We start from the raw sequence: 57671 nt of genomic DNA on the forward strand, positions 1-57671 counted from the left end.
CTTAGATTAGCATTTGAAGTGCAACACCATGTTGTTGCCATAATACCTGACTCGGACTTTTAAAGCCGAGTCTTTTTCTTGGCCGATGATTCAAGCGTTGAGTGATTTCTGAAATATATTCATCCGTATAGTCATTTAAATCACTGCCTTTTCTAATATATTGCCTGATTAAACCATTGGTATTTTCATTTGTACCACGTTGCCAAGCACTGTAAGGATCAGCGAAATACCACTCTATCCCTAATTCTCTAGCAGTATGCTCATGCAAGCTGAACTCCTTGCCATTATCTGCTGTCATTGTTTTTAGCTGATCTTTAACTGGATTCAATAAGCTGATTGTGGCTTGGCAAACTTCCTCTGCCTTGCGTGAACTACACTTTTTCAGCCAAAGATAACCCGTCTTCCTGTCTACAATCGAGACCAATGATTGCTGATGGTTCTTGCCTACAATCGTATCTATTTCCAGATCACCAAAGCGAGTCCGAAGCTCTATCTCTATAGGTCGATAATGAATGCTTTTACGATTGATCAGCTGACCACGGGTTTCAGGAGAGCCATATTTTCTCTTTCTTTGATTTCTGAAACGCAGGTTGTGAAAGAGTGTCCCACCCTTGCTTTTATCCTGTTGTATGAAGCGGTAGATGGAATGCAGACTAACTGAAACATGAGAAGCGATTTGCTCGGGACTCCATTGAATATCAAGATAAGAGATGACACGCATCCAAAGCTCATTAGGAATTGTTTTAGGGTTTGAACAATGCCGTCGTCGAGCCAATTTATGGGCATGTTGAGCGAAATAGCCATTTCTCGCTTTATTACGCAGAATTTCCCTAGAAATAGTTGAGGGAGAGCGATTTAAACGCAAAGCGATATAACGTTTGGAAAAACCTTCACGTAACAAGGTATAAATCTGATATCTTTCTTCTTGAGTAAGATGAGTATAGTTCATGATGCAACTTTGACTTTGGTCGGTCGGAAGCATAATGCTAACTCATCTTGCTTTCTTCCAATACATTAATCTCTGTTGCACTTCATTTGAGAATCTAAGGGTTTAAAAATATAAAAAAAGCCGAGTAAAATCGGCTTTTTTTATGAAATTGTCACAAATTTGAAGCATACTAAATATAGCCAGTGAATTAAGCATTTTAGTAGGGCAGATATGAATACGGCAGCGGATACAGCACTTGTAAAACCTGAATATACTTATAACGATCGCTACATTAACCGTGAGCTATCCATTTTAGATTTTCATTTGCGTGTATTGGAGCAAGCTGTTGATCCATTGCATCCTTTATTGGAGCGCATGAACTTTCTATTGATCTTCTCACGTAATCTCGATGAATTTTTTGAAATTCGTGTCGCGGGTATGATGGAGCAAATTGCTTTAGGTTTAGAGAGCCATACACCTGATGGTCTCACACCAAAGCAAGTTCTAGATCAAATTTCAAAAACAGCGCATGCAGCCATTGAGCGTCAATATCGTATTTTAAACGAAGAAATTTTGCCTAAACTACGTGAAGAAGACATTTGCTTCTTGCGTCGTGGAGAATTAACACCTGCACAATCTGCGTGGGTAAAAAAATATTTCCAAGAGCAAGTTGCACCTGTACTTACACCCATTAGCCTTGACCCAGCGCATCCATTTCCACGCTTAGTCAACAAAAGCTTAAACTTTATTGTGACCTTGGAAGGCAAAGATGCTTTTGGTCGTCAAATTGATTTGGCAGTTGTACCTGCGCCACGTTCATTGCCACGCGTAGTCCGTTTACCTGATGAGCTTACTGGTGGGAAAGAACATCATGTGATGCTTTCAGCAATTATTCATGAGCATGTTTCGGATTTATTCCCAGGCATGACGGCAACAGGTTGTTATCAATTCCGTGTAACACGTAATGCCGACTTAGCATTAAATGAAGATGTAGAAGATTTGGCGAAAGCTTTAAAAGGTGAACTTTCTTCGCGTCGCTTTGGTCGTGCTGTGCGTTTGGAAGTAACTGAAAACTGCCCAGAACACATTTACCAATATTTACTAGAAGAATTCGATTTAGAAGATGAACAACTTTACAAGGTCGATGGTCCAGTCAACCTCGCACGCTTACTTTCAAATTTTAAGCGCCCACATTTGCGTTATGAGTCACATACACCAGTAATTCCAAAGGTGCTGAAAAAGTCTGAAAATATTTTCAGTGCGATGCAAAAGCAAGATATTTTGCTTCATCATCCGTTTGAATCTTTTGCACCTGTAATTAACCTACTACGTGAGGCAGCACGCGATCCACAAGTGCTTGCAATCAAACAAACTTTATACCGTAGCGGTGCAGATTCTGAAATTGTACAAGTACTGGCAGAAGCAGCACGTAATGGTAAAGAAGTCACCGCAGTGATTGAGTTACGAGCACGCTTTGATGAAGAGTCAAATATTGCTGTGGCAAATGTTTTGCAAGAAGCAGGCGCGGTAGTCGTATATGGCATAGTGGGCTATAAAACCCATGCCAAAATGATTTTAGTGGTACGCCGTGAAAATAATAAATTAGTGCGCTATGTCCATTTGGGTACGGGCAACTACCATGCGGGGAATGCGCGTATTTATACCGACTATGGCTTACTCACCACCGACAAAGAATTGTGTGAAGATGTGCATCGTATCTTCCAAGAATTGACGGGCATGGGCAAGATGGCGAAGCTGAAAAAGCTTTTACATGCACCATTTACATTGCACGCACAATTGGTCAATTTTATTGATGATGAAATTGCCAATGCAAAAGCTGGTAAAGCTGCACAAATTATTGTGAAAGTGAATGCGCTGACCGAAGTACAGTTAATTAATAAATTATATGAGGCATCTCAAGCTGGAGTGCAAATTGATTTAATTATTCGTTCGATCTGTTGCTTACGCCCAGGCTTACCAGGCTTGTCTGAAAACATTCGTGTACGTTCAATTGTGGGGCGTTTCTTAGAACATACGCGTGTGTATTATTTTAGCAATAATGGCGATGCACGCATTTATGCATCGAGCGCAGATTGGATGGACCGTAACTTATTTAATCGTGTAGAAGCTTGTTTCCCAATTGAAGATGCAGCCTTAAAAAAACGTATCTATCAGCAAGGTTTGGTGAACTATTTAAAGGACAATCAACAAGCATGGTTATTGCAAGGTAATGGTGAGTGGGTACGTGTACAAGCCAATGAAACGGAAACGTTGCATAATGCACAGCGCGAGCTTTTAAATGCGATTAAATAAACGTGATTAAATCATTGTTGAGTGGTTTGAATAGATTAGCCTGATGCTTTGCATCAGGCTTTTTTATGCCATCGTTTTTCGTCTTATATAAAAAGGCAACAGGACAGACGATGTCTACGGTATGGCTATTGCCTTTTAGTGATAATACAAACTAACCTTCCGCAGGATTTGTTTAATCAGACTACTGACTTGAGCAGGAGAAAGTTGAAGTAGTGATGCGGTTTGTTCCAGCGTTTGTGTGTGTGCAAACTGCTGCAAAATTTGAATTTCAATTGGCGAATACGCGATAGCTGAAGTAGCAAGCGCAGTTGCATGTGTCTGCGCGATTTGAGTAGGTGGGGTTAAGTGTGTATTAAGCAGATAACTTGCCAACTCAGGATGTAAAATAGCACCCCCACGTAAAATAATACGAATATGCTCAGCAAGTTGTTCAGATTCACTGGTATTGAGTAAATAAGCATTTGCCCCAAATTTGAGTGCCTGTAAGATTTCTTCACCCTGAATGGATGAATGTAAGCTGATCAAATGAGCTTCGGGATGGATTTTGCGTGTAGTTTGTAAAAAGACTAAATCTTCAAAATTTTCAACAGAGCATAAAATTAAATTTGGAAGATGCTGTTCAATCAGTTGCGTTGCAATGCTTAAATCTGTGCTATGCAAAATAAGATCTTCGGGATAGCCCAAGTTCACAAGTATTGTATGTATGTGTGTGTGCGGCATATTTGGATGTTGATGAATAATCAACACGGGTACCGGTAAACTTAGAATTGAAATCATTATATAGCTCTAAATCTTTAAATAAAAATAACCGTAAATTAAAATCAGTATTTCAATGTTTTTATATTGAGTTACTGTGCCTTAAAAAAATGCAGTCGCATATACCTAGAAATGGTGATTTTAAGGGGGAGTTATAATTAAGTATTTGTAGATTAATTGATATTTTTATTTTTTAACGCTATGTTGATTTTGGGTGTAAATGTTTTTGTTTATGTTGCAAATATCTATTGCGGTTATTTTTATGTTATTTTTCATTGTAAAATAATAAAATTTACTACATTGGGTTAAAATAAAAAGAATATATACATTAAATGTGTGAGCGGTATATAAATGAGTTTTTTCTAAGTTTTTTTGAGCAGCGTGGGGCTGATCGGGTGGACTTAATGGTTCACTAAAATTTATCATTTGGCAAATTTTTAAAAACTCAGAAAGTATGATTAATGTCACGTAAATTAATCAACTTTATGATATTAGACGATTATTTGTTATAAAAAATAATATTTCTTTGCAAAAATACCCAAAAATAGGGATAGGCAATTACAAACGCTAATCTTAATATAAACACATCTTCAAACTGATCTGGCTAGTGAGAAGATTTCTAAAGGAAGTAGATGATATTTCATTTATGTATTACCTTATTTAGGGCAACCATTTTGGATTGCCCTTTTCTTTTTTTTAATATTAAAAAATAAAATAGCGTTGCTTTAGGGGGAGTTTTAACCATTCTCAGCTAAGTGTTTTGCAGAAGAAAATGAAGTCTTTATCTTGCGATTATCAATGAAATATTTGCTTTAACATAACTGAATTGAAGTATATGTCCGTATATAACTAATTTGGTTTCATACTTCTCACGATGTTAATTCCCTGCGATGCTATTGAGCGAGTCGCGACTGAATACCAAGACAAAACTAAAAAAAACTGTATCTAGCTTATTCTTGCAATAGTTAGCAAAGGAGCTCAGTAGCGCCTAAGGTGGTGATCGTCTGCTTTGCATGGGTGGGGACAGGGCAATAAAAAACCTGAGCTTATTACACTTTCCCATATAGGACGGATAATAAAACTCAGGCGATGCGCGAATACTTAGCTAAGTTTCAACTTAGTGTAAGTTCTGCGTAATTTTTTGCAAAATTTGAAGTAAAACGTCAAATTCACTTTGTAGCGGTGTACTTTTACGTGTAACCAATGCCAACGTACGGCTAGGACCAGCTTCAATTGGTTTTACAACCAAATCTGGGTTCGCTTTAATCATATTGGTATGCAGTGCAATTTCTGGCAACAAGGTGAAACCAAGATTAGCAGAGACCATTTCAACCAAAGTTGGTAATGAACTTGCTTTTAAGCGATGGTCATTTTTACGTTCACCAATTGGGCATGCGCTGAGTGCATGATCACGTAAGCAATGGCCTTCTTCTAAAAGCATTAAGCGAGAAAGGTCTAAATTATCTAAAGAGCTTGCATGCGCAGCATTTTGGTCGGCTTTGTGGTAAACCAAATATAGATTTTCTTTCGCAATTTCTGCAACTTTTAAGCTACGTGTATCGAAAGGCAGGGCAAGAACAACCATATCGAGGTTGCCATGCTCTAAACGTTCAACAATTTTTTCACTTTGCGCTTCATGCAAATGCAATTGAATTTTAGGCAATTGTTTATGCACTTCATCTAGCAATTGAGCAAGAATGAAAGGTGCAATGGTTGGAATAACCCCAAGGTGCAGATCACCAGTGAGCGGTTCGCTCATTTCACGGCTTAATCGCATTAAGTCTTGTGCATCGGCCAATAAAACACGAGCTCGACCAACAACTTGTTCACCAAGTGGTGTTAAACGTACATTTTGGCGGTCACGTTCTACCAGAACACCACCAAGAAGGCGCTCTAGTTCCATGATACCCCCAGAAAGGGTAGACTGAGTGACGAACGAACGGCGCGCAGCTTCTGTAAAATGCAGCGTTTCTGACAGCGTTACAAGATATGACAGCTGTCTTAGAGATGGTAATGCAGCCATAGTGTCCTAATGTTTATGATTTAAAGTGATCAGCAAATAACCCGCTAAGATATGGAATAAAATGCGGTGGGATATCATGCCCCATTCCATCAATTAATTCAAATTTTGCGCCAGAAATTGCTTTAGCAACTGCCTTACCATGGCTAGGGGGTAACAAGCGATCTTTAGAGCCATGAACCACCAGCGTCTTGTGATCGATTTGTTGATCTAGTTTAAGCAAGGAGCCTGTACATAATATTGCTAAAAACTGTTGAAGTACACCCGCTGGATAATAACTTCGTTGATATAACTTACGAGCGGTCTGAATTGCTTCTAAATGATTGACATATCCAGGGGAGCCAATAATTTTAAAAACTTTCAGACTATGATTCACAATGCCTTCTTCATCTGAAGATTCAGGCTTACCAATTAAGCTAAAAAGTTGCTTTGGAAAGGGTGGGGGTAATAAAGGCTGGTTGTTACTGGTAAACATCAAGCCCAGTTTTTGTACTTTATCAGGGTGCTGTGCTGCTAATATTTGTGCAATCATGCCCCCCATAGATGCACCAATCACATGAACTTTGTCTAAGCCTAAACGTTCAATGAGTAGAGCTGCATCATTGGCCATATCATATAAATTATAGGGTGAGCCTTGATTGTCTAAACCCAGTGCGAATCGCCCCATCAGTTTGAGTGTATTTAAGCGTGGGCCTTTGTTTCGAATTTTTGAGGATAAGCCGATATCGCGATTATCGTAACGGATAATGCGATAACCTTGATCAATCAAAGATTTGCAGAAAAAATCGGGCCAATACAACATTTGTGCGCCCAAACCCATAATCAATAATAGAGTGGGGTGTTCAGGATTGCCTCCAACTTCGACATGTAATTCAATGCCATTACCTAAATCCACTTTTGTTTCATGCATAAATGGTGTGTAAGGCGAAGGTTGGTATTGCAGGGCACTATTCATTTTTATTTTCCTGAAAAACTGAACGCTTCAATGCGTGAAGCGTTCATGTATTTAAACCTTAAACTGAAGCAGGAATCAAGTCAGGAACTAACTTGGTCAGACTAAGTCGTTGCTTGGCAGCCGTTGCGCCCAGCAATACAAAACCACGCAGTGTGCCTTCATTATCCAGTGCTTTAGATAGCATGCCATCTTCAAATTCTTCGGTTTCCCACTGAACTTCTACATTTAAAGGTGCAGGTAAAACAGTTAATGGCGCAGCTGGCGTTTTTACAGCAACTGGCATAGCAGGATAGTGCACAGCTGTTGTTTCACCATTTAAGGTTTTTGCTAATGCACGAGCTTGTTGCATGATTGGCATGACATAAGGCAACAGCAAGCCATTAACTTCTGCGCAGTCGCCTAAAGCATAAATGTTGGCTTGATTGGTTTCTAAGTGGCCATTGGTCACAATGCCACGGCTGGTCTGAATGTTCGCTTCTGCAGTCAATGCAAGATTCGGTTGTAAGCCAATTGCAGACAAGACCGCATCCGCTGTAAAGCTTTGACCATTTGCCAAAGCGACGCTATATGATCCATCGGCATTTTTGGCAACTTTTTCAACTGTAGTGCCTAAGACAAATTGAATCCCTGTAGATGACAGCTTGTCTTTAAAAGATTCCGCAACGTGTGTCGGCAACAAACGACCTAAAGGCAGTGGTGCTAAGTCTACAACCGTAACGTCATGGCCTGTATTTTGTAAATCGTTGGCAAATTCACAGCCAATTAAACCTGCGCCTAGAATCACTACACGTTTGTCTTGACGTTGATCTAAGCAGGCACGGAATGATTTGTACTCGCTTAAGCTGTTTACGGTATGAATGTCATCGCTACCATCACCAGCAATGGCTAAGCGAATGGCATGTGCCCCCACGGCAAGCACGAGCTGAGAATAGGCTTGAGTTGAAGCTTCACCTTGAGTATTTTCAAGTTGAATTTCCTGAACTGCCGTATCAATGTTTTTAACCCAAGTATGATTCACAATGCGCATATTGAGCTGTGTTGCCATTTTTTCAGCATCGCCAAGTGCAATTTGTTCGGGTGCTTTTTTGAGTGCAAATGCATTGGATAGGGTCGGTTTTGCATAATTGGCTGCATCGTCAGCACAAATCATAACCAGTTCTTGTTCTGTATTTAGCTTGCGAAATTCACGTGCAGTAGCATAACCAGCCATACCTGAACCAATAATGACAATTGGGTGCATACTCGACTCCAAAGAGATTTTATTTTATTAAAGACGTAAAAAAAGACCATAAGCTTATGGTCTTTTTAAAGATGTATCAGATCTCAACCATTTCAAAATCGGCTTTTGACACGCCACAGTCAGGGCAAGTCCAATCGTCTGGAATATCTTCCCATTTTGTACCTGCGACGATACCGTCTTGAGGCCAACCTTCTGCTTCGTCATAAATCCATCCACAAACGATGCATTGATACTTTTTCATTTGATTCTCCAAAAACCGACCGTATGTATAAACAGTCAGAAATACTCAATCTACTGCAAGACTCTAATAATTTGACTTTAAACAGCATAAACTTCGGTTAAATTTTTACGCAGTTCCGAGCATAAAGTAAAGTGCATAAGAGTTTAAACAGTGAAATTAAAAGCAGAATGTCAGCCGAGGACAGAAATTGTCATTAAACCCATCAGTCATCGTTTCAAGTTTTGTGTTTTTCTAACTTAGCAAGTCGTATAAATCATGCGATTGATCGCACTTTTATCGATCACCATCTTATATAGGATGTACTGGATTAAAACTTTGGCTTTTTAGACTAAAGCCGTGTATGAAAAAAGCTGATTGTTCGTTAAATTATAATTAGAAGAATATATACTGAATATTTTTTAAATAAATGTTTTATTATAAAACAATAAGTTAGTTTGTTTTTGGGTGTTTTTGACTTGAGTTGAAATTGTATATTGACTATTCATTTTGTTGAATAAGCGTTAAAATTCACGCATTCCTTATTTATTTTTTAAATTTCTCCTATGAGCAACTCGTCTACTGCATTGTGGTCACACATTCGTTCGGTCCAAGATTTTCCAAAACCTGGTATTTGCTTCTTCGATTTAACACCGTTGTTCTTAACACAAGTGGGTCCGTTGACGGATGCGCTCATCGCGAGTATTCCTGCAGAACAATTGGCAGCAGTAGATAGCTTTATTGCAGTAGAAGCACGTGGTTTTGTTTTAGCAAGCTTGTTGGCACAGCGTACTGGCAAGGGCCTTATCTTAGTACGTAAAGCTGGCAAGTTACCACCGCCAGTTGTTGGTGTGGGTTATAGCTTAGAATATGGTATGGACCGTTTAGAAATGTCTGCTGAAATTCAAGCGCAAAAAGTGATTATTGTGGATGATGTTTTGGCTACTGGTGGCACTTTAAAAGCGGTTAAACAGTTGGCTGAAAAATGTAATCACGAAATTTTAGGTGCGAGCATTTTCTTAGATCTTCCTGATTTACACCAAGATTTGGGTATGAAGATCTGGACAGTATTAGATGATAAATCTAAGCCTGAAGCAGATGCTGCTTAATGAAGGATTGATTTGAATCAGTCAATCAAAGCCTTGCTGATGCAAGGCTTTTTTTTGCCCAGCACAGAGTTTTGATGTATATGCCCAATTGTGTTGCGCTATGCTTTTTTTGCATAGTATGAAAAGGCATTTTTATATCGCCTGAGCCAACAAGATTATTTTTGGCGCTGTGTCGTTTCAATTTGTTGAATGAGTGCATTAATACATTCAGGATGTGCTAGGCGATGGTGCCCACCTGTATATGTTTCAACTTGCATAAAATCTTCTAATTGGTGTTTGACTTCGTACATATCTAGAATTTCATCGCCCAGCTCCAAATAAGCGAGTTGTGGAATATCATGGTCTAAATCGTAATCGCTAATCGCATGGTAGTCATCACGGAAATTTGGCTTGAGACTTGGATTGGCGATAACACAGGGAATGTGATGAGCATGTGACATTTTTAAAGCCCAATAGCCCCCTAAACTATGTCCCACAATAATCTCAGGTTGAATTTTTTGAATAATATCGTGATAAAAGTCAGCCACTGTCCGAAAATTTAGGTTTCGGTAGTCGATATTGATGCAGTACTTTTGTTCGGCATCAATTGCATGGAATTTTGTAGATTCTTTTGAGGAATCAAGTCCATGCAAAAACAGAATTTTAGATACACAAGAAGTCATTTTTTTTGTTCGCACTGAATTTTTTTAAAATGTCTGGCAATTGAAAATAATGTAATTTTCAATCAATACGATTGACTTATTGTAGGGCTTAATCACAAAAAGATAATTTAGCTATTGGTCTAATCTACTAAGGGATAAGTCATAAGTAGATCATCTTTATCAATATTTTAGGTTGGCTTAACACTGAGTGAAATAGTGATGTACGCCAACAACTTGCTGAGCTAGTGAGATGTATGATGAAGAATTGATAAAAGGTTTATGGTTGCATTAGAGCGTTGTTTTAATGCGTAGGTGAAGAGGGTAAGTCAGCCTTTGGACTGTGCAATTACCGATAGTTGTAAAAGTTGGCTCAGGACTAAAAAAATGGCCATAGTAGCTTAAAAGTGCGGAGCAGAGTGAAAGCACATTGAAATTCACAGAGATTCTTCGAATTTTTCTCTATTTCTGCTATGCTATGCAACTTCTTATTTATTTGATCATATTCGAGGCAGAGATGACGCAAAATAACGCTCAATCGACTTCTGAACAACACATTTCCGAAAACGATTTAATTGCACAGCGTCATGCCAAGTTAAAGCAAATTGAAGAACAGGCAAAGGAAAAGGGTACAAGCCCTTGGCCAAATACGTTTAAACGTGAGCACTACGCACAAGACTTACAAGACCAATTTGCAGACGTATCGAAAGAAGATATCGAAGCGGGTGAAAAGGTGTATGTATCTGTAGCGGGTCGTGTAATGTTGAACCGTGGTTCATTCATTGTGATTCAAGATATGACAGGTCGTATCCAGTTATATGTTGCACGTAAAGAGCTTGCACCTGAAGTATTGGAAACAATCAAAGGTTTAGATCTTGGCGATATCATCGCAATTAAAGGTTATGTGGGTCGCTCTGGTAAAGGTGATCTTTATGTACATATCGAACATTTCGAATTATTAACAAAATCATTACGCCCACTTCCTGATAAGTTCCATGGTCTAACTGACACGGAAGTAAAGTATCGTAAGCGCTACTTAGACTTAATCGTAAACGAAGAAACACGTAAAACTTTTGAAATTCGTGCAAAAGTAGTGTCAGGTATTCGTGCATATTTAACCAATGAACGCTTCATGGAAGTTGAAACTCCAATGATGCATGTGATTCCAGGTGGTGCATCTGCACGTCCATTTGAAACACATCATAATGCATTGGATATGCCGCTATTCTTACGTATTGCACCTGAGCTTTATTTAAAGCGTTTGGTTGTTGGTGGTTTTGAACGTGTATTCGAAATTAACCGTAACTTCCGTAACGAAGGTGTTTCTACACGTCATAACCCTGAATTCACTATGATTGAATTCTATCAAGCTTATGCAGATTATAAAGACTTGATGGAACTCACTGAAAAAATGCTTGAGAAACTGGCAATCGACATTTTAGGTTCTACAGATGTTCCTTATGGCGAAGAAGTGTATAGCTTCAAAGGTCCATACAAAAAAATCTCGATGTTTGATGCGATTCTTGAACACAACCCAAGCTTTACTGCTGAAAATGTCGCTGACCGTCAATTCCTTGCAAACTTTGTTCGTGAAGAACTTAAAGAACAAGTAAAACCTGGTTTTGGTTTAGGCAAACTTCAAACGATTGTATTTGAAGAAACTGTTGAAACTCAATTACGTCAACCGACTTTCATTACTGAATATCCTGCGGAAACTTCTCCATTGGCTCGTCGTAACGATGACAACCCGCATATCACAGACCGTTTTGAATTCTTCATTGGTGGTCGTGAACTTGCAAATGGTTTCTCAGAGTTAAATGACCCAATTGACCAAGCAGAACGCTTCCAAGCACAAGTTGCTGAAAAAGATGCAGGTGATGATGAAGCGATGCATTACGATGCAGATTTCGTTGAAGCATTAGAATATGGTTTGCCTCCTACAGCTGGCCAAGGTATTGGTATTGACCGTTTAGTCATGCTGTTTGCGAATGCACCAAGTATTCGTGATGTGATTTTGTTCCCACACATGCGTCATAAAAATGCTTAAGTGATAAAAACTGAGTGTTAAAAAAACCCGCTTTATAGCGGGTTTTTTATGCAAGCAGTTTTAAAAAAAATTGTGTTGTTTTTTATTGGTGATTAAACAAAATTGAAAAAATCATAAAAAGAATAGTTTAATCATGTTTTTAAATATATCTGTTGGTTATTTTATTGTAAATATTCTTTAAGAAATGATTATTTTTCACGAGAATAATTTAAGAATTAAGGTTGAATTAAGTATTAGAATTTAAGAGAGAAGGTTTGAAAATTGTAAATAAGCGCTGTTTGTCATTTTGGCTGTTGAGTATGTGTGTAGCACCTGTTTGGGCGCAAGGCTTGGTTTTAAATGATGAATCAGTACATCGACTTGGCCCTTAAGTGGAGATGAGGTGCAGCGTGCTTTAGCGTCTGCCAAAGTGAGTACTGTTGCACAGCAAAAAGTGATTCAATCGATCAAAAGTCAATTGACTGCAAACAATACATTATTAAAAGCGGAAGTGTTTGCTGAGTCAGATCAAAAAAATATCCCACAAAACTTTGATGATCATCAAAAAGCTCAGTTTCAAGCGGCTGTAGAATTGAACGCAGGTAGTCAAAATTGGGATGCACGTTTACGTGTAAATGCTGAAACAAACCGTCAATGTTGAAGGTTCATATCTTGCAGGCAAACTTTGGAATCAATGGTTGATTGCAGGTCAGATCCTAACTTACTGGGGGCCAGGGCATGACGGTAGTTTGATCCGTGGTGATGCAAGTCGGCCTGTTTATGGTTTTACTGCGCAGCGTGCCACACAAAGTGCTTTTGACAGCAAGTGGTTGTCATGGGTTGGGCCTTGGCAATATCAAGTTTTTGCTGGACGTTTAGATGATTATCGCGCTATTCCAGATACTAATTTAATTGGTATGCGTTTAACAGCACAACCATTGCCTTATCTAGAGTTTGGTGCATCTAGAACGCTTCAGATTGGGGGTAAAGGTCAGCCTAAGTCATTTAATGCGTACTGGAATGCAATTATTGGTAAAGATAATGACTGTACTGATGGTAATTGTGTAAATGATAAAAATGCATCTAATCAGATTGCTGGTTTTGATGGTCGTTTAAATTTACAGAAGCTGATGAATGTGCCGATGAGTCTGTATAGTCAATATGTTGGTGAAGATGAGTCTGGCTTACTGCCAGCGAAAAAAATGTATCTTGCAGGTGCTGATTATTCTTCATCAATGAAGGATATGCCTTATCAGCTTTATGCAGAGTGGGCTGATACGCGTACTAATGGTGATGCTCGAGGTATTTCATATAATCATCATAATTATAAGGATGGCTACTACCAACATGGTTTCCCATTGGGTCATGCCATGGGTGGTGATGGTCAAATGGTATCTACTGGTGGTAGTGTGACGATTAATTCAGCCAATCGTGTGAATGGACGTGTGTTATTTGCCAAACTTACTGGCAGTGAACGAGGTGCAAAAAATAATTTAGCTTTCCCAGAAAAGGATGAAGTTAATGCACTTGATTTAACTTGGACGCATCAGCTACGTACTGATATTCCTGTCAAATTGAATGGTTGGCTCAGTGATTCTGATCGTCGTGGTACAGATGCTGGGGTGTCTTTGGGGATAGAGTTTCCATTAAATTAATATCTGATTCAGTTATGAATTGAAGAAAGCCCACTTAATTGTGGGTTTTTTAATATGGCTTAATGTGAAATATTTGGTTGAATACATGATTTTTGGACAAAAAAATACGCAATGATTGGGGTTGTCATTGCGTATAACAACGAAACTACTCGCGTAGTCTCGGTAAAGGAGAAATGTATGACTTAGGGTTTCCTAAAACATGGGTAGATCATAAAACGAAAGTGTGGATCATTCATGAGTATTCGAGTTACGCGATGTTACGAAGCGTTAAGAATGCGCACTTTGTGTGACTGATGTCAAAGAATTTGTATAAAAAAAGCCCTTCATCAAAGAAAGGCTTTTAATTTGCGATGAAAATTCTTAGAAATGGAATACACCAAGACCTGCTTTAACTTCATCTAGCGTTTGCTGTGTGATATCGCGACATTTGTCTGTACCATGCTTCAAAATATCCATGATGTAATCTGGATCTTTTGCAAGTTCGATACGACGCTCACGGATAGGCGTGATTAATTCTTTAAGTACACCTTCAAGACGTTTCTTCACTGTACCATCGCCTAAACCGCCTCGACGGTAATGTTCTTTTAGTTCTTCAACTTCTTCTTTGTTTGGATCAAAGGCATCTAAATAAGTAAAGACAACGTTACCTTCCACTTGGCCTGGATCTTCAATACGAAGGTGATTTGGATCTGTATACATCGCATTAACAGCTTTTTTAATGTCTTTGTCAGATGCATCAAGCACAATAGTGTTGCCCAAAGATTTAGACATTTTAGCCTTACCATCGAAGCCAGGTAAACGACCAACATTTGATAAGAGTGCTTTACATTCTGGCAGTAAGTCATGACCAATTTGACGGTTCAAACGACGAACAATTTCATTGGTTTGTTCAATCATTGGAATTTGGTCTTCACCTACAGGCACAATGCTGGCTTTAAACGCAGTAATGTCGGCAGCTTGAGCAACTGGATAGCATAAGAAGCCTGCTGGAATATCACGCTCAAATCCACGCATTTGAATTTCAGATTTAATGGTCGGGTTACGCTCTAAACGTGAAACCGTTACAAAGTTTAAGTAAAGCATGGTGAGTTCATTTAATGCTGGTAAGCATGATTGAACACAAATTGTTGTTTTAGTAGGGTCAATGCCGACTGCCAAATAATCGGTTGCAACTTCAATAATATTGCGACGTACTTTTTCGAAATTATCGGCATTATCAGTCAGCGCTTGAGCATCAGCCAATAACAGGTGTTGGTGATGTGAATCTTGTAAGCCTACACGTGAACGTAAAGAACCTACAAAGTGACCGAGGTGAAGTTGTCCTGTTGGGCGGTCGCCAGTCAAAATCACTGGACGATTATCTTGATTACTCATTATCTATTCCATCTTTGCAGCCAGTGCTGCGATACATTTTTAACGAATGGCAACATTGTACGGGATAATTTTTCAATATGTCAGTCACATTAGAAAACTGCAAAAAAATATCTAAAAAATCATCATGCAGATACATTATTTTGCGTTGAAAGCGATTAAACTCATGCAAAAAATGAGGAAGAATAAAAATGGCCAGTAGTTTGTTGTTATTGCTAGATGATATTGCCACGGTTTTAGATGATGTTGCGGTCATGAGTAAAATGGCAGCCAAAAAAACGGCTGGCGTATTAGGGGATGACCTCGCCTTAAATGCCCAGCAAGTCAGTGGTGTGCGTTCAGAGCGTGAATTACCTGTGGTCTGGGGTGTTGCAAAAGGTTCATTTGTTAATAAATTAATCTTGGTGCCCTTGGCGCTTTTAATCAGTGTGATTGCACCGTGGCTGATCAATCCTTTGCTGATGATCGGTGGTTTATTTTTATGCTATGAAGGTGTAGAGAAGGTTATTCATAGTTTATTTCATAAAAAAGCAAAAACTGCAGAAGATGCACAGCAGGAACTGGAAAATACTGAAATTGATTTGGCTACATTTGAAAAAGACAAAATAAAAGGAGCGATTCGTACCGACTTTATTCTGTCAGCTGAAATTGTGGTGATTTCCTTGGGTACTGTTGCGACCGCAACATTTTTGACCAAGCTAAGTGTGCTCAGTGTGATTGCAGTCATTATGACTGTGGGTGTTTATGGTTTTGTGGCAATGATTGTAAAAATTGATGATTTAGGGCTTTATCTGACTCAGAAACCTTCAGCATTTAAAAATACAATTGGTCGAGGCTTACTGGCATTTGCGCCAAAGTTAATGAAGACGCTTACGATTGTGGGAACCATCGCGATGTTTTTAGTGGGTGGTGGTATTATTAATCATGCTGTGCCTTGGATGCATCATTTTACAGAGGATGCAGTACAATTTGCGCAGGAGCTCCCAACTATGTCGAGTATTATTGGTGCAATAACACCCACGGCAATTAACTTGGTGACAGGTATTGTGGCTGGCCTCTTGGTCTTGTTGGTTGTTCATCTGATTGGGAAAGTTCGACATAAAAGCACCTCGACCCAAATGAAAGAATAGGCTTAACATAACCAAAATAGCTGAATAGGGAGATTGAGATGCGTTGGAAAGGTCGCCGAGTCAGTGCAAATGTAGAAGACCGTCGTGGTGGCGGTGGTGCGAAAGCGGGTGGGATTAGTATCCTCGGTTTAGTCGTGGCTTTTGTTGCGTGGAAGTTTTTTGGTGTTGATCCTCAGCAGGCTTATCAAGCGACTAAACAAGTCACACAGCAGGCGTCGTCTGCGGAAACTAAAGGTTTGGATAATCCTACACCTGATCAGCAAGAGTCCATGCAATTTGTAGGTACTGTGCTTGCAGATACTGAAGATACATGGAATGAAATATTTAAACAGCAGTTGAATGCACAATATACGCCACCTAAATTGGTGATGTTTAATGGTGTAGTGAACTCAGGCTGTGGTACTGCACAAGCTGCAATGGGGCCATTTTATTGTCCAGCAGATCAAAAAGTTTATATAGATACAGCATTCTTTAAAGATATGCGCACGCAAATGGGTATTTCGGGTGAGCAAAATAACACTGAACTGAGTCGTGATGATCAGGCTGGAGATTTTGCACAAGCATACGTGGTTGCTCATGAAGTTGGTCATCATATACAAACACTTTTAGGTGTTTCTCAGCAGGTGCAGCAAGCACGTGCCAAAGCAACGAAAGTACAAGGTAATCAGTTGTCCGTTCGTCAAGAATTACAAGCAGATTGTTTCGCAGGAATTTGGGCAAATCACAACAATGCGCGTACGCAATTTTTAGAATCAGGTGATGTCGAAGAAGCGATGGATGCTGCACATAAAATTGGTGATGATTATTTGCAAAAAAGCGCAACGGGCCAAGTGGTACCAGACAGTTTTACCCATGGTACTAGTCAACAGCGGATGAAATGGTTTGACATTGGTTTAAAGTCAGGTCGAATTGATAGTTGCGATACGTTTAATCAAGCAATTTAAACAAGTTTTATTGCATCAAAAAAAGACTTTCCTCTTTTCTTTTTTTGATGCTGATCTAGATTTTGATTTTAAAGACATGTTTATTTATTTAAGAATTTCTTGAAATTAACTAAAATTCGGAAGCTAACAAATAGGGCTGCGCACGAAAATAATCCAATCCCAAACACTGTAAATTTTAAATTATTTATGTCTTGTTGATATGCTTGTTGTATTTGGGCTTGATCGTATTTGAATTCCTGAGAGTGTTGTGTGCGACTATCCGTATATTTAACTTGATGAATATAGAAGTTGTAGCCTACTTTTAGTAAATCGACTTGATGAATCTGTCGGGTTTGTTGCTGGTTGTATTGATCTGTACAAATATTTGCATAGTGCTCGCAACTAATTTTGGCAATATAACCATTTTGCGCAATCGCAATATATATAGCTGGGTCTGGTTTTTGATTGTTAGAAATTAACACCAATTGCTCTTTCTTTGTGGAAACCAAATGAATCGTTTGAGCATTTTGAAATGTTTGATCAGCTAAACGTATTTCATTTAATTTTGAGATACACGTCCAGACCAAAGAGATGGTGATGAAAAAAATAACAGCCGCGAAACACATGCGGAAAACAGTTTTTACAGTAAGGTGCATAAGATCATCACAACAAGCAGTTTAAACCATAAGACACTAAACCTATGGCAGTTACTTTATGGTAAAACATTCTGTATGAAATAGTGAAATAAACTGAATTGCTACACGAAAATAGTCGCGATTTGAGTACAATATTTACAATCTAAATGAGTTGCTGTTAGGTATTTTTTATTTAAATATATAATTTGAATTTGCTCATTAGCACTCAGGCTCAAAGAATTGGATGAGGAATGGGAAACTTTTTTTTCTTACAGGTATTTACTGTAATTTTTGCACTCTCAATTGCAACTACAATTTTTAATAAGCGGATCTTGGGCTTTCCACAAGCCATTGGTGTGCCTATTGTTTCAGCAATTTTTGTCTTTATTTTACAGTGGGGCGCAAGCCTGCTGAATGGTAATCAATTTGTGGTCATCAATATTCATAATATTGAGGAAGCAGTTCGACATATTGATTTTTATGACTTTTTAATTAATGGTGTGATCTGTTTTATTTTGACGTCTTCCGCGTTGAAATTTAAGGTCTCAGATTTACGTAGCCATTGGAAACCTATTAGTATTTTGGCCAGTATTGCGCTGGTTTTGTGTGCCACGTTCTTTGGGATGGCGCTGTATGGTTACCAATTTTTAATTGGACAGCATGTTGATTTACTGGTGCTGTTATTGCTTGGTGCTGCTTTGGGGGCGACGGATCCAATCGGGATTAAAGGCGTATTAAGTTCTGTACGTGCTCCCCATCATTTAATTGTTAAGTTGGAAGGTGAGTCACTATTTAACGATGCAATGTGTATTGCCTTATTTATGACCTTGTTAAATGTACTGCAGGGTGCGCACGTCACATTGTATGGCATTTTAAAAACCTTACTCTATGAAATTGTGGTAGCTATTATTATTGGTTGGGCTTTTGGTCAGGCCATATTGCGTATTTTACGTGGTAAGCATGAGATGGAGTCACTGATTCTGACTACAGCATTGTTAGCATGTGGGTCTTACTTGGTTGCATTGTTTGCCCATGCTTCTGCACCTATTGCATGTGTGATTGGTGGCTTAATTGTGGGTAACCGCTGGAAAGAGATTTTAGAAGCACGTGAAATCCGTGAAGTGAATCATTTTTGGCATACAGTTGAAGGGATTATTAACTCCTTTTTATTTACGCTTATCGGTTTAGAGCTTTTTATTTTAGATCTCAGTATTAGCTTAATTTTGGGCGGGATTGTTGCCTTCTTAATTTTGCATGCTTCACGCTTTGCTGCCAATTATCTTTCCTTTGCCTTTTTCCCAAGTTTTCGCAAAAAGAGTTACAACGGTAGTTTGGCCATACTGTCTTGGGGTGGGGTGCGTGGTGGGATTTCGCTTGCCTTAATTTTGGCGGTCGCGAACGTGCCTCAGTTAAGTGAATATAGCAGTATTTTAATTGGCTATACCTTTATTGTGGTGCTGTTATCTGGTTTGGTCTGCGGTTTAGGCCTGCCTGCGGTCATGAATGCTTTTTATCATAATCCCAATGAAGAAACCCAAGGCTTTAAAGGTTGGTATCAACGGATGTGCCATAAAATGAACCGTAAAGGTTTTCAATATGTGGTGGGTGAGGATGCATTAGGTAATGAAACGATTACCGTGTATAAGCCAGAAGCATTGATTGATGAAAAGGCTGAGGATGGTGTAGCTGCGGTACATAACCCTGAGCGTGTACAAGAAGTAAAACGCTTAGAAAACCCAGATAACTTCTAAGGATTAGTACAAATTTTATTCTGATATTTATCTTATACATTTAACCTGTATAAGAATTGCGAAAGCCAAATAAAGTATAACTTTATTTGGCTTTTTTATTATTTATGTAAAGTATTAATTTATAACCATTTGACGGAAACTTGGTATATGGCTTTCTATTTTTAAGTAAAAAGCTGGAAATTCGGTTACAAAAAATGTGACTCATGTCACAAAAAAATAAGTTGTTGTTATTTAATGGTTATATTACAGTTTTAGGAGTGTAGACATGGCAATTAAACAATATTTTTCAAGCAATTGTGCAAAAAAAAAGCAAAATGTGATATAAAACACATTATTAAAAATAGAGTTTCTAATGGGTTGTATTTTAATGAAAAAGTTAAAAAAAACAACACATTGCAAAACTAATCTAAAACAGAAACATACATAACACATATTGAGGGTCACGCTATGACGCAAATTTCTGTTATTTCGAAGGAAAGTCATCAGGTTCTAGAACAAGTCGATTCGAACCGTGTTGGACTTACACAAAACTCAGTTGTTGTAGTTAAGGTCCCGAAAGAGGATGTGGCTTCAATTACGCGAGATGGCAACAATGCAGTAATCACGCTAAAAAGCGGTGAAACTATTGTTATTGAAAATTATTTTGCTGGTGACAAACCAGATAACAGTCTGGTTTTTGAAAGCGATGATGGCGGTTTGTTTTGGGCTAAATTTACGGATGCAAATGGCGCGATTGCAGACGTGATCCAATATCAACCTTTAGCAGAAATTGAGCCTTTACTGTATAAAGATTCTTTGGTTGGTGCAATTTTACCTTGGGCATTGGGTGCTGCTGGTGTTGGTGCAGTAGGTGCTGCAGTTAATAATGGTTCATCAAATAACAATGATGGTACGCCAAGCCCTGTTAAAAAATTAAGTACATTGGTTGTGACTGATAACGTTGAGCCTAAAACTGGCCAACTTACAGCGGGTAGCGCAACAAATGACAAAACACCTGTTGTCTCAGGTACAGGTGCTGAACCAGGCGCGACAATTAAAGTTTATGACGGTAACCAGCTAGTTGCAGAAACTGTCGCAAAAGCAGATGGTAGCTGGAGCGTTAAACTTCCTAAAGAATTGACAGATGGCGACCATTCAATTTTTGCAACACAGACAGTGGATGGCGTTGAAGGTCCTAAATCGGATGCTTTAAATTTCACAGTTGATACTCAAGATCCGACTGTTAGCATTAATGATTTGGGCGATACCAACGATACGACCCCTACGATTAGCGGTAAAACCAACGAGCCAAAAGCTGAAATTGACGTTGTAATTAAAGATAAAAATGGCAATGTGGTTGACAGTGGTAAAGCAAATGTAGATGACCAAGGCAACTGGAATTACACTCCATCAAAACCTTTGCCAGAAGGCGAATACAAAGTTGAAGTGACTGCGAAAGACCCTGCAGGCAATGAAAGCACACAAGATAAAGGTGGTTTGGTTGTAGATACGACTGATCCTACAATTATGATTGATCCGTTAAAACCAACGGGTGACTCAACACCAACGATCACTGGTAAAACAGATCCTGATGCTTCTGTTGATGTAGTCATTAAAGACAAAGATGGCAACATTGTTGATTCAGGTAAAGGCACTGTAGATGGTAATGGTGATTGGACTTATACACCATCTAAACCGCTTCCAGAAGGTCCGTATGAGGTTGAAGTTACTGCAAAAGATCCAGCTGGTAATGATAAAACTGTAACTGATAAAGGCTTAGATGTAGATTCATCTTTACCTGTAATTAGCATTGATCCGCTTAAACCAACCAATGACACGACACCAACGGTGACAGGTAAAACTGAGCCAGGCGCAACAGTTACTGTTGAAGTTAAAGACTCGACAGGTAAAGTTGTAGATTCTGGCCCAGCAACTGTAGATAGCAATGGCAACTGGTCATACACACCATCTACAACACTACCAGATGGCGCATATACTGTTGATGCGACTGCAAAAGATGCTGCAGGTAATCCATCGACTGCGACAGACAAAGGCTTATCTGTAGATACGCAAGCACCAACAATTAGCATTAACCCACTTGCACCAACCAACGACACGACACCGACTGTTTCAGGTAAAACTGAAGCGGGCGCAACTGTTAATGTAGAAATTAAAGATGCAACAGGTAAAGTTGTAGAGTCTGGTCCTGCAACTGTAGATAGCAATGGCAACTGGTCGTACACACCATCTACAACACTACCAGATGGCGCGTATACTGTTGATGCAACTGCAAAAGATGCTGCAGGCAATCCAGCAACTGCAACAGACAAAGGCTTAGCTGTTGATACGCAAGCACCAACAATTAGCATTAATCCACTTGCTCCAACCAATGACAATACACCAACGATTTCAGGTAAAACTGAGCCTGGTGCAACTGTTAATGTTGAAATTAAAGACCCAACTGGCAAAGTTGTAGAGTCTGGTCCAGCAACTGTAGATGGCAATGGTAACTGGTCATATACACCAGCAAACCCACTTCCAGAAGGTCCATATACGGTTGATGCAACTGCAAAAGATCCTGCGGGCAATCCTTCAACAGCAACAGAGCAAGGCTTAGATGTTAATACATCTGCACTTACTGTATCGATTGATCCATTAAAACCAACGCAAGACACAACACCAGATATTTCTGGTAAAACAGCTGTTGGTGCAACAGTAACAGTTGAAGTGAAGGACTCGACTGGTAAAGTTGTGGCTACAGGCCCAGCGACAGTGGATTCAAATGGTAATTGGACATTTACACCATCTACTGCACTTGCTGAAGGAAACTATACAGTTGCAGTTGAAGCCGTAAATGTTGCCAACACGAAAGCAAATGCGACTGCGACGGGTTTAATTGTAGACACTACTTTACCAGCAGTGACTATTGATCATTTGGTTTTAACCAATGATGCAACTCCAACAGTAAAAGGCACAACAGAAAAAGGTGCAACGGTCACTGTTGAAGTTAAAGATTCGACAGGTAAGGTTGTAGATTCTGGTCCAGCAACTGTAGATGCGAACGGCAACTGGACTTATACGCCATCTAAAACACTTCCAGATGGTGCATACACTGTTGATGCAACTGCAAAAGATGCTGCAGGCAACCCAGCTACTGCAACAGACAAAGGTTTGGTTGTAGATACAACTCCACCAACAGTGACGATTGATGTATTAGGTTTGACGAATGCTACGTCACCAATCATTAAAGGTACAGCTGAAGCGGGTGCAACAGTTACTGTAGAAGTAAAAGATGCAGCAGGTAATGTCATTGACTCTGGTAATGCGCAAGTTGATGGCAGTGGCAATTGGACATTTACACCAAATAAACCGCTAGCAGATGGTTCTTATAAAGTTGAAGCGACTGCTAAAGATGCTGCAGGTAACCCTGATATTGCAATTGATACAGGTTTGAAAATTGATACTGTTCCACCAACAGTAGACATTGATAATCTATTTGGTGCTGCTTCAGCACGTATGCTAATGAGTGTTGCAAGTACAACATCAGCATCGTTACCACAAACCAATCAAGTAAAACCAACATTCTCTGGTAATTCGACGAAGAGTGTTGAAGTCATGATTTATCTACAAGATGAATCAGGTAAAAATATTGATTCGGGCTTAGCAAAATTAGACACAGCTACAGGTAAGTGGACTTACACACCATCTCATGATTTGGCTGAAGGCTATTACATGCTTCAAGCAATTTCTAAAGATGCTGCAGGTAACCAAAGTGCGCCAGCTGCGAAAGCATTTATTGTTGATATTCAAGCACCTGTGGTTGAGGTGGATGATGTTGGCTTAACCAATGACGCAACACCTGATGTGAAAGGTAAAGTAAATGAACCTACATCTACAGTGACTGTAAAAGTTGCTGATGCGACTGGCAAAGTTATTGAGACAGGTATCGCAACAGTTGCTTCTGATGGTAAATGGTCATATACCGTTAAAACATCGCTTACAGATGGTGACTATGTTGTATCTGCAACAGCAAAAGACAAAGCAGGCAACATTAGTGCAGAAGATAGTGCAACAGCTAAGATTGATACAGCAGCACCAACATCTACACTTACAGTCAGCCCTACAGGCGAAGTTGTTATCACCTTCAGCGAAGCTGTAAAAGGTTTTGATAAGTCAGATGTGACAGTGAATGGCGGTACACTGCTTAACTTAACACAACAAGCGGATGGTTCTTGGAAAGGCCAAGTTGTTGCGAATGGAACCACAGGCGCGAGTGGCAAAATAGATGTAATTATTGCTGATAGCTCATATACAGATACAGCGGGTAACGCAGGTAAAGGTTCGAGCGTTCTTGGTATGGATGTAGTTAGCGTTGATACCACACCGCCTGCAGCGACGATTGTGATTTCACCTGCTGGTGATGTGACAATTAGTTTTAGCGAGCCAGTAAAAGGCTTTGATGCATCTGATGTCAAAGTGACTGGTGGTACATTGCAAGGCTTAACACAACAAGCAGATGGTACTTGGACGGGTCACGTTGTTGCAAATGGCAACACGGGTGCGTCAGCAAACGTAGATTTAACCATCCCAGCTGGCTCATATACAGACTTGGCTAATAATCCTGGTGCTGCTGCAACTCAATCACAATCTGTACCAAGCATCGATACTACAGCGCCAACGCCAACAATTACGTTGACTCCAGCAGGCGAAGTAACAATCAGCTTCAGCGAGCCAGTAAAAGGCTTTGATGCGACTGATGTGAAAGTGACTGGCGGTAAATTGGTGAATTTAACTGAACAACCAGATGGCACGTGGACGGGTCAAGTCGCAGCAAATGGTGCGACAGGTGCTCCAGGAAATGTAGTTGTTTCGATTGGTGCAGGCTCTTATACAGACGTGGCAAATAACCCAGGTAATGGTGGATTTGCAATTGAAAATGTACCAAGTATTGATACCACAGCGCCGACTTCAACAGTGACACTCGATGCAAACGGCAACTTAAAAATCACATTCAGCGAAGCGGTTAAAGGTTTCGATGCATCTGATGTGAAAGTAGCTGGCGGCACAGTAAGTGGCTTAACACAACAGCCTGATGGCTCTTGGACTGGTAAAGTTGTTGCAGATGGCAACACAGGTGCATTGGGTAAAGTGACCGTGAGTGTTGCAGACAATTCTTATACCGACCTTGCGGGTAATAATGGTAAAGGCAATAGCGCAACAAATGATATTGCGAGTGTTGATACGACAGCGCCGACAGCAACGATTGTGATTACGCCAGCGGGCGAAGTAACGATCAGCTTCAGCGAGCCAGTAAAAGACTTCACTCCATCTGACTTGGTTGTAGCGGGTGGTGCTGTCACTGGTTTGGTTCAACAGCCAGATGGTACTTGGAAAGGTCAAGTCGTGTCGAATGATCCAACAGGCGCACCAGGTCAAGTAGATATTACGATTCCAGCGGGTTCATACACAGACAATGCAGGTAATCCAGGTCAACCAGCAACAGCTAGTCAATCTGTTCCAGGTTTCGATACTACGGCACCAACGTCTACGATGACTCTAGATGCGAATGGCAACTTGAAGATCACGTTCAGCGAAGCAATCAAAGGCTTCGATGCATCTGATGTGAAAGTGACAGGTGGTACAGTGAGTGGCTTAACTCAACAGGCTGACGGTTCTTGGACAGCTAAAGTTGCAGCAGATGGCAACACAGGTGCACCAGGTCTAGTCACAGTTACTGTTGCAGACAACTCATATACAGACCTTGCAGGTAATAACGGTAAAGGTTCAAAAGTTGAAAATATCAGTGTGCCAAGTATCGATACAACTGCGCCAACATCTACGACAACCCTAGATGCAAATGGCAACTTGAAAATCAGCTTCAGCGAAACGGTTAAAGGTTTCGATGCATCTGATGTGAAAGTAACTGGCGGTACAGTGAGTGGCTTAACTCAACAAGCAGACGGTTCTTGGACAGGCAAAGTGGTTGCTGATGGCAACACAGGTGCATCTGGTCTAGTTACAGTTACTGTTGCAGACAACTCATTCACAGACCTTGCAGGTAACAACGGTATTGGTTCGAAAGCTGAAAATATCAGCGTACCAAGTCTAGATACAACTGCACCGACAGCAACGATTGTGATTACGCCAGCGGGTGAGGTAACAATTACATTTAGCGAGCCAGTAAAAGGCTTCGATCCAACTGATGTGAAAGTGACTGGCGGTACGGTGAGTGGTTTAACTCAACAGCCAGACGGTTCATGGACAGGTAAAGTGGTTGCTGATGGCAATACAGGTGCCGCGGGTAAAGTAGATTTAACCATCCCAGCTGGTTCATATACTGACAATGCAGGTAACCCTGGTACTGTTGCGAACCAATCACAATCTGTACCAAGTATCGATACTACTGCGCCAACATCTACGACAACCCTAGATGCAAATGGCAACTTGAAGATCACATTCAGCGAAACGGTTAAAGGTTTCGATGCATCTGATGTGAAAGTGACTGGCGGTACAGTAAGTGGCTTAACTCAACAAGCAGACGGTTCTTGGACAGGCAAAGTGGTTGCTGATGGCAACACAGGTGCACCTGGTCTAGTTACAGTTACTGTTGCAGACAACTCATTCACAGACCTTGCAGGTAACAACGGTATTGGTTCGAAAGCTGAAAATATCAGCGTACCAAGTGTCGATACAACTGCACCGACAGCAACGATTGTGATTACGCCAGCGGGTGAAGTAACAATTACATTTAGCGAGCCAGTAAAAGGCTTCGATCCAACTGATGTGAAAGTGACTGGCGGTACGGTGAGTGGCTTAACTCAACAGCCAGACGGTTCATGGACAGGTAAAGTGGTTGCTGATGGCAATACAGGTGCCGTGGGTAAAGTAGATTTAACCATCCCAGCTGGTTCATATACTGACAATGCAGGTAACCCTGGTACTGTTGCGAACCAATCACAATCTGTACCAAGTATTGATACCACAGCGCCGACTTCAACAGTGACACTAGATGCAAATGGCAACTTGAAGATCACATTCAGCGAAACGGTTAAAGGTTTCGATGCATCTGATGTGAAAGTGACTGGCGGTACAGTGAGTGGCTTAACTCAACAAGCAGACGGTTCTTGGACAGGCAAAGTGGTTGCTGATGGCAACACAGGTGCATCTGGTCTAGTTACAGTTACTGTTGCAGACAACTCATTCACAGACCTTGCAGGTAACAACGGTATTGGTTCGAAAGCTGAAAATATCAGCGTACCAAGTGTCGATACAACTGCACCGACAGCAACGATTGTGATTACGCCAGCGGGTGAAGTAACAATTACATTTAGCGAGCCAGTAAAAGGCTTCGATCCAACTGATGTGAAAGTGACTGGCGGTACGGTGAGTGGCTTAACTCAACAGCCAGACGGTTCATGGACAGGTAAAGTGGTTGCTGATGGCAATACAGGTGCCGTGGGTAAAGTAGATTTAACCATCCCAGCTGGTTCATATACTGACAATGCAGGTAACCCTGGTACTGTTGCGAACCAATCACAATCTGTACCAAGTATTGATACCACAGCACCAACTTCAACAGTGACACTAGATGCCAACGGCAACTTGAAGATCACATTCAGCGAAACGGTTAAAGGTTTTGATGCATCTGATGTGAAAGTAACTGGCGGTACAGTGAGTGGCTTAACTCAACAGGCAGACGGTTCTTGGACAGGCAAAGTGGTTGCTGATGGCAACACAGGTGCGCTAGGTGCTGTTACTGTGAGTGTTGCAGATAACTCTTATACGGACCTTGCTGGCAATAATGGTAAAGGCAATAGCGCATCTAACAATATTGCAAGTGTTGATACAACTGCACCAACAGCAGCGATTGTGATTACGCCAGCAGGCGAAGTGACAATTACATTTAGCGAGCCAGTAAAAGACTTCACTCCATCTGACTTGGTTGTAGCAGGCGGTACAGTGAGTGGCTTGACTCAACAGCCAGATGGTACTTGGAAAGGTCAAGTTGTATCGAATGATCCAGTGGGTGCACCAGGTAAGGTCGATATCTCGATACCAGCGGGTTCATACTCAGATGTCGCAGGTAACCCAGGCCAATTGGCAACAGGTAGTCAAACTGTTCCAGGTTTTGATACCACTGCGCCAACATCTACGACAACCCTAGATGCAAATGGCAACTTGAAAATCAGCTTCAGCGAAACGGTTAAAGGTTTCGATGCATCTGATGTGAAAGTAACTGGCGGTACAGTAAGTGGCTTAACTCAACAAGCAGACGGTTCTTGGACAGGCAAAGTGGTTGCTGATGGCAACACAGGTGCACCTGGTCTAGTTACAGTTACTGTTGCAGACAACTCATTCACAGACCTTGCAGGTAACAACGGTATTGGTTCAAAAGCAGACAATATCAGCGTACCAAGTATTGATACCACAGCACCAAGTGTGACAGTTTCATTTGATGTGAATGGTGTGACGGTAATTAACTTCAGCGAGGCTGTAACTGGCTTCGATGCATCTGATATCACTGTAGCAGGCGGTACATTAAACAACCTTGTGCAGGTTTCTGAAACACAGTGGACTGCACAAATTAAGGTGAGTGGTTCGGCAGCAGTTCAAACAGTTGAAGTGTCAATTGGCAATGGTACGTATACAGATAAAGCTGGCAACGCTGGTACTGGTACGACTGTGAAAGGTGATATTACACTGCCAACAGTAGAAATTGATCCATTCGATTTCTTCGCAGCACCAGTTGCTGCACCGGTAATGAAATTTGCAGCGCGTGCATTGCTCGCAGCAGAGCCATTACCTCCTGCAACCAATAACCCTAAACAAACTTTCAACGGTTCATCTGTGAACAGTGTGGAAGTGAAAATCAACATTTATGACAGCTCGGATAAAATTGTTGAGTCAGGTTTAGCGACATTAAATACATCAACAGGCCGTTGGTCATTTACACCGTCTAAACCTCTTGCAGATGGTCAATTCCGCTTAGAAGCAATTTCAAAAAATGCTTATGGTGTGACAAGTGCGCCTGCAAACATCAAGTTTATTGTTGATACAGTTAAACCAACAATTGACATTGATGATTCAGGTGTCGTGAGTGATGCAACACCAAGCTTCTCAGGTAAAACTGAAGCGAATGCGACTGTAACTGTAACGGTTAAAGATGCAGCTGGTAAAGTTCTTGCATCTGGTGCTGCAGTCGTTGCGGCAGATGGTAGCTGGACATATACAGCACCAAATCTTGCAGATGGTACTTATAAAGTTGAAGCAGTTGCGAAAGATCGCGCAGGTAACTTGAGTGATCCAGATTCAACAAATGTAACTGTGGATACCGTTGCACAACTTGACGCATTGACTGTGACAGCAAATCCAGATGGTACAGCAACCATTACTGGTAAGTCTGAGCCTGGCGCGACAGTGACTGTGAAAGATCCAAATGGTAATGATCTGAAAGTAACTGTTAATCCAGACGGTACATTTAGCGCGGTTGCAGCTGCACCAGCAGCGGAAGGTACATATACAGCAACTGCAAAAGATGTGGCGGGCAATACTGCAACATCTACCGCTGTACTTGACGACAACGTAGCTCCAGTTGTGACTGTAGACGTAACGCCAAATGCAGATGGTACTGCGAGCATTACAGGTAAAACTGAACCAGGCGCAACAGTGACTGTGAAAGACCCTGCAGGTAACAATGTTCCTGTAACGGTTAATCCAGATGGTACTTACACAGCAACAGTTCCAGCACCAGCAGCAGAAGGTACATACACTGCAACTGCAACGGATAAAGCTGGCAATGTTGGTACAGGTACAGATGTACTTGTAGATAATGTTGCACCAACGATTGTGAGCTTGGATGTAACACCAAATGCAGACGGTACTGCGAGCATTACAGGTAAAACAGAACCAGGTGCAACGGTAACTGTGAAAGATCCAGCAGGTAACAACGTTCCTGTAACAGTTAATCCAGATGGTACGTTCACTGCGACAGTTCCAGCACCAGCTGCAGAAGGTACATATACTGCAACGGCAACGGATAAAGCAGGTAATACTGGTACTGCAACCGATGTACTTGATGACAATATTGGTCCACAAGTAACGGTAGACATCACACCAAATGCAGACGGTACTGCGAGCATTACAGGTAAAACAGAACCAGGTGCAACAGTGACTGTGAAGGACCCAGCAGGCAATAATGTTCCTGTAACAGTTAACCCAGACGGTACGTACACAGCAACAGTTCCAGCACCAGCAGCAGAAGGTACATATACTGTCACTGCAACAGATAAAGCAGGTAATCCAAGCACAGCAACTGATGTGTTGGATGATAATGTTGCTCCAGTTGTAAGCATCGATGTGGTTTCGAACTCAGATGGTACGGCAACAGTGACAGGTAAAACTGAAGCAGGTGCCACAGTGACTGTGAAAGACCCAGCAGGCAATAATGTTCCTGTAACGGTTAATCCAGATGGTACATATACAGCGACTGTTCCAGCGACAGCAGCAGAAGGTACATACACTGCAACTGCAACGGATAAAGCAGGTAATGTAGGTTCTGCAACAGATGCATTGGTAGATTCTTCTGTACCAAGCATTTTGACTGCACAAGTTGATAGTCAAACGGGTGCATTTGTGACTGGTAAAGCACAGCCAGGTTCATCGATTACGGTATATACAGAAGACGGAAAAACTGTCTTGGGTACAGGTACTGTAGATGCTTCTGGTCAGTACTCAGTTACATTGAATCCAGCTCAGGTAGATGGCGAAACAGTTAAAGTGACCGCCAAAGATCCAGGTGGTGAATCTGCACCAGTAACAGCAGCTGCACCAGACTTATATGCACCAGATGCACCAACTGCACAAGTTGCTACAGATGGTAAATCAGTAACAGGTGTAACTGAGCCAAATGCAATCGTACAAGTGTATGGTGGTAGTAAAGGCACAACTGTGATTGGTACTGCAGTAGCAGGCGCAGATGGCAAATATACAGTGCCGCTCAACCCAGCATTGGTGGATGGTGAAGCTGTGAAAGTTACAGCGAAAGATCCAGGTGGTGAATCGCTTGCGACTCCTGCAACTGCACCAGACTTGTATGCACCAGCTGCACCTACTGCAACGATTAATGCAAAAGGCGATACTGTAACAGGTACAGCAGAAGCGAACTCTGTGATTAAAGTCTATGCACCAGATGGTAAGACTGTAATTGCACAAGGTAATTCAGATGCAAATGGTAACTACAGCATTAAATTGCCAACATCATATACAGATGGTCAAACACTTCTAGTCAGTGCGAGTGATGCAGGTGGTGAATCTGGTAAAACAGGTTCTAAAGCACCAAACATTACTGTGGATGCGGTAGATAACCTAGTCGATGCAGGCATTAACTTTGAATATCCTGTACTGGCAACACGTACTTCTGAGCTATTTAATAAATTTGTTGGTTTCAATATTGGTGAAAAAACATTTAATGGTGTGTTTGTTGTTGGTGAAAACGAAGTTGCAAACGCAACCATTACCGTAACAACGAAATCACTCATTAACTTGTTCGACCAAGCTGAAATGAAGCTTTATAAAGTTGTGAATGGTGTAGATGTACTTGTAGGTACAAATAAGGATGCAGGTTTATTTGACTTACTAGGTATTTTTGGTGAAAGCACACAAATACAAGTGAAAAACCTACTTCCAGGTGAATACAAATTTGCATTCTCAGGTGGATCATTAATTGGTGTTGGTACTTCAATTAGCGCTGGCTTATCACTTCAAGTATTTGATACAGCGAAAGACCCAGTGGTTTCAGGTGTAACCAATAAGTCTGGTAACGTGATTACAGATGCTGATGGTATTTACGGTAAAGACAATGTTCCAGCAGGTACAACTGTAACGACCGTAAATGGCAAAGCTGTAAATGCTTCAGGTACTACAGTGATTACAGGTGACCACGGTACACTGATCATTGCTAAAGATGGCTCGTACACCTATAAACCGACTGAAAATGTAACGAATATTGGTAAGTCTGAAGTATTTAGCTATACAGTAACTGATCCAGTTACAGGTAAATCAGATACTGCGAGCCTCATTATTCACATTGGTACAGCGGGTGATCTTGCTGTGAAATGGGATGCAGCAAATCCGAAAAATGATGCAACAACAGTTGTTGCAACAGACAATACGGATACCATTGGGGTACAAGCTACAAATGCGGTGAGTGTAGGTGCTGCTAAATCAATTAGCTATAGTTGGCTTATCGGTTTCTCTGGTGCTGCAATTGGTAAAACGAGTGGCAGTACTGACATTACTGTAGCGGAAGGCACAATTGAAAATGTAAATATCAATTTTGGCTCTGCACAGCTGGTATCACTACTTGGTAGTACAAGTGTGAATGTGAAAGATACTACTGGTAAAATCGTTGCATCAACAAATGCAGGTACATTGGTTGACGTGATTGGCATCTTACCAAATGGTAATTCACTCAGCATTCCAGGTCTGAAAGCAGGTACGTACACTATTGAGATTGTGACTAACTCTGGCTTAGTCAGTGTTGGCGGTAGTGTAAATGCTTCAATTACACGTAGTGTGATTGATCTTGATGACTTCACTGCGAAATCACTTGCAACGAAAACCACTGGTAATCTACTTACAGATAATGATGGCCATGGTGTAGATGTACTTGCTTCGAAATATACAGACCTGTATATCTCGCAAGATGGTGGTCAAACCTATACTGCTGTGACCACTACGGGTGTTACGGTTAAAGGTGCACACGGCGACTTGAACATTAAAGCTGACGGTAGCTACACATACAGCGTGACAGACTCAGCATTCAAGGTGGGTACTGGTGATCAATTTACATATAAATTGGTTGCGCCAAATGGTGATACTTCAGTGGCTCACCTCAACATTGAAACGGGTTATGAGTACAACACAAGTATTGGTAATGATGTGATTACAAGCTCTGTAGGTAATGACGTTTATACAACCAATGCAGGTGCAGATACCGTAATCTTCAAGTTGTTGAATACTGCTGAAGCAACAGGTGGTAATGGTCATGACACTTGGACAGACTTCAAGAAAGCAGATGGCGACAAGATCGATATCAGCGCATTGTTACAAGGTCAAAATGTAACGGCTTCTAATATTGGTAACTACGTATCTGTGGCGAAAGACGGTCATGGTAATACGATTATTAGTATCGATCGTGATGGTCAAGGCAGTACATTCAACGGTAAGACAGAATTGCTTACTTTGAAAAATACAGATGTTACATTACAAGAACTTTTAGACAACAATCACTTGATCTACCATTGATCTAGCAATTGTCTAAATAGTTTAAATAATTAACAATAAAAGAGGGCCCTCGGGCTCTCTTTTTTTATGCTTGAGTCATTCAAAATGCCAAATCCAAACGCTGAGTTAGCTATACAAATTTTAAATGTGGTGAAACTGATTCCGTATGGCAAAGTTGCAACTTATGGTCAGGTTGCGAAGCTTGCAGGCTTACCTAAACATGCACGGATGGTAGGGCGGGTTTTAAAATACCTAGACAATGAACAAGCTATTCCATGGCATCGGGTAATTAATGCACAAGGGCGTTTTAGTGTTGTTGAGCTAAATGCACAGGGTATGAATAAACAACAGCAATTGTTATTGCAAGAAGGTGTAACTGTTATTGAGGGGCGGGTGAATTTAAAAAAATACCAATGGCAACTATAAAAAAACCTCTTCAAAAAATTGAAGAGGTTTTAGTGTCATTAAAGCGTTCTTGAAAGCAAAAAAAATCGTGAAGATCTAAGCTAAGCTTTCAAGTGCGACAGATTACTTACGAACAATAAGAACAGGTGCTTGAGCAGAACCCAACACACTTTGTGCAACACTGCCTAAGAAGAATTTTTTCAGACCAGTACGCCCATGTGAGCCAATAATAATCAGATCCGCCTGGATTTCATCTGCGGCTTTCGCAATTTCACTATGCACAACTTGCCCTTCAAGAAGTTTTGATTCAACGTTCAGGCCTGTGCCTTCAAATTTAGCCAAGGCTTCATTGAGTGTGGCTTGAATTGAAACACGTGCGCGCTCAATTAATTCATTCGTTTGCGACGCGCTAATATATTCTGCTGCAATATATGGGTCTAAAGTGAGGACTTGAACCACCGTAATTTTACTTTTAAATGCTTGTGCAATTTCGATGGCTTTATCTACTGCGGCATAAGAAGTTTCTGAACCGTCTACAGGAACTAAGATATTCTGAAAAGTCATGTGAATACTCCTGATCTAAATATAAATTTATAGAGAAATTAAAATGGTTTTAAAGCTTATTAATTGAGCATACCTAAGTTTTAAATAAAATAAAACCTAGTAAATACATAGGGATAATTATTATTGATGAGTTAAAAAATGATGTGTAAACAGATGCTTGTGGATGATTTTGGGTTGAATTAGAAATATCTTGTTATTTAAAAAAATTAAAATAAAAACTTAGCGCTGGAAGATATAGAGAATAAAAAATTTAGCCTCAAACTTAAGCTTGAGGCTGAAAATGTAACGGACGATTAGTCACACTGAATTTGTGTGGCATCGAGTTTAATTTTGGGTGCCAATTGTGCATAGCTGAGAAGTACTTTTGCAGTTTTTTCACCAAAAATTTGTTGCTGAAGCTGTTGAATTTGCTTTTGGCTTAATCTTTGCGAAGCACAGCTTAATGCAATTTGATTTTCACGTGCCAATTCTAATTGTTGCTCTGTATTTAAATCAGCAAAGCGCACGATTTTTTGTTGTGCACGACTCAATTGCGCCATACTGCGTTTTTGTTGCATGCTGAGGAAGCTGTGATGGTTGATCCACTGTGCAACATCACGGCGTACACCGTTGTAATCGACAAAAATAGGCGAGATGATTTGACAGCCTGTAAATAAGCACATGCTCAAGAGCAGGATGAAAATTTTTTGCTGCATACTGTGGCCCTCAGCGGATTTAAAAGGAATTAAGGATAAAAATACGTGAAAAAAATACTAAATACTGTTGAATTTGTTTGTTTTTTGGCTGAAACAATCACGTTTGATTAAACACTAAACATTTGCGAATAAAAATGCTTGACGCTGGGGGGCTAAATTTAGATAATGCCCACACAGTTTACGGCTATGTAGCTCAGTTGGTTAGAGCACCGCACTCATAATGCGGGGGTCACAAGTTCAAGTCTCGTCATAGCCACCATTTTTATAGACCAAGCTCTCAGCTTGGTCTCTTTTTTTGTGCTTTAAAAAAGTATAAATAATTCAGCACAAATAAAATGAAAATTCTGTATTTATCTAAATAGATGATGCTGTTGTACTTCGGTTTAAATTTAACTGAGTTCAGATCTAAAAAAAAGCCCAAACACTAAGTTTGGGCTTTTTTATATTGCGCATCTGCTGTATTTAATTAGATGCCTGGTTTCCAGCCATTAACGATTGGGTAACGGCGTTCACGGCTAAATGCGCGTGAGCTAATACGTGGGCCAATCGCACCTTGACGGCGTTTGTATTCATTGAAATCGACTAAGCGAATGATTTTTGCAACCACTTCAGCATCAAAGCCTTTGGCAACAATATCATCTTGGCTCATGTCTTCTTCAATGTAAGCATACAAAATCGCATCCAATACATCATAAGCAGGTAAAGAGTCTTGATCGGTTTGATCTGGACGTAATTCTGCTGAAGGTGGGCGCGTAATTACACGTTCAGGAATAACAGGGGATTCTGCAATGCTGTTACGGTATTTAGCCAATTCAAACACGATGGTTTTGTATACGTCTTTTAATACCGCAAAGCCACCGACCATATCGCCATAAAGCGTGCAATAACCCACTGACAATTCAGATTTGTTACCTGTAGACAGTACCAAGTTGCCAAATTTGTTTGAAAGCGCCATTAATAGCGTACCGCGTGAACGCGCTTGCAAGTTTTCCTCTGTAGCATCTGCTGGTGCATTGCCAAAGAAAGGATAGAGCGTTTGCATAAAGCTGTTCACAATTGGATTGATTTCGGCAATACCAAAGGTCACACCCATATTTTTCGCTTGTTCAGCAGCATCTTCCACACTGATTTGTGCAGTATAGGTATACGGCATCATTACGGCTTGTACTTTGTCTGCGCCAATGGCATCAGCAGCAATCGCCAACGTTAAAGCTGAGTCAATACCGCCCGATAGGCCAAGAATTACACCTTTAAAACCAGAGCGTTGTACATAGTCGCGTGTTGCAAGTACAAGGCTTTGGTAAATTTCAGCCATGGTTTCAAGTACAGGAGTAATTGAACCCGCTTTAAAGGTTTTTTGTGCGCCATCGTATTCTGCAATGTACAGCTCTTCTTTAAAGCTTGGTGCTTGTAGTGCAACTTGACCATCTTTGTTCATCACAAAGCTTGTACCGTCAAAGACGAGGTCATCTTGTCCACCGACTTGGTTACAGTACACCAAGTTAATGTGCAATTGTTTAGCCAAAGCACTCATGGTTTCAACACGATGCTGTGGTTTACCTACTTCATACGGTGAGGCATTTAATACCAGTACAGTTTCTACGTTGAGTTGAGCCAGCTGCTGGACTGTTGGTAAAGACCATACGTCTTCACAAATTAAAATACCAAATTTATGGCCAAGGTATTCAAACACAAGGTGTTGATGTCCTTCGCTGAAATAACGTTTTTCATCAAATACGCTATAGTTTGGTAAATTTTGTTTGTTATATACACCCAAAACTTGACCGTCTTTCATAACGGCAGCTGAGTTATAGCGGTGGCCATCTTCAGTCGTGTTGACGAAGCCAAAAACCAAAACGATATCTTTAATTTCTGCTAATTGATCAAAAGCGAGTTTAGTGCGTTTATTTAAGCTAGGGCGTAGCAATAAATCTTCAGCAGGATAACCTAGCGTTGAAAGTTCTGGGAAAACAATAATATCGGCATTTTGTTTTTTAGCTTCATTTGCTTGCTCGAGCATTTTTGCAGTATTAGCTTCTATATTTCCAATATGTGGAGAGAATTGAGCAAGTGCAATTTTAAAACTATTCATTCCAACTAAATCCTATTCCTATAGGTGAATACACTTAAATTACTGATATTTTTATTATAATAATCCAGTGGAGTGTATTTGCGGATTAATAAACAACGAACTTAAATGCGAAAATTGACATATAAATGTGTGCTTGAAAATTACTGGCGACGCATAAATTAAGTCTCAGCTATTTTAGCTGAATTTAACATAGATACTAGGGGCTATTTATATCATTTCAAGCTCAAAGCTTGTAGCTTGTCCTATAAATGTGAGTTTTTGGAGATTTTAAAGGTTAATTTTTGCTAAATATGCGGAGGGTATTTGTGTATTTATGAAGTTTAATAATAGTATATTTTTTAAATCACTTTATATTTCATTATTATAAATAAAATTAATGATATAAAACCGTTCATTATGGTTGAAGAATAATATTTGGGATTTTCTTTAAGAAAATATCTCGCGCAATATCACCTTGTTGTTCAATATTATAGCAAGTAAAGGCTTTGTTGGCTTTAAAGCGGTAAGCATAGGGATTGTATTTTCGTGCAGAGAGAAAATAAGCCGTTTGCAACAAGGCACCGCGGAGTAAAACATTGATGCCTTGCTGGAATTGATAAATATGCGTCATTTCATGAATAAACAGTGCTTGGTACGCTAGGCTGGCTTGGCTATAGTCAGCTTTATAATGCCGATTATGTGCATGAATATCACCACAAGGTGCCATCACGACCCAAGGGCTTTGCCAAGGGACAAACAACTGATTCATGATGCGCACTTGGCTGTAATCAATTAAGTCACCAAATACGCTTTGGCACAGTTGAACTTCTGCTGGCGTTAACTGTCGGCACTTAAATTGATCGAGTTTTAAAAAGGGCAGGAGCACAGACAGTATAGGCAACATAGTTAAATCGAGTAATACACTGTGGTTATTAATAGCAGTCTGTGGTGTGGCTTTTCAAGTGTAGACCGCAGAAGGTTTCATCTCTAGAACATGAAAGTTACAATAGTGCGGTCTCACTCAGGTTTTAAGCACTATGAAAAAACGTATTCACACTCTCATTTCTGCCATGAGTGAGCACATGTATGAGCGTGAACAGATTATTGCCCTGAGTTTGCTTGCAGGTGTGGCGGGTTTAAATACCTTTTTATATGGTCCACCCGGTACAGCCAAAAGCTTGATTTCGCGCCGTGTGTCGAGCGCATTTGAAATTACAGAATATTTTGAATATTTAATGAATCGCTTTAGCACGCCTGAAGAAATTTTTGGTCCTGTGTCAATTAAGGCACTGAAAGAAGATCAATATATTCGTAAAACTGAGCATTATTTGCCGCGAGCTGAATTTGCATTTTTAGATGAAATTTGGAAAGCCAGCCCTGCGATTTTGAATACCTTACTGACTTTGGTAAACGAACATAGTTTTAAAAATGGTGACATGATTCAACACGTACCACTAAAAGTCCTTATGAGCGCTTCAAATGAAATACCAGAAAGCGATCAGGGACTTGATGCACTTTATGATCGTTTTATCTTACGCTTGGTAGTGCCTCCCATACAGCAGGTCAATCATTTTCATGCATTGTTGCAAGCCAAGCCTGTAATGGCAAAGCCAGAAGTCGACAGTGCACTTAAGATTAAAAAGCACGAGCTTGATGAGTGGCGTATACAGATCTATGCAGTGCAGTTACCTGATGCTGTTTTAGCTGTGTTTGATGAAATTAAACAACGTTTAGCGCTGAATCTGGATGAGCTTGATATTTATGTGTCCGATCGACGTTGGCAACGTGTGGCATATTTGGTTAAGGCTGCCGCTTTTTTAGACCAACGCAGTCAAGTTGCGCTAAATGATTTGTTTATCTTGCAGCATTGTTTATGGACTCAACCCGAGGAAATTGAACTTATTGCTCAAATTGTCGAGGAATCAATTTTAGAGTTTGGTCTGAAATATGCCTCAGCATTGGATGAATTAATTGTAGAAAAAGAACAGTTAGAACAAGACATTTTAAATGCCTTTTACTATACCGACGACGTGTATGAAAGTTATCTCATTGCCGATACTGAATATTTGCGTGTCACGATGAATTTAGATGAACATTATAAAGATCGAACTTTGTATTTGGCACTGGATAAAATGGGCACCAATAAAGACTTTTTTGCTGTAGATGTCACCGGTGAAGAAGTACGCGGTATTGTGTGCAATTATAACGGTGGTCGTCGTTGTACCTTAAAGGGTGGCTACTATGGTTTGGAAGAAGTGGTGACGCCTTATATTAAATATCCAAAAGGCAGTCTGCGCAATGTGGTAGATGATGCACAAGTGGTGCAATTGAAAGCACAGATTAAACAGCTCAAAGCGAAACTACAACAAGATGCTATGCAACAAGCGCAGGCTTTTGCACATGAGCAACAAGCCTTGCAATCAATATTTGTGTTGCCTGCGCAGGCAGAAAAATTGGCTCAAGGCATGCAAGCAAGAGAAGCGCTGTATCAAATCCAACAACAGGATTGTGTACGTTTGGAACAGTTATGCCAGCGCTAAAAACAGCATCGGCACGGCAAACGCATGCTTCTATTCAGCGTTTAACGGATCAGCTCTATGGTGAGCTTGGGCAATCGAGTGTTAAGCATTGGCTAGATGATCGTAAAGTGGCACAAAAGTTAGATGAGCGTGTGCATGAATGGGCTTATCAGGCTAAAAATAATTTAGACACGCAACATCCTTATTTGGCTGAAGTACAACAGTTTGAGTTTTGGATGGCACAGTCAGAAGTGAGTGCTACACAATTCCAGCAGATGCAACAACAGTATCAGGCCATGACGGAACGTTTGCAGGACACACCGCTTTTAGATGCATGGCACTATGCAGATGAACCACTGAATGACAATCGTAGGCAACTGCATTTTCAAATATTGAAAGATAAGTGGCAACGTAAGTTAACTGAGGCGATTGCGCATTGGGAATTTGAACAATTGGCGCTGATGCGTGATGCATTTTTACAAGATATTCAAGACTTTTTGTTGTCCTTACAAAAAATGTCCAAACATCAAGATAGCTTAGGTGCAGATACGGGTATTTTTATTGATTATTCCAGTGGGAAACTGAGCCCACAAGCGGTTGAAAAATTTGCAGAATGGAGTGAATACTTAGCCAGTGATGTTGCTTTGCAACGTTTGTGTAAGCTGATTGGTTCAGCACAGCCGACACATTTTGCACGTAAGCATATTGCGACACAGTGGCATAACCAGCCTGATAGTGCTGTTGTTGAGCAGGCTTCAGATGAAATTGCAGGCATACAATTAGGTCGAGAGCTGTCGTGGGCACTGCCGAATGAACTGGCTTTGTTGGCAGATCCTGATTTGCAGATTCTATTTGATTTAAAATATCTTGAATCCAATATCAGTAGTTTTCATTTGCAAGGACAGCAAGCCAGTCGAATTTTGCATGATGCAAAACCGAAGCAAAAGCCCGTGGGTAAAAAAGGTCCGATGATTGTCTGTCTAGACACCAGTGGGTCTATGCATGGTCAGCCTGAACTGATTTCGAAAGCGATGTGTTTGTATTTATCTATACAAGCACTGCGTGAAAAACGTCCCATGTATTTAATTAACTTCTCGACCCATTTGACGGCTATTCAGTTAAAAAAAGGGCAGGCGCTTGATGATGTGATTGAGTTTTTAAGCCAATCTTTTCACGGGGGCACCGACATTATTCCTGCCATGCAACATGCAGTAGATATGCTAGAACAGCCCACCTTCCGCCAAGCGGATATTGTAGTGATTTCAGACTTTATTATGGGTCAGTTGGGTGTAGAATTGATGCAAAGCATTGAACAACATAAACAGCAAGGTACAGGCTTTTATGCTGTGGCGATTGGTAATTTTAGATTTGATCATTTAGATCAGGGTTTATTTGATCATCAATGGATTTATCAGTCGGCAACTGGCAAGGTGATTGAGCTTCCTAACAAGTCAGCGCGAGAGATACCTTTAAAATAGGGCGTGACCTGAACTGATAAGAAAATGGTTTTTAAAGAAAAATAATTGAAAAAATTGTTAGACATGCGTCGAGATAGGTAAAAAATGCCAATCTAAAGACGATTTTTGCAAATGGATTGCATAGCCAGTTGGCTTACTTTTTTTACATCGGTTGGTGTATTGCGTACACCACATTGGCGTATTTCGCAGATCGGATGCGAATAAAAAAGAGTAAGCATTATGCAAATGATTAGCCCAATTAAAAAAGCACTGTCTAAGGTATTTACCACTCCTATATTTGATGAAAATAGCCAATCGAATGTTGTGCCAATTCGTCACATGAAATTTGATTTTGAACCTCAAAAAATTGATGAAAAATTTTATATGAATGCAGAATTGGCCAGTGCTTATTTTGCCTCATTATCAATTTTTTTGACTCGCGGTGAAGACCTTGTGATTGATACCGCGCGATTTCACCGTGATTTCATTCAAGACCCTGTGCTCAAGCAACGCGTGACCTCACTCATTGGTCAAGAAGCTATACATTCAAAAATGCATGAAGAGCTGAACGAAGCTTATTTACAACGTGGCTTACCTGTGACGATTTTTCGTAAATTAGAACATTATGTCTTTGCTTATGGTTTTGAACGCTTACCACAACCAATGAAGCTGTCATTGATGGCTGCAATTGAGCATTTTACAGCGGTATTGGCTGAGTACATGATGAATCATGAAGAGCTATTTTTTAGATCGAGTGATGAGAAGCAACGTGCCATTTGGATGTGGCACATGCTAGAAGAATCAGAGCATAAAGATATTGCCTTTGATGTGTTTCAGGTCTTATCCAGCAATTATGCATTGCGTGTGGCTGGCTTTTTTCCAGCCCTGATCACGATTCTCGGCTTAATCTCAGTCGGTGCTTTCTTTGTACCGTTTTACCGCAAGCCATCAAACTTAATCAGTCTGAGTTATTGGAAAGATGTACCGCGTAGTTTCCAGTTGATCTTTGGCTTAAAAGACGGGGTTTATGGTAGCAGTATTGGACATATTTTTGATTATTTACGACCAAGCTTTCACCCGAATGATCACGATACCTCGGTGTTTTTAGAATATTACAAAGATCGTTTATTAAACCCAGAAACAGGGGTGTTAACGCCGTATTTCACCAAAGAATTTACGCCAGCGTTGCGTGTGTAAGTGCAGATTGAGATAAGGACATATCGATGGGATTATTTAGTCAAAAGAAAAAGCCAAGTCACCACGCATACGCAGTTGTAACAGGTGCAGGAAGTGGTATTGGACGTAGTTTTGCACTTGAGCTGGCACAGCGCGGTGGTCAAATTGTATGTGCAGATATTAACTTAGAGGCAGCGCAAGAAACAGTAGAGCAGATCCGTAGCAAAACAGGTCAACAAGCTTATGCTGTACAGTGCGATGTGGGAAATAAAGAGTCTGTGCAGGATTTGGCATCAGAAGCTGAAGCTTTGCTTGGACACCCTGTAAGTTTGTTAATTAACAATGCGGGCGTGGGCTTGGGTGGTAAGTTTGAAGAGGTTTCTCTTGAGGATTGGCAGTGGTGTATGCATGTCAACTTATGGGGGGTGATTCATGGTTGCCACTATTTTGTGCCGAAGTTTAAGCAGCAAGGTTTTGGTGCCATTATTAATGTGGCATCTGCTGCAGGTTATACCGTAGCGCCCGAAATGACTGCATATAACGTGACCAAATCGAGTGTGTTGGCATTGTCTGAAACCTTGGCTTCTGAGCTACGTGCTTCAAACATTCGCGTGAATGTGCTATGTCCAACTTTGGTTCCAACCAATATTATGAAAAATGGCCGTTTACCGAGTCGTTATTCGGGTATGGCTGATAAATTATTGATGCAACATGCTTTTACCACCAGTGATGCGGTTGCAGCGAAAACACTGAATCAATTGGATGCAGGCAAGCTGTATACCATTCCGCAACCCGATGCGAAGTTATTTTGGTGGTTAAAACGTGCTTCACCAAGTTTGTACGTCAAGCTTTTAGGTTTGGGTTATCCCATTTTTAGTAATTTGACCAAATAAAACAGTGAATAAAATGAATATGGAAACACAATTAGATCTAGCAGATGAATCTCAGGCCGTATCTGAGCAAGGCGATTCAACACAAGTGAATACAAAGACAGTGGCGAAGACTGATAGCGCTAAAGCTACAAAAAAAGCAGTTGAAAAAGTACTGCATACTTACGACACAATTGTGATTGGCGCGGGAATTTCAGGAATTGCAACGGCACATAAAATGCAACAAGCAGGCTATGATAATTATCTTGTGCTCGAAAAAGCAGACCGTGTGGGTGGAACATGGCGTGATAATAATTATCCAGGCTGTGGCTGTGATGTACCTTCAGCACTGTATTCGTTTTCATTTGCACCGAGTCATCAGTGGAGTCATTTGTTTGCCAAGCAACCTGAAATTTTAAGCTACTTAGAAGGCGTGGTAACTAAATTTAAGCTACAAGATAAAATTCAGTTTAAGCACGAACTGCTGGAAGCAAAATGGGATGCAAAAGCGCATGTGTGGAATTTGGAAACCTCACAAGGTGCATATCGAGCAAAAACTGTGATTTTTAGCACTGGCCCGATTACAGAGCCATCTTTACCAAAAATTAAAGGTATTGAAAGCTTTAAGGGGGAAATGTTTCATTCTGCGCGCTGGAATCATGATTATGACCTAAAAGGTAAGCGTATTGCGGTGATTGGCACTGGTGCTTCTGCAATCCAATTTATTCCACAAGTACAGCCTTTGGCTAAAGCGTTGGTGGTATTTCAGCGCACAGCTCCTTGGGTATTGCCAAAAGCAGACATGCCACTGGGCAATAAAACCAAAGCATTGGTCGAGCGATTCCCTGCCATTCAGCAAATCTGGCGTGGTAGTGTGGCGCAGATTTTAAATGGCATTAACTTTGGTTTACGTCATCCGAATTTTTTAGAGCCTGCGAATTACCTCAGTCGTCAATTGTTAAAATTGCAAATTAAAGATGACACACTCAGAGAAGCCGTAACCCCCAATTTCTCGATTGGCTGTAAGCGACTTTTATTTGCCAATAACTATTATCCTGCATTGCAACAAGACAATGTTAAATTGGTGCCGCATGGTTTAGTTGAAATAGACGGAAATACCGTCATTGCAGCCAACGGTGAGCGCTTTGAAGTGGATGTAATCTTACTGGGTACGGGCTTTGAAGTGGCTCATCCGCCTATTGGTCAGCGAGTTTGGGATACGGACGGTATTCGACTGTCGGATCGTTGGAAAGACAGTTCTCCTGAGGCGTATTTGGGGGCGAGCATTGAAAAAGTACCGAATGCATTTTTGGTGCTAGGGCCAAATATTTTGGTTTACGATTCATTTATTGGTATTGCAGAAGCACAGATTCAATACATTGTGGATGGGCTACTTCAAATGAAACAGCAGGGCTTAAAGCAAATCTCAATTAAGCCAGATGTATTGCGTTACCATAATGTGAAGTTACAAGCCAATCTGCATAAAACCGTATTTAATGCAGGCGGATGCTCAAGTTATTATTTAGATCAAAATGGCCGAAACTTTGCTGCATGGCCGTGGTCCTTAACTGAGTTAAAAACTCGCCTACAGAAGCTCGACTTATCGCGTTATGATGTTACTTAAAGCTAAAAAAACAGATTTCATTAAAAGCCTGAGTATATCTCAGGCTTTTTTATTTATCGTTTGAATGGGTGCTTCGATAGAATTTAGCTCTTTTTGATTCCGCTTGAATATGCCGAGTACTTAAAACGTCTTAAACGCCTGCCTAAGCTAGCTAATGAGGATTGTGCGGGGGGAATCTTAAAATGCTTGTGGCTGCGCTGATATGAGCGCGTAGGCACATCATTGGAGTGACTTAAAAAGCAATATACAGATTTAATTGTTTAGATATAAAAAAACCGCCACAAAGGGCGGTTTTTTTATATCGAAGAATTCTTGCGAATTAACGACCTTGGATGTCGCGTTCAACTTCACCAGTGTAAAGCTGACGTGGACGACCAATTTTGTAAGGTGCGCTGTGCATTTCTAACCAGTGGCTGATCCAACCAACAGTACGTGCAAGAGCGAAGATTACAGTAAACATTTCTGTTGGGATACCAATCGCTTTAAGGATGATACCTGAGTAGAAGTCTACGTTAGGGTAAAGGTTACGTTTGATGAAGTATTCGTCAGAAAGCGCAATACGTTCAAGTTCCATAGCCAAAGCAAGTTGTGGATCGTTGATACCAAGTGCAGTTAACACTTCGTCACAAGTCTCTTTCATTACTTTCGCACGTGGATCGAAGTTTTTGTAAACTCGGTGACCGAAGCCCATAAGTTTAACTTCTTTAGTTTTCACTTTTTCCATGAACGGAGCAACGTTCTCTACAGTGCCGATTTCATCAAGCATCTTAAGAACAGCTTCGTTTGCGCCGCCGTGAGCAGGGCCCCAAAGTGCAGCGATACCAGCAGCGATACATGCGTACGGGTTAGCACCAGTAGAACCAGCTAAACGTACTGTAGACGTAGAAGCGTTTTGTTCGTGGTCAGCATGAAGCGTGAAGATACGGTCCATTGCTTTCGCAAGAATAGGGTCAACTTTGTAGTCACGATCTGCTGGAGTAGCAAACATCATGTACAAGAAGTTTTCTGCATAGCTTAAATCGTTACGTGGGTAAACGAATGGTTGACCTACTGTGTATTTGTAAGTCCAAGCAGCCAAAGTAGGTACTTTAGCGATTAAGCGGATTGCAGTGATTTCACGGTGGTCAATGTTTTCAACATCGAAGCCGTTGTGATAGAACGCAGAAAGCGCGCCAACAACACCACACATGATCGCCATAGGGTGCGCATCACGGCGGAAGCCATTGAAGAAACGGCTAACTTGGTCGTGAACCATAGTGTGGTTACGAACTTTAGCATCAAATACTTCTTTTTGTTCAGCTGTTGGAAGCTCACCATTCAAAAGAAGGTAACAAGTTTCTAAGTAGTCTGCTTTAGTTGCAAGCTGAGCGATTGGGTAACCACGGTGTAAAAGAACGCCTTTACCGCCATCGATGAATGTGATTTTAGATTCACATGCAGCTGTAGATACAAAACCAGGATCAAAAGTAAAGTGACCTGCGGCCAATACATCTTTAACGTCGATTACATCTGGGCCCAATGTGCCGCTGTAAATTGGTAATTCAATTTCTTTGCCATCAAGCTGTAAAATAGCTTTCTTGCCAGTTGCTTCAGACATTCAATAGATCTCCTGTCCCGGTGAGTGTTTATCTGACTCTTAATGCTAATATTTTAATGCGAGAATCAGACGGATCAAAATTTGCTATAAGATTAGTGAGTACTGAAATTTTGTCAATTATACTTATGGATAAAAGTGCCACCTTCACACAGGTTTGGTCATCTCTTTATCCAACTTGAAATGAGTCAATTACAGCATCGACGCAGTATGATAAGTCAAATTAGAGCAGAGTTGCAGACTTAAATGATGTTGCTGCTTTATTTCTAAACAAATTTTAATTGCTAAAAACTCTGAATGTTTCTTATTAATCAAGTCATATTATGACTTAAATTATTATAATTCTCGTAACTTACAGGTTTGTGATTCATGAAAGTGTCGTTTTATTACTCATAATTAAAAGCGCTAAATAGAAGTTGTAAAAAAGTTTGTTTGCTCAAAAAATGACTTATTAAAAGTATAAAATTGGGTGTTTAGTATTCGATTTTTAATTTTTTTGACAGTTAAATGGCAGTTTTTAGCGTTAAAATTGTGCAAAACATAGAGTTATTCACAGACTAAGTTGTTATTAAGTCACGTGATATTTCACAAATGTTTTTGAAAATAAATAATAAGTATTTAGTTGCTAAATAATGGTGTTGGATAAACTTATGTTTTTGATTAAAATAAAGAGGGGACAGACATAAACTTTTTTTGTGCTTTAGTCTAAAGTAAAAAACAACTATTACAACGCCAAAAACTATTTATGAAAATAACATTTAATATTTGAAAACCAATAACATAGTGTTTAAATCTGATCTTTTTACATTGTTTTTATGTTTAAATTAATTGTTAATGATTCTTATTTAAGGATTTTTTTGATTATTTCCTAAATGGCATTGTTTGTATTTTGATAGTTCACGTTTTATAATTCAGTGTCGTTAAAAGTTTAGGTCTTATTTATCTAGCTTTAATATATAAATAAGTCCGAACAATGCCAGCTTTCCTTCGAATTAATTCCAACAAACTCCGGATGGAGTTTTTACTTACAGGATGCCCGCTGTGAAAAGCAACAGACCTGTCAATTTGTCCATGGGTCAAGTTTTATCAGTAAACTTAAAATCCCCTGTGGCTATTGCATCAATTTTACACCGTCTTTCAGGTGTTATCGTATTTTTACTTGTACCGGTACTGCTTTGGTTATTAGACAAATCATTGTCTTCACCAGAAGGCTTTGCAGCGGTTCAAGAAATCTTTAATGGTTTCATTGTTCGCTTCATCGTATGGGTATTTGTAGCCGGTTTAATCTATCACTTTATTGCTGGTGTTAAGCATTTGCTTGCTGACGTTGGCGTAGCGGAAGAGCTACAAAGTGGTCGTACAGCAGCTACTATCGCATTAATCTTGTCTGCAATCGGTATTATTGCGGCATTTGTATGGATCGTACTCTAATGAAAAGTGCTTCAGGTTTTTCGGGTTCAGGTTCTCGTGATTGGTTTGTCCAACGCTTAAGTGCTGTGGTACTGGCTGTATATACTGTTGTTGTCTTTGGTTGGATCCTTTGCAACAGTGGTTTTACATTTGAACAGTGGTACGGCTTTATGATGACATTACCAATGAAGATTATGTCTTTATTGGCTGTCTTATCTCTTGTTGCGCATGCGTGGATCGGTATGTGGCAAGTATTCACAGACTATGTGACTACTCGTCAAATGGGTCCTTCAGCAAATGGTCTGCGTTTAGTGCTGACTTCTGCAGTTATTATTGCTGTATTTGCATACGCAATCTGGGCGATCCAGATTTTTTGGGCGAATTGATAGGAAACAATCATGGGCGCTATAACCCCTAAAGAAGATTACACAAATATTCCACACGAAACTTTCGATGCAGTCATCGTTGGTGGTGGTGGTTCAGGTATGCGTGCTTCTTACCAACTTGCTCAAGCTGGTTTGAAAGTTGCTGTATTGACTAAAGTATTCCCAACTCGTTCACACACTGTAGCGGCGCAGGGTGGTATTGGTGCATCTCTTGGTAACATGCAAGAAGATAACTGGCACTATCACTTCTACGACACTGTTAAGGGTTCTGACTGGTTAGGCGACCAAGACGCAATCGAGTTCATGACTCGTGAAGCGCCTCAAGTTGTATACGAGCTTGAACACCTTGGTATGCCATTTGACCGTAACGCTGACGGTACAATTTACCAACGTCCATTTGGTGGCCATGCTGCGAACTATGGTGAAAAACCAGTTCCACGTGCATGTGCAGCTGCCGACCGTACAGGTCACGCGCTTCTTCACACGCTTTATCAAAGCAACGTGAAAATGGGTACTCAATTCTTCGTAGAATGGATCGCGCTTGATCTTATTCGTAACGAAGCTGGTGATGTACTTGGTGTTACAGCAATTGACCAAGAAACTGGTAAAATTGCAGTATTCCAAGGTAAAGCAACATTGTTCGCTACTGGTGGTGCTGGTCGTGTTTACCGTGCATCTACTAACGCTTATATCAACACTGGTGACGGTCTTGGTATGGCAGCTCGTGCAGGCATTCCATTACAAGATATGGAATTCTGGCAATTCCACCCAACAGGTGTTGCGGGCGCAGGCGTATTGTTGACAGAAGGTTGTCGTGGTGAAGGTGCAATCCTTCGTAACGATGCTGGTGAGCCGTTCATGGAACGTTATGCTCCGACACTTAAAGACTTGGCACCTCGTGACTTCGTATCACGTTCTATGGACCAAGAAATTAAAGAAGGTCGTGGCTGTGGTCCTAAGAAAGACTACATCTTGCTTGATATGACGCATCTTGGTGCTGACACAATCATGAAACGTCTTCCATCTGTATTCGAGATTGGTAAGAAATTCGCGAACGTTGACATCACTAAAGAGCCAATTCCTGTAGTACCTACAATCCATTACCAAATGGGTGGTATTCCTACAAACATTCATGGTCAAGTGGTTGTTCCTGTTTCTCGTGAAACTGAAGCTTTGGTTGCGAACTACAACAAAGAAACTGATGTGTACTCACACAACGCGGGCGACCGTGATTTCACTAAACCAGTGAAAGGTTTCTATGCAATCGGTGAATGTTCATGTGTATCTGTACATGGTGCAAACCGTCTAGGTACAAACTCATTGCTTGACTTGGTTGTATTTGGTAAAGCTGCTGGTGAACATATTGTTGACTACGTAACTAAACACCATGGTGATGAATACGCTCCATTACCTACAACTGTTCTTGAAAACACTTTGAATCGTGTTCGTCATCTTGATGAATCTACTTCTGGTGAAAATGCTCAAGAAGTTGCAGATGCAATCCGTGACATCGTTCAAGACCACGCTGGTGTATTCCGTACATCTGCACTTCTTGAAGAAGGTGTGAAACAGATTCTTGCGATCGAACCACGTGTACGTAACATTCACTTGAAAGACAAATCTAAAGTATTTAACACAGCGCGTGTTGAAGCTCTAGAAGTTGAAAACTTGTATGAAGTTGCGAAAGCTACATTAATTTCTGCAGCTGCACGTAAAGAATGTCGTGGTGCGCATACAGTGGTAGATTTCGAATTACCACCTGATCATGCTGACTACCCATACGGCCGTCGTGATGATGAGTGGATGAAACACACTTTATGGTTCTCTGTAGATAACCGTCTAGAGTACAAACCAGTACGTTACCGTCCATTGTCGGTAGATGCTATTCCACCTAAACCACGTACATTCTAATTGGGAGAAGTAAGATGAGTAGAGGTACTCGTACATTTAATATCTATCGCTACGATCCTGATAAGGATGCAGCTCCGTACATGCAAACTTTTAAACTAGAGTTGACTGACAAGCACCGTATGTTGCTTGATGCGCTTCTAGCATTAAAAGTGCAAGACGAATCTTTAACGTTCCGTCGTTCATGCCGTGAAGGTATTTGTGGTTCTGATGGTGTAAACATCAATGGTAAAAATGGTTTAGCGTGTCTTTGGAACCTAAACGACTTACCAGACGTGATTACAATTCGTCCATTACCAGGTCTTCCAGTAGTGAAAGACTTGGTTGTAGATATGAATCAGTTCTACGATCAGTACAACAAAATCCATCCGTTCCTAATCAACAATCAGCCTGCGCCTCCTAAAGAGCGTTTGCAGTCTCCTGAAGATCGTGAACACTTAGATGGTTTGTATGAATGTATTCTTTGTGCATGTTGTTCAACTTCATGCCCATCATTCTGGTGGAACCCAGACAAGTTCTTGGGTCCTTCAGCATTGTTAAATGCATACCGTTTCATCATTGACTCACGTGATACATCTACACAAGAGCGTTTGGAGCGTCTTGACGACCCATTCTCGCTTTTCCGTTGTAAAGGTATCATGAACTGTGTGTCAGTATGTCCTAAAGGCTTGAACCCTACTAAAGCAATCGGTCACATCCGTAACATGCTTTTAGATATGGCTGGCTAATGCGGTACTGATGTAAGTCAAAAAAACGCACCTTTGGGTGCGTTTTTTTTATGCTGATCATTTATGTCATGGGAATGTCATGAAAACTTATGCAAAATAGCGATGTTTAAAATAGCTTTAAAATATAACGCTACAGTATTGAGTTGCTAGATGTCAGCAAAATTGATGAAATTTGCAAAATTATTGTGGTTAATAAATGACGGGTTGCTCAGCTGGGCATGTAAATGTGAATGGAAAATGTTATCATATAACGCATAAGAGGGTGTCGGTAGAAATATTGAACACTCTTTTGTTTTATTTGGCACTATTTGTTAAGACTTTAGTATCGATTGCAAGATTTTTGAACTTAAAGCACCATATCTTAGCTGGAAAATATTGAACTGTATTTAGCCAATTTATGGGAGGTATGTGTCAAAAAAATCAATTGAAAACAGGTTACGTGTTAGCATTTAACATACGACTATATGCGAAAAATGTGAATGAAATTGGTACATTTTTTCTACATTTTAAAGCATTAAAGCAGTATATAAATGTCAGATGACATGTTTTGAAGTCGGTTTAGACAAAGTAAATAGTCGAATTTATTTTATCTAAGACGATTTGCAAAAAATTGCCCGGTTTTGCTGGGTATTACAATGAGTGATGATGCCGCTGAGGGGTGTTATTGTTCGTTAATCACATTGGGAAATCCTAATGTAGTGATAACGCCTCATGGCTTAAGCCTAATGGGGACTAATGTCTTTTTACCAATAAGACATTATTAATCATGGGTTCGCTTAAAAAGCATCCTGAAATGTTTTTGCAATAGGAAATGGGTCCACAAATGCAAGAAGTTGCTGACGCACTGCGTCTTGACACTGAACTTTCCGCTGACAGTGCAGCGTATATTGAAGAACTTTATGAGCAGTATTTAACGGCTCCAGACTCAGTGGAAGCTGACTGGCGCGAATACTTCGATAAATTCCCTAAAGGTGATCAACCGCACAGCAATGTACGTGAGCAATTCCTATTATTAGGACGTAATTCAAGTCGTGTTCAACCTGTCGTTCAAAGCGCAGTAAGCACTGATCACGAACGCCGTCAAATTGGTGTATTACAACTCATCGCTGCATACCGTAACCGCGGTCATCAAAAAGCAAAATTAGATCCACTTGGTTTGGCTAAGCGCGAAATCGTGCCTGATCTAGACCTTGCTGCACATGGTTTAACTCAATCAGATATTGATACACCGTTCAACACGGGTAATCTTGCGATTGGTAAAACTGAAGCAACTCTAGGTGAAATGGTTCAAGCGATGGAAGCAACTTATGCTGCTTCAATTGGTGCTGAATACATGCACATTGTTGATACCAAAGAAAAACGTTGGATTCAACAACGCCTTGAAGGTGCTAAAGGTCAATTTGGCTTTAGCGCTGAACAGAAAAAGCATGTACTTGAACGCTTAACAGCTGCTGAAGGCCTTGAAAAATACCTAGGTAACAAGTTCGTTGGTGCGAAGCGTTTTGGTGTAGAGGGTGGTGAATCATTCATCCCTATGGTTGACTCTTTGATTCAACGTGCAGGTTCTGTAGGTTGTAAAGAAGTGGTTATCGGTATGCCTCACCGTGGCCGTTTAAACCTTCTTGTAAACATCATGGGTAAAAACCCAGCTGACCTATTTGGTGAGTTCGAAGGTAAAGCACTTCATAAAAAAGGCTCTGGTGACGTTAAATACCACCAAGGTTTCTCTTCAAACGTTATGACTCCGGGTGGCGAAGTTCACTTGGCACTAGCGTTTAACCCATCACATTTAGAAATCGTTGGACCTGTAGTTGAAGGTTCTGTACGCGCACGTCAAGTACGTCGTAAAGATATCGGTGGTGATGATGTATTACCAATCATCGTTCACGGTGATGCTGCATTTGCAGGTCAAGGTGTTAACCAAGAAACCTTCCAAATGTCACAAACTCGTGGTTACACAGTGGGTGGTACAGTTCATATCGTCGTGAACAACCAAGTTGGTTTCACAACGTCTGATCCACGTGATGCACGTTCTACAGAATACTGTACTGACATCGCGAAAATGATCCAAGCACCGATCTTCCATGTGAACGGTGATGATCCTGAAGCTGTATTGTTTGTTTCTCAATTGGCACACGATTTCCGTCATACATTCCGTAAAGACGTCGTAATCGACATGTTCTGCTACCGTCGTCGTGGTCACAACGAAGCCGACGAGCCAGCTGCAACTCAGCCAATGATGTATCAAATCATCAATAAAAAAGCGACTACTCGTACGCTTTATGCTGACAAACTTGTACAAGAAGGCGTTCTTGATCGTGCTTCTGCTGATGCAATGGTTGAACAGTATCGTTCTGACCTTGAAGCAGGTAAACACGTTGCAAATGCGTTGGTACTTGAGCCAAATACAAAAATGTTTGTGGACTGGAAACCTTACCTAGGCCATGAATATACAGACAAATGGGATACCACTTTCCCAATCGAACGTCTAAAAGAGCTTGGTGCGAAAATGCGGGAGCTTCCTGAAGGCTTCGTGATGCAACGTCAGGTTGCTAAAGTGATTGATGATCGTCTGAAAATGCAGACTGGTGAAATGCCATTGAACTGGGGTGCAGCTGAAACTTTAGCTTATGCATCTATTCTAGATGAAGGCTTCCTTGTTCGTTTAACAGGTGAAGACGTTGGCCGTGGTACATTCTCACACCGTCATGCAAAACTTCATAACCAAGTAGATGGTTCAACTTACATTCCATTATGTAACTTGAAAGAAAACCAACCACGTACTGCAATTTATGACTCATTATTGTCAGAAATGGCGGTTCTTGCATTCGAATACGGTTATGCAACGACTCTTCCGAAGAGCCTTGTAATTTGGGAAGCGCAATTTGGTGACTTCGCAAACTGTGCACAAGTTGTAATCGATCAGTTCATCGCGTCTGGCGAAACGAAGTGGGAGCGTGTATGCGGTCTGACTATGCTTCTTCCACACGGCTTTGAAGGTCAAGGTCCTGAGCATTCATCAGCTCGTTTAGAGCGTTTCTTACAGCTATGTGCTGAAGAAAACATGCAAGTGATCACACCGACTACACCAGCGCAGATTTACCATGCGATGCGTCGTCAAGCACTTCGTCCAATCCGTAAGCCAATGATCGTGACTTCACCGAAGTCTCTTCTTCGTCACAAACTTGCAACATCTACATTAGAAGAGCTTGCAAATGGTACATTCCAAACTGTGATCGACGAAATCGACAACATCAACAAGTCAGACGTAACTCGTCTCGTACTTTGTGGTGGTAAGGTTTACTACGACTTACTTGAAAAACGTCGTGAAAAAGAATTGAACAACACAGCAATTGTTCGTATCGAACAATTGTATCCGTACCCAGAAGCGCGTCTTGCTGAGGTTCTTGCACAATATCCAAACGCTACTGAATTGGTTTGGGCTCAAGAAGAACCGAAAAACCAAGGTGCTTGGTTGTTCATTGCGCCACGTCTATACGAAGGTGTAATGAAGTCTGGCAAACAGCTTCAAATTAGTTACGCAGGCCGTGAAGCTTCAGCTGCACCGGCATGTGGTTCACCATATTTGCATGCAAAACAACAAGCTCAGCTCGTAAATGATGCTTTAGCGATCGTAGCTGAATAACAGGAGATTCTTAATAATGGCAACCGAAATTAAAGCACCGGTATTCCCAGAGTCAGTTGCTGACGGTACAGTTGCAACTTGGCACAAACAACCTGGTGAAGCAGTATCACGTGATGAAGTGATTTGTGATATTGAAACAGACAAAGTTGTTTTAGAAGTTGTAGCTCCTGCTGATGGTACGCTTGTTACAATCATCAAAAACGAAGGTGATACTGTTCTTTCTGCTGAAGTGATTGCTGAATTTGCTGAAGGTGCTGTTTCTGGCGCTGCAGCAACTCAAGCAGTTCAATCTGAAGAGAAAGTAGAACAAGCTGCTGCACAAACTCAAGCGGGCAATGCACCGATTGTTGAACGTGCTCAAGTTGCTGACCAAGCACCTGCAGTGCGTAAAGCATTAACTGAGTCTGGTATTGCTGCAACTGATGTTGCGGGTACTGGTCGCGGTGGTCGTATTACTAAAGAAGATGTTGCAAATCATCAAACTAAACCAGCTGCTGCTCCTGTTGCACCGCTAAGTGTTGCTGTAGGCGAACGCATCGAAAAACGTGTTCCAATGACTCGTCTTCGTAAGCGTGTTGCTGAACGTCTACTTGCTGCTACTCAAGAAACAGCAATGTTGACTACGTTTAACGAAGTGAACATGAAACCAATCATGGAAATGCGTGCGCAATACAAAGATGCTTTTGAAAAGCGTCATGGTGCACGTCTTGGCTTCATGTCATTCTTCGTTAAAGCGGCAACTGAAGCACTTAAACGCTACCCAGCTGTAAATGCTTCAATTGATGGCGATGACATCGTTTACCACGGTTTCTACGACATCGGTGTAGCGGTTTCTTCTGATCGTGGTCTAGTGGTTCCAGTGCTTCGTGATACTGACCGCATGAACTATGCTGAAGTTGAAAACGGTATTCGTGCATACGCTGGTAAAGCGCGTGATGGTAAATTGGGCATCGAAGATATGACTGGTGGTACTTTCACTATTACTAATGGTGGTACTTTTGGTTCATTGCTTTCTACACCTATCTTAAATACGCCACAAACTGCGATTTTGGGTATGCATAAAATCCAAGAACGTCCTATGGCTGTAAATGGTCAAGTAGAAATCTTGCCTATGATGTACTTAGCGCTTTCTTATGACCACCGTCTAATCGATGGTAAAGAAGCAGTAGGCTTCCTTGTAACAATCAAAGAATTGTTAGAAGAACCAGCTAAGCTAATCCTTGATCTTTAATACTTCAGAATAATGCAATGGGCTTAGAGTGATCCTCTAGGCCCATTTTTGGAGATACACATGTCTCAATTTGATTTAGTTGTTATTGGTGGCGGTCCTGGTGGTTATGAAGCTGCTATCCGCGCTGCTCAATTAGGCTTTAAAGTAGCTTGTATTGAAAAACGTATTCATAAAGGTAAACCATCTTTAGGTGGTACTTGCTTAAACGTGGGTTGTATCCCATCTAAAGCATTACTTGATTCATCTCACCGTTATGAAGATACAGTTCATCACTTAGATGACCACGGTATTACCACAGGTGAAGTGAAGTTTGACCTTGCAAAATTACTTGCACGTAAAGACAAAATCGTTGACCAATTAACTGGCGGTATTGACCAGTTATTAAAAGGTAACGGTATTGAATGGTTAAAAGGTACTGGTAAATTACTTGCTGGTAAAAAAGTTGAGTTCGTATCTCACGAAGGCGAAACTCAAATTTTAGAACCTAAATACGTGATTCTTGCGACTGGTTCTGTACCTGTAAATATTCCTGTAGCTCCTGTAGATCAAGACATCATTGTTGACTCTACTGGCGCTTTAGAATTCCAAGAAGTGCCTAAGCGTCTTGGTGTGATTGGTGCAGGTGTAATCGGTCTAGAACTTGGTTCAGTTTGGCGTCGTCTAGGTGCAGAAGTTGTTGTATTTGAAGCAATGGATGCATTCTTACCAATGGCTGACAAAGCTTTGGCAAAAGACTACCAAAAACTATTAACTAAACAAGGTCTTGATATCCGTGTTGGCGCTAAAGTTGCTGGTACTGAAATCAACGGTTCTGAAGTTACAGTTAAATACACTCAAGGCGGCGAAGAAAAAACTCAAGCATTCGATAAATTAATCGTTTGTGTGGGTCGTCGTGCTTATGCAGAAGGTCTATTGGCTGATGACTGCGGTATTAAATTGACTGAACGTGGTTTAGTTGAAGTGAACGATTGGTGTGCAACTTCAGTTGAAGGCGTATACGCAATTGGTGACTTGGTACGCGGTCCAATGCTTGCACATAAAGCAATGGAAGAAGGCGTAATGGCTGTTGAACGTATTCACGGTCATGCAGCACAAGTGAACTATGACACGATCATTTCTGTAATCTACACACACCCAGAAGCGGCGTGGGTAGGCTTAACAGAACAACAAGCGACTGAAAAAGGTCACGAAGTTAAAACTGGTCAATTCGGTTTTGCTGTGAACGGTCGTGCGTTGGCTGCTGGCGAAGGTGCTGGTTTTGTTAAGTTTGTTGCAGATGCAAAAACAGATCGTTTACTTGGTATGCACGTGATTGGACCTGCAGCATCTGATATCGTACACCAAGGTATGATCGCGCTTGAGTTTGTATCAAGTGTTGAAGATCTTCAGTTAATGACTTTCGGTCACCCGACATTCTCTGAAGTGGTTCATGAAGCTGCGCTTGCAGTCGATGGACGTGCGATTCACGCGATTCAGCGTAAACGTAAATAAGATGTTAAAAAGAGCGGCTTTGGCCGCTCTTTTTTGTTTTGATGGTTGTTTTTGTATGAACAATCATCTATTAATAAAGAATAAAGAAATTGAATAACAAGCCAATATTGTGTTGATGGATGTCTAAATATTGGTCGGTAATAACAAAGTAAAAGCAGTAAAAAGGTAATTGAATGAATTTACATGAGTACCAATCCAAAGCGTTATTAAAAAAATATGGCATGCCAGTCCAAGAAGGCGTATTTGTTACGACTGCAGAAGAAGCGGTAAAAGCTTTTGAGCAATTGGGTGGTAAATTTGCAGTACTTAAAGCCCAAGTTCACGCAGGTGGCCGTGGTAAAGCAGGTGGTGTTAAGGTTGTAAAATCTGCACAAGAAGTGACAGACTACGTTAACCAAATGGTTGGTTCACGCTTAGTGACCTATCAAACAGATGCATTGGGTCAACCTGTAAGCGGTATTTTGGTTTCTGAAGATGTATATCCTGTAGAGCGCGAATTGTACCTCGGTGCAGTTGTAGATCGTTCAAGTCGTCGTGTGACGTTTATGGCATCCACTGAAGGTGGTGTTGAAATTGAAAAAGTCGCAGAAGAAACACCTGAAAAAATTATTAAAGTTGAAGTTGATCCATTGGTGGGTTTAATGCCATTCCAAGCCCGCGAAGTGGCATTTGCTTTAAATCTTAAAGATGGTCAAATCAACCAATTTGTCAAAATTATGACGGCAGCTTACCAAGCTTTCATTGAAAATGATTTTGCTTTATTTGAAATTAACCCACTTTCTGTACGTGAAAATGGCGAAATTTTATGTGTTGATGCAAAAATTGGTATCGACTCAAATGCCTTGTATCGTTTACCTGAAATTGCAGCGCTACGCGATAAATCGCAAGAAAATGAGCGTGAACTTAAAGCCTCTGAGTTTGACCTCAACTATGTGGCTTTAGAAGGGAATATTGGTTGTATGGTCAA

At 40.7% G+C, this 57671-nt stretch carries 35 protein-coding genes, 1 tRNA gene and 1 pseudogene (1 of these 37 running past the window's edge); 23 read left to right on the forward strand and 14 right to left on the reverse strand.

Annotated elements, in window-relative coordinates; genetic code table 11:
• Window position 1: 1 nt before the first annotated feature.
• A complete protein-coding gene (locus tag HYG93_RS09745) occupies window positions 2–949 on the reverse strand; it encodes an IS30 family transposase (RefSeq protein WP_162368824.1) in 948 nt (315 codons plus the stop codon).
• A 210-nt stretch (window positions 950–1159) separates the two neighbouring features.
• On the opposite strand from HYG93_RS09745, the gene ppk1 reads away from it, so the two are divergent.
• On the forward strand, window positions 1160–3241 hold the full coding sequence (gene ppk1, locus HYG93_RS09750; protein WP_120365061.1) for a polyphosphate kinase 1: 2082 nt from the start codon (window positions 1160–1162) through the stop codon (window positions 3239–3241).
• Between the two features lie 135 nt (window positions 3242–3376).
• On the opposite strand, the gene HYG93_RS09755 is transcribed toward ppk1, so the two are convergent.
• The 5 genes from HYG93_RS09755 to rubA all read right to left on the reverse strand — a co-directional run bounded on the left by HYG93_RS09755 (window position 3377) and on the right by rubA (window position 8453).
• Window positions 3377–4018, reverse strand: a complete 642-nt coding sequence (locus HYG93_RS09755) for a response regulator transcription factor (RefSeq protein WP_117008022.1) — start codon at window positions 4016–4018, stop codon at window positions 3377–3379.
• 1096 nt (window positions 4019–5114) lie between these two features.
• Window positions 5115–6020 carry a LysR family transcriptional regulator OxyR gene (oxyR, locus tag HYG93_RS09760; RefSeq protein WP_106985751.1) on the reverse strand — a complete coding sequence of 302 codons (906 nt, stop codon included), beginning with the start codon at window positions 6018–6020 and terminating at the stop codon, window positions 5115–5117.
• A gap of 13 nt (window positions 6021–6033) precedes the next feature.
• Entirely contained in the window at window positions 6034–6972 is a 939-nt protein-coding gene (gene estB, locus HYG93_RS09765; protein WP_106985750.1) for an esterase EstB, read from the reverse strand.
• A gap of 58 nt (window positions 6973–7030) precedes the next feature.
• Window positions 7031–8212 (reverse strand): FAD-dependent oxidoreductase, encoded by a 1182-nt coding sequence (locus HYG93_RS09770; protein WP_178962444.1) that lies wholly within the window; start codon window positions 8210–8212, stop codon window positions 7031–7033.
• A gap of 76 nt (window positions 8213–8288) precedes the next feature.
• Window positions 8289–8453, reverse strand: coding sequence for a rubredoxin RubA (gene rubA / locus HYG93_RS09775; RefSeq protein WP_068974687.1), 165 nt, complete (start codon window positions 8451–8453; stop codon window positions 8289–8291).
• Between the two features lie 542 nt (window positions 8454–8995).
• Between rubA and HYG93_RS09780 the strand changes: the two genes are divergently transcribed.
• Window positions 8996–9538: an adenine phosphoribosyltransferase gene (locus HYG93_RS09780; protein ID WP_106985748.1), complete on the forward strand. Its 543-nt coding sequence runs from the start codon at window positions 8996–8998 to the stop codon at window positions 9536–9538.
• Window positions 9539–9693: 155 nt separating this feature from the next.
• Here the strand turns inward: HYG93_RS09780 and HYG93_RS09785 are convergent, their stop codons facing one another.
• Complete coding sequence (locus HYG93_RS09785; protein ID WP_106985747.1) at window positions 9694–10200, reverse strand: YqiA/YcfP family alpha/beta fold hydrolase; 507 nt, start codon at window positions 10198–10200, stop codon at window positions 9694–9696.
• Between the two features lie 493 nt (window positions 10201–10693).
• Here HYG93_RS09785 and lysS point away from each other — a divergent pair, with 493 nt between their 5' ends.
• Entirely contained in the window at window positions 10694–12223 is a 1530-nt protein-coding gene (gene lysS, locus HYG93_RS09790) for a lysine--tRNA ligase (protein ID WP_106985746.1), read from the forward strand.
• Between the two features lie 299 nt (window positions 12224–12522).
• Window positions 12523–13857 (forward strand): annotated as a pseudogene (locus HYG93_RS09795) (capsule assembly Wzi family protein).
• 360 nt (window positions 13858–14217) lie between these two features.
• On the opposite strand, the gene trpS reads toward HYG93_RS09795, so the two are convergent.
• Window positions 14218–15231: a tryptophan--tRNA ligase gene (gene trpS, locus HYG93_RS09800; RefSeq protein WP_106985745.1), complete on the reverse strand. Its 1014-nt coding sequence runs from the start codon at window positions 15229–15231 to the stop codon at window positions 14218–14220.
• Window positions 15232–15419: 188 nt separating this feature from the next.
• Here trpS and HYG93_RS09805 point away from each other — a divergent pair, with 188 nt between their 5' ends.
• Window positions 15420–16358, forward strand: a complete 939-nt coding sequence (locus tag HYG93_RS09805; RefSeq protein ID WP_106985744.1) for a DUF808 domain-containing protein — start codon at window positions 15420–15422, stop codon at window positions 16356–16358.
• A 38-nt stretch (window positions 16359–16396) separates the two neighbouring features.
• The gene (locus HYG93_RS09810; protein ID WP_120366242.1) at window positions 16397–17302 is read left to right on the forward strand and encodes a neutral zinc metallopeptidase; all 906 of its coding nucleotides are present in this window, start codon (window positions 16397–16399) and stop codon (window positions 17300–17302) included.
• An 80-nt stretch (window positions 17303–17382) separates the two neighbouring features.
• Here HYG93_RS09810 and HYG93_RS09815 read toward each other — a convergent pair whose 3' ends face one another.
• On the reverse strand, window positions 17383–17937 hold the full coding sequence (locus tag HYG93_RS09815) for a hypothetical protein (RefSeq protein ID WP_106985742.1): 555 nt from the start codon (window positions 17935–17937) through the stop codon (window positions 17383–17385).
• Window positions 17938–18167: 230 nt separating this feature from the next.
• Here HYG93_RS09815 and HYG93_RS09820 point away from each other — a divergent pair, with 230 nt between their 5' ends.
• From HYG93_RS09820 to HYG93_RS09850, 3 genes are all read left to right on the forward strand, one after another.
• Window positions 18168–19667 (forward strand): sodium:proton antiporter, encoded by a 1500-nt coding sequence (locus HYG93_RS09820; RefSeq protein ID WP_106985741.1) that lies wholly within the window; start codon window positions 18168–18170, stop codon window positions 19665–19667.
• A gap of 447 nt (window positions 19668–20114) precedes the next feature.
• On the forward strand, window positions 20115–32951 hold the full coding sequence (locus HYG93_RS19235) for a BapA/Bap/LapF family large adhesin (protein ID WP_218646808.1): 12837 nt from the start codon (window positions 20115–20117) through the stop codon (window positions 32949–32951).
• An 84-nt stretch (window positions 32952–33035) separates the two neighbouring features.
• Complete coding sequence (locus tag HYG93_RS09850) at window positions 33036–33356, forward strand: MGMT family protein (RefSeq protein WP_117008024.1); 321 nt, start codon at window positions 33036–33038, stop codon at window positions 33354–33356.
• Window positions 33357–33458: 102 nt separating this feature from the next.
• Here HYG93_RS09850 and HYG93_RS09855 read toward each other — a convergent pair whose 3' ends face one another.
• Both HYG93_RS09855 and HYG93_RS09860 read right to left on the reverse strand, forming a co-directional pair.
• Entirely contained in the window at window positions 33459–33899 is a 441-nt protein-coding gene (locus HYG93_RS09855) for a universal stress protein (protein ID WP_106985737.1), read from the reverse strand.
• Between the two features lie 293 nt (window positions 33900–34192).
• Window positions 34193–34594 (reverse strand): hypothetical protein, encoded by a 402-nt coding sequence (locus tag HYG93_RS09860; RefSeq protein ID WP_106985736.1) that lies wholly within the window; start codon window positions 34592–34594, stop codon window positions 34193–34195.
• Between the two features lie 182 nt (window positions 34595–34776).
• Between HYG93_RS09860 and HYG93_RS09865 the strand changes: the two genes are divergently transcribed.
• Window positions 34777–34853: transfer RNA gene (locus HYG93_RS09865), tRNA-Met, on the forward strand.
• A 207-nt stretch (window positions 34854–35060) separates the two neighbouring features.
• Here HYG93_RS09865 and HYG93_RS09870 read toward each other — a convergent pair.
• Both HYG93_RS09870 and HYG93_RS09875 read right to left on the reverse strand, forming a co-directional pair.
• Window positions 35061–36686 (reverse strand): NAD+ synthase, encoded by a 1626-nt coding sequence (locus tag HYG93_RS09870; RefSeq protein WP_120366087.1) that lies wholly within the window; start codon window positions 36684–36686, stop codon window positions 35061–35063.
• A gap of 394 nt (window positions 36687–37080) precedes the next feature.
• A complete protein-coding gene (locus HYG93_RS09875; RefSeq protein ID WP_117008012.1) occupies window positions 37081–37569 on the reverse strand; it encodes a hypothetical protein in 489 nt (162 codons plus the stop codon).
• Window positions 37570–37702: 133 nt separating this feature from the next.
• Here HYG93_RS09875 and HYG93_RS09880 point away from each other — a divergent pair, with 133 nt between their 5' ends.
• From HYG93_RS09880 to HYG93_RS09900, 5 genes are all read left to right on the forward strand, one after another.
• Window positions 37703–39205, forward strand: a complete 1503-nt coding sequence (locus HYG93_RS09880) for an AAA family ATPase (protein ID WP_120364948.1) — start codon at window positions 37703–37705, stop codon at window positions 39203–39205.
• Window positions 39193–40662, forward strand: coding sequence for a VWA domain-containing protein (locus tag HYG93_RS09885; protein WP_178962445.1), 1470 nt, complete (start codon window positions 39193–39195; stop codon window positions 40660–40662). Before HYG93_RS09880 ends, HYG93_RS09885 begins: the two co-directional genes overlap by 13 nt.
• A gap of 219 nt (window positions 40663–40881) precedes the next feature.
• Window positions 40882–41838: a metal-dependent hydrolase gene (locus HYG93_RS09890; RefSeq protein WP_120366609.1), complete on the forward strand. Its 957-nt coding sequence runs from the start codon at window positions 40882–40884 to the stop codon at window positions 41836–41838.
• Window positions 41839–41864: 26 nt separating this feature from the next.
• Window positions 41865–42710 carry an SDR family oxidoreductase gene (locus HYG93_RS09895; protein WP_178962446.1) on the forward strand — a complete coding sequence of 282 codons (846 nt, stop codon included), beginning with the start codon at window positions 41865–41867 and terminating at the stop codon, window positions 42708–42710.
• Between the two features lie 19 nt (window positions 42711–42729).
• Window positions 42730–44310: a flavin-containing monooxygenase gene (locus tag HYG93_RS09900; RefSeq protein ID WP_372658868.1), complete on the forward strand. Its 1581-nt coding sequence runs from the start codon at window positions 42730–42732 to the stop codon at window positions 44308–44310.
• A 319-nt stretch (window positions 44311–44629) separates the two neighbouring features.
• Here HYG93_RS09900 and gltA read toward each other — a convergent pair whose 3' ends face one another.
• Complete coding sequence (gene gltA / locus HYG93_RS09905; RefSeq protein WP_106985728.1) at window positions 44630–45907, reverse strand: citrate synthase; 1278 nt, start codon at window positions 45905–45907, stop codon at window positions 44630–44632.
• Window positions 45908–46936: 1029 nt separating this feature from the next.
• Here gltA and sdhC point away from each other — a divergent pair.
• The 8 genes from sdhC to sucC form a co-directional block, all read left to right on the forward strand.
• Entirely contained in the window at window positions 46937–47335 is a 399-nt protein-coding gene (gene sdhC, locus HYG93_RS09910; RefSeq protein WP_130125670.1) for a succinate dehydrogenase, cytochrome b556 subunit, read from the forward strand.
• Window positions 47335–47700 (forward strand): succinate dehydrogenase, hydrophobic membrane anchor protein, encoded by a 366-nt coding sequence (sdhD, locus tag HYG93_RS09915; protein ID WP_106985726.1) that lies wholly within the window; start codon window positions 47335–47337, stop codon window positions 47698–47700. Before sdhC ends, sdhD begins: the two co-directional genes overlap by 1 nt.
• Before the next feature lie 12 nt (window positions 47701–47712).
• Entirely contained in the window at window positions 47713–49611 is a 1899-nt protein-coding gene (gene sdhA, locus HYG93_RS09920) for a succinate dehydrogenase flavoprotein subunit (protein WP_120366607.1), read from the forward strand.
• Between the two features lie 14 nt (window positions 49612–49625).
• Window positions 49626–50336: a succinate dehydrogenase iron-sulfur subunit gene (locus HYG93_RS09925; RefSeq protein WP_106985724.1), complete on the forward strand. Its 711-nt coding sequence runs from the start codon at window positions 49626–49628 to the stop codon at window positions 50334–50336.
• Window positions 50337–51159: 823 nt separating this feature from the next.
• Window positions 51160–53982: a 2-oxoglutarate dehydrogenase E1 component gene (locus HYG93_RS09930; protein WP_106985739.1), complete on the forward strand. Its 2823-nt coding sequence runs from the start codon at window positions 51160–51162 to the stop codon at window positions 53980–53982.
• 16 nt (window positions 53983–53998) lie between these two features.
• Window positions 53999–55213, forward strand: coding sequence for a 2-oxoglutarate dehydrogenase complex dihydrolipoyllysine-residue succinyltransferase (gene odhB / locus HYG93_RS09935; protein ID WP_106985723.1), 1215 nt, complete (start codon window positions 53999–54001; stop codon window positions 55211–55213).
• Window positions 55214–55273: 60 nt separating this feature from the next.
• The gene (gene lpdA / locus HYG93_RS09940) at window positions 55274–56704 is read left to right on the forward strand and encodes a dihydrolipoyl dehydrogenase (RefSeq protein WP_106985722.1); all 1431 of its coding nucleotides are present in this window, start codon (window positions 55274–55276) and stop codon (window positions 56702–56704) included.
• A 173-nt stretch (window positions 56705–56877) separates the two neighbouring features.
• Window positions 56878–57671, forward strand: partial view of an ADP-forming succinate--CoA ligase subunit beta gene (gene sucC / locus HYG93_RS09945; RefSeq protein WP_120366081.1) — the 5' portion only. 373 nt of this gene lie beyond the right edge of the window; the window shows 794 of its 1167 coding nt (coding positions 1–794); its start codon is at window positions 56878–56880; its stop codon lies off the right edge, out of view.

Origin of the sequence: Acinetobacter sp. SwsAc6 (genome assembly GCF_013391565.1) — a bacterium.
GTDB lineage: Bacteria > Pseudomonadota > Gammaproteobacteria > Pseudomonadales > Moraxellaceae > Acinetobacter > Acinetobacter cumulans.

Coding starts and splice junctions, on each gene's coding strand:
- HYG93_RS09745 (WP_162368824.1), bottom strand. CDS start 949: ATGAACTATACTCATCTTACTCAAGAAGAAAGATATCAGATTTATACC.
- ppk1 (WP_120365061.1), top strand. CDS start 1,160: ATGAATACGGCAGCGGATACAGCACTTGTAAAACCTGAATATACTTAT.
- HYG93_RS09755 (WP_117008022.1), bottom strand. CDS start 4,018: ATGATTTCAATTCTAAGTTTACCGGTACCCGTGTTGATTATTCATCAA.
- oxyR (WP_106985751.1), bottom strand. CDS start 6,020: ATGGCTGCATTACCATCTCTAAGACAGCTGTCATATCTTGTAACGCTG.
- estB (WP_106985750.1), bottom strand. CDS start 6,972: ATGAATAGTGCCCTGCAATACCAACCTTCGCCTTACACACCATTTATG.
- HYG93_RS09770 (WP_178962444.1), bottom strand. CDS start 8,212: ATGCACCCAATTGTCATTATTGGTTCAGGTATGGCTGGTTATGCTACT.
- rubA (WP_068974687.1), bottom strand. CDS start 8,453: ATGAAAAAGTATCAATGCATCGTTTGTGGATGGATTTATGACGAAGCA.
- HYG93_RS09780 (WP_106985748.1), top strand. CDS start 8,996: ATGAGCAACTCGTCTACTGCATTGTGGTCACACATTCGTTCGGTCCAA.
- HYG93_RS09785 (WP_106985747.1), bottom strand. CDS start 10,200: ATGACTTCTTGTGTATCTAAAATTCTGTTTTTGCATGGACTTGATTCC.
- lysS (WP_106985746.1), top strand. CDS start 10,694: ATGACGCAAAATAACGCTCAATCGACTTCTGAACAACACATTTCCGAA.
- trpS (WP_106985745.1), bottom strand. CDS start 15,231: ATGAGTAATCAAGATAATCGTCCAGTGATTTTGACTGGCGACCGCCCA.
- HYG93_RS09805 (WP_106985744.1), top strand. CDS start 15,420: ATGGCCAGTAGTTTGTTGTTATTGCTAGATGATATTGCCACGGTTTTA.
- HYG93_RS09810 (WP_120366242.1), top strand. CDS start 16,397: ATGCGTTGGAAAGGTCGCCGAGTCAGTGCAAATGTAGAAGACCGTCGT.
- HYG93_RS09815 (WP_106985742.1), bottom strand. CDS start 17,937: ATGCACCTTACTGTAAAAACTGTTTTCCGCATGTGTTTCGCGGCTGTT.
- HYG93_RS09820 (WP_106985741.1), top strand. CDS start 18,168: ATGGGAAACTTTTTTTTCTTACAGGTATTTACTGTAATTTTTGCACTC.
- HYG93_RS19235 (WP_218646808.1), top strand. CDS start 20,115: ATGACGCAAATTTCTGTTATTTCGAAGGAAAGTCATCAGGTTCTAGAA.
- HYG93_RS09850 (WP_117008024.1), top strand. CDS start 33,036: ATGCCAAATCCAAACGCTGAGTTAGCTATACAAATTTTAAATGTGGTG.
- HYG93_RS09855 (WP_106985737.1), bottom strand. CDS start 33,899: ATGACTTTTCAGAATATCTTAGTTCCTGTAGACGGTTCAGAAACTTCT.
- HYG93_RS09860 (WP_106985736.1), bottom strand. CDS start 34,594: ATGCAGCAAAAAATTTTCATCCTGCTCTTGAGCATGTGCTTATTTACA.
- HYG93_RS09870 (WP_120366087.1), bottom strand. CDS start 36,686: ATGAATAGTTTTAAAATTGCACTTGCTCAATTCTCTCCACATATTGGA.
- HYG93_RS09875 (WP_117008012.1), bottom strand. CDS start 37,569: ATGTTGCCTATACTGTCTGTGCTCCTGCCCTTTTTAAAACTCGATCAA.
- HYG93_RS09880 (WP_120364948.1), top strand. CDS start 37,703: ATGAAAAAACGTATTCACACTCTCATTTCTGCCATGAGTGAGCACATG.
- HYG93_RS09885 (WP_178962445.1), top strand. CDS start 39,193: ATGCCAGCGCTAAAAACAGCATCGGCACGGCAAACGCATGCTTCTATT.
- HYG93_RS09890 (WP_120366609.1), top strand. CDS start 40,882: ATGCAAATGATTAGCCCAATTAAAAAAGCACTGTCTAAGGTATTTACC.
- HYG93_RS09895 (WP_178962446.1), top strand. CDS start 41,865: ATGGGATTATTTAGTCAAAAGAAAAAGCCAAGTCACCACGCATACGCA.
- HYG93_RS09900 (WP_372658868.1), top strand. CDS start 42,730: ATGGAAACACAATTAGATCTAGCAGATGAATCTCAGGCCGTATCTGAG.
- gltA (WP_106985728.1), bottom strand. CDS start 45,907: ATGTCTGAAGCAACTGGCAAGAAAGCTATTTTACAGCTTGATGGCAAA.
- sdhC (WP_130125670.1), top strand. CDS start 46,937: ATGCCCGCTGTGAAAAGCAACAGACCTGTCAATTTGTCCATGGGTCAA.
- sdhD (WP_106985726.1), top strand. CDS start 47,335: ATGAAAAGTGCTTCAGGTTTTTCGGGTTCAGGTTCTCGTGATTGGTTT.
- sdhA (WP_120366607.1), top strand. CDS start 47,713: ATGGGCGCTATAACCCCTAAAGAAGATTACACAAATATTCCACACGAA.
- HYG93_RS09925 (WP_106985724.1), top strand. CDS start 49,626: ATGAGTAGAGGTACTCGTACATTTAATATCTATCGCTACGATCCTGAT.
- HYG93_RS09930 (WP_106985739.1), top strand. CDS start 51,160: ATGCAAGAAGTTGCTGACGCACTGCGTCTTGACACTGAACTTTCCGCT.
- odhB (WP_106985723.1), top strand. CDS start 53,999: ATGGCAACCGAAATTAAAGCACCGGTATTCCCAGAGTCAGTTGCTGAC.
- lpdA (WP_106985722.1), top strand. CDS start 55,274: ATGTCTCAATTTGATTTAGTTGTTATTGGTGGCGGTCCTGGTGGTTAT.